Raw genomic sequence first — 55202 nt, forward strand, 5'->3', positions numbered from 1 at the left:
CCAGTCTCGGCTCGCCCCGACCGGCCTCAGCCGGGCCAAACGGCGGGAATCCCGCTCCAAACGGCCTCCGCCGCCCCAAACCGTGCGCCGCCACCCCAAGGAGCGCCGGCCCATAGGGCCGGTCCGGCGCGCGCCCGGCATCTTCGATGCTGTTCGGGCGCAAGACGCGCGGCCCGAGGCTGGCGCTAACAAAACATAAGTTGGTCGGAGCGCCGTCCGGCACGGGCCGGGGTTCGCTGCCCTCTCAACAGGCACCACCAGTGGGCGCGCGCCGGACCGGGGGCCGGCGCTGCTGACCTCCAAGCTATGCGCTGTATCCCAACAAGGTCATTGCTCACTGTGAGCTAGGCACGCCACCCCAAGGAGCGCCGGCCCACGGGGCCGGTCCGGCGCGCGCCCGGCACCTTCGGTGCTATTCGGGCGCAAGGGGGTGTGGCGTGGTGGGTGATCTAGCGGGTCGGGCGGTGAAGGCAGCCCCGACACCCGCCTGCACATCCCGACCTGTTGCAGACCGGCGCCGAGCCCCCCTCTCCCCCGACATTCCCGCCATGCAGGGTTTGCGCGCCCGGGCGGCGATGCGTATATCCCCCCGACACCACGAGGCGACACCCAAAGCCGGAGGGCTCTTCATGTCCGAGACCAAGCGCACCAAGGTTCTGATCATCGGCTCCGGCCCGGCGGGCTACACCGCGGCCGTCTATGCCAGCCGCGCCATGCTCGACCCGATCCTGGTGCAGGGGATCGAGCCGGGCGGCCAACTGACCACCACCACCGAGGTCGAGAACTGGCCCGGCGACACCGAGGTCCAGGGCCCCGATCTCATGGTGCGCATGGAGGCCCATGCCAAGGCCATGGGCACCGAGATCATCGGGGACATCATCACCAAGATCGACTTCGACCAGCGCCCCTTCGTGGCCTCCTCGGACAGCGGCACGAGCTATGTGGCCGATGCGATCATCCTCGCCACCGGCGCCCGGGCGAAATGGCTGGGCCTGCCGTCGGAGGAGAAGTTCAAGGGCTTCGGCGTCTCCGCCTGCGCGACCTGCGACGGCTTCTTCTACCGCGGCCAGGAGATCGTCGTGGTCGGCGGCGGCAATACCGCCGTGGAAGAGGCGCTGTTCCTGACCAATTTCGCCTCCAAGGTGACGCTGGTGCACCGCCGCGACGAGCTGCGCGCCGAGAAGATCCTGCAGGACCGGCTCTTCAAGAACCCCAAGATCGAGCCGCTCTGGCACCACGAGCTGGCCGAGGTCACCGGCACCGAGAGCCCGCTCGGGGTCGAGGGCGTGAAGGTCCGCGACGTGCGCTCGGGCGAGATCAGCGAGATCGCCGCCAAGGGGGTCTTCATCGCCATCGGTCACGCGCCCTCGAACGAGCTGGTGAAGGACGTGCTCGAGACCCACATGGGCGGCTACGTGGTGACCAAACCCGATTCGACCGAGACCTCGGTGCCCGGGATCTTCGCCGCGGGCGACCTGACCGATCACAAGTACCGCCAGGCGGTGACCTCGGCCGGCATGGGCTGCATGGCCGCGCTCGAGGCCGAACGCTGGCTCGCCGAGCAGGGCGTCGACGAGGGCAAGGACGAGACCCTGCCGCTCGGCTACGGCGCCCCGGTGGATTCGGCGGCCGAGTGAGGCTTTTGCGGGTGTGAGGTGTTTTCGGGGGCTGTGTGCTCTCGGGAGAGGTTGACGGGCCGTCCTTGGGGGCGGCCCTTTTTGTTTAGTGCGCGCACCTGCAGCTCCGCCTACGCGTTGCCCCACCAGACCCTGGAATAGATGCGCGAGACCGACAGGCGCCGCTCCCGAAAACGCGCGGCCCCCGGACATCCGAAAGACTTTCCCGCGCGAAGGTGGCAACGCCCCGGATAAGCCTTCCGAGGCCCAGCCACCTTACTCGCCTACTCGCCCGCTCCACCTTTCCCACCCAATCCAACAGAGGGCGCGCGCCGGACCGGGGGCCGGCGCTGCCGACCTCCGAGCCAAGCGCTTTATCCCAGCAAGGTCAGGACTAGAGGCACGCTATGCACGCCACCCCAAGGAGCGCCGGCCCATCGGGCCGGTCCGGCGCGCGCCCGGCACCTTCGGTGCTATTCGGGCGCAAGAAGGCACCTCTCAACAGGCACCGACGGTTCACAACTTGGACGACCACCAAAGCCTCACAACTCCAACCAGTCACTCCAAGCCCCCCCCTTGCGCCCCGCGCAACGCGGCTATTCCGCAGCATCCCGCCGCCCGCTTCCGCCGCGGCCTTGCCAGCTCAAGCCCAGGGGTCTATGGCGCCCGACATGCGCCGGCTCCGGCCTCCGCTCCGCCCGTGACGTAACATTTGAGATGACGAGACCGCGATGAGCATCGAATTACCGAACCTCGCCCCGCTGCCCGAGCTGTATGTCTCCTACGAGAGCGCCCAGAAACTGAAGGTCGAGGCCGGTGACCTGACCAGCCACGATCTGACGCCGCGCCAGATCTGCGACCTCGAGCTTCTGATGAACGGCGGCTTCTCCCCGCTCAAGGGCTTCCTGGGCGAGAAGGACTACGACAGCGTCGTGGAGAACATGCGCCTGGCCGATGGGTCGCTCTGGCCGATGCCGATCACGCTCGACGTCTCCGAGAGCTTCGCCGAGGGCATCGAGGAAGGCCAGGACATCGCGCTCCGCGACCAGGAGGGCGTCATCCTCGCCACCATGACCGTCACCGACAAATGGGTGCCCAACAAGGCGCGCGAGGCCGAGAAGGTCTTCGGCGCCGACGACACCGCGCATCCGGCGGTCAACTACCTGCACAACACCGCCGGCAAGGTCTATCTCGGCGGGCCGGTGACCGGCATCCAGCAGCCCACGCATTACGACTTCCGCGCCTCGCGCGACACGCCGAACGAGCTGCGCGCGCGCTTCCGCAAGCTCGGCTGGCGCAAGGTCGTGGCCTTCCAGACCCGCAACCCGCTGCACCGCGCCCACCAGGAGCTGACCTTCCGCGCCGCGCGCGAGAGCCAGGCCAACCTCCTGATCCACCCGGTCGTCGGCATGACCAAACCCGGCGACGTCGACCATTTCACCCGGGTGCGCTGCTACGAGGCGGTGCTCGACAAATACCCCGGCGCGACCACCACCATGTCGCTCCTGAACCTGGCGATGCGCATGGCCGGCCCTCGCGAGGCGGTCTGGCACGGGCTGATCCGCCGCAACCACGGCTGCACGCACTTCATCGTCGGCCGCGACCACGCCGGCCCCGGCAAGAACTCCGCCGGCGAGGATTTCTACGGCCCCTATGACGCCCAGGAGCTGTTCCGCGCGCACCAGGAGGAAATCGGCATCGAGATGGTCGATTTCAAACACATGGTCTACGTGCAGGAGCGCGCCCAATACGAGGCGATCGACGAGATCGAGGACAAGGACCAGGTGACCATCCTCAACATCTCGGGCACCGAGCTGCGGCGCCGCCTGCAGGAAGGTCTCGAGGTGCCGGACTGGTTCTCCTTCCCCGAGGTGGTCTCCGAGCTGCGCCGCACCCGTCCGCCGCGCAGCCAGCAGGGCTTCACGGTGTTCTTCACCGGCTTCTCGGGCTCGGGCAAATCGACCATTGCCAATGCCCTCATGGTCAAGCTGATGGAGATGGGCGGCCGCCCTGTGACGCTGCTCGATGGTGACATCGTGCGGAAGAACCTCTCCTCCGAGCTGGGCTTCTCGAAGGAGCACCGCGACCTCAACATCCGCCGCATCGGCTATGTGGCCTCGGAGATCACCAAGAACGGCGGCATCGCCATCTGCGCGCCGATCGCCCCCTATGCGGCCACCCGCCGGGCGGTCCGCGAGGAGATCGAGCAATACGGCGCCTTCCTCGAGATCCACGTGGCGACCTCGCTCGAGGAATGCGAGCGCCGCGACCGCAAGGGCCTCTACAAGCTCGCGCGGGAAGGCAAGATCAAGGAGTTCACCGGCATCTCCGACCCCTACGACGAGCCGCAGAACCCCGAGCTGCGCGTCGAGACCGAGGGCACCGACGTGGACAACTGCGCCCACCAGGTGATCCTGAAGCTCGAAAGCATGGGCCTGATCGCCGGCTGATCCGGCGACGCCAAGCTACGGCACGCCAAGGGCCCTGCGGGAAACCGCGGGGCCTTTTTCTGTTCGTAAAGACCAAACCCCCACGAAAAAGGGCCGCGCCCCGCGGCACGGCCCCTCTATCCCGCCACCGAAGCGCCCCCTCAGGAGCACCCCTAGCGTGTCAGTGCACCGTCACCGGTGCAAAATCGTTCTGGCGGGCCAGGATGAAGGCCATCTGGCGGTCCTTCACCAGCGCCAGGCGTTCGCCGTCGGCGCGGTGGACGGCGTAGACGGTGCCGCTGCCGGTCATCTGCTCTTGCAGGTCCTCGGGCAGCTCGGAGATCTCGACCGGGCGGACGTAGACCGTGCGGCCCTCGTCGAGCTTGGTGAAGTCATATGCGGTGTTCATGGCCTTACCCCCGCTTGATCTGAATGTTCTGAACCACGCTCTCGGGACGGGCGACGGTCAGGTCGACGTGCAGAAGCCCGTTCTCCATGAGCGCCTCGCCCACCTCGACGCCGTCGGCCAGCACGAAGCTGCGCTGGAACTGCCGCGCGGCGATGCCGCGGTGCAGGTAGACCCGGCCCTCGGCCTCGGCGGACTGGCGTCCGCGGATCACCAGCTGGCGGTCTTCAACCGTGATGGAAAGGTCGGCTTCGGAGAACCCGGCCACCGCCAGGGTGATGCGATAGGCATCCTCGGCGGTTCGTTCGATGTTGTAGGGCGGATAGCCCTCGGCCGATTTGGCGGTCCGCTCGAGCAGGCGCTCGAGCTGTTCGAAGCCCAGAAGCTGGGGGTGCGACCCCAAGGTCATTTTCGTCATCGACGCATCCTTTTGGCAAGCGATCGTCTGAGAGGCCCCGTTGCGGCGGCCTTCGGAACAAATATGGGGCGGGGCGCGGGCCCCTGCAAGGTTCGCGACCCGCGCAAGCCTCTTTCGGAGAGGGCGGAAACGCGGTATTTTGAGGGCCCCGAGCCCGGCATGGACAAGGCCAATATGAACGCGCTGACCGACATTTCCATGAAGTCCGACGAGGTGCTGAAGGTCGAGTTGCGGGTGCTCAAACGCGAACACCGCGACCTGGACGACGCCATCCGCGCCCTGCAGGAGCGTGGCACCTCGGACGCGCTGACGATTCAGCGGCTGAAGAAGCGCAAGCTGCAGCTCAAGGACATGATCGCCTATATCGAGGACCGCATCTTCCCCGACATCATTGCGTAGCATTGCGTAGCCGCGCCCGGGGCGGTAGCTACCGGCCCCAAGACGCAGAGCGACGAGGGGCGAGGCGATGGGCGAGAGCGCGGTCAAGGTCGGGATCATCATGGGCAGCCAGTCCGACTGGCCGACGATGAAGGAGGCCGCCGAGATCCTCGAGACCCTGGGCGTGGCCCACGAGGTCCGCATCGTCTCGGCGCATCGCACCCCCGACAGGCTTTGGAGCTACGGCTGCGAGGCGGCGGGACGCGGGCTGAAGGCGATCATCGCCGGCGCCGGCGGGGCCGCGCATCTGCCGGGCATGATGGCCTCCAAGACCCGCGTGCCGGTGATCGGCGTGCCAGTGCAGACCCGGGCGCTTTCGGGCGTCGACAGCCTTTATTCCATCGTGCAGATGCCGCGCGGCTTCCCGGTCGCGACCATGGCCATCGGGGCCGCGGGCGCGGCCAACGCCGGGCTCATGGCGGCGGCGATCCTGGCCAACGAGGACCGGGAGCTTGCCGAGCGGCTCGACGCCTGGCGCGAAGCACTCTCGGCCTCGATCCCCGAGACTCCCGAGCGCGACTGACCCCGGGCCCCACCTTCAAGAGAAAGACCCCAGCGACATGAGCGACACCCCCCTGCCCCAAGGCGCGACCATCGGCATTCTCGGCGGCGGCCAGCTGGGCCGGATGCTCTCGGTCGCGGCGGCGCGGCTGGGGCTGAAGACCCATGTCTACGAGCCCGGCGCCGAGCCGCCCGCGGCCCATGTCGCCCACCGGCTGACCACCGCCCCCTACGAGGACGCAGCCGCGCTGACCGCCTTTGCTGAAAGCGTCGACGTCATCACCTACGAGTTCGAGAACGTGCCGACCGAGGCGCTCGACCGTCTGGGCGCGCTGAAGCCGATCCGCCCGGGCCGCGAGGCCCTGCGGGTGAGCCAGGACCGGCTCGTCGAGAAGCAATTCCTGGCCGACCTCGGGCTTGCCGTGGCGCCCTTTGCCGATGTGGCGGGCCCCGACGATCTGCCCGCCGCGCTTGAAGCCGCCGGCACGCCCGGCATCCTCAAGACCCGGCGCTTCGGCTACGACGGCAAGGGCCAGGCGCGGATCTCCGCCCCCGAGGAGGCCGAGGCGGCGCTGGCCGAGTTGAACGGCGCGCCCGCGATCCTGGAGGGCTTCGTCGACTTCTCCCGCGAGGTCTCGGTCATCGCCGCGCGCGGAATCGACGGCGAGGTCGCCTGTTTCGATCCCGGCGAGAACCTGCACGAAGGCGGCATCCTGCGCACCACCACGGTGCCCGCCGCGCTGTCGCCCGCGCAGATGCAGGACGCGGTGCTGCTGGCCGGGCGGATCCTGAACGCGCTCGATTACGTGGGTGTCCTCGGGGTCGAGCTCTTCGTGACCCCGCGCGGGCTCGTGGTGAACGAGATCGCGCCCCGGGTGCACAACTCCGGGCATTGGACGCAGAACGGCTGCGCGGTCGACCAGTTCGAACAGCACATCCGCGCGGTCGCGGGCTGGCCCCTGGGCGACGGCCGGCGGCATTCGGACGTGGTCATGGAGAACCTGATCGGCGCCGACCTCGACCGGGTGCCTGCGCTGTCGCGCGAGCGCGACGTGGCGCTCCATCTCTACGGCAAGGCCGAGGCCAAGCCGGGCCGCAAGATGGGCCATATCAACCGGATCGTCAGGAACTGAGCATCCGCGCGGCGAAGTCGCCGGTCATATAGGCCACCCGGCCACCCGCGAAGGTGGCCGCGACGCGGTCCTCGGCGTCCAGCACCACCAGGTCGGCGCGGCAACCGGGCGCGATGCGCCCCCGGTCGCTGAGGCCCAGCACCCGCGCGGGCCCTGCCGAGACCAGGGGCCAGGCGGTCTCCCAGTCGCAGATCCCCGAGGCGACCAGCCGCCGCACCGCCGAAAGCGGCGCGGGGTAGTGGTAATCCGAGGCCAGCGCGTCGCAGAGCCCTTCGGCGATCAGCTCGGCGGCCGCGACGTTGCGCTTGTGGGACGAGCCGCGCACGACGTTGGGCGCGCCCATGATCACCGCCTCGCCTGCGGCGCGGGCCTCTTCGGCAGCGGCGCGGGTCTCGGGGAACTCGGCGATGGCAACGCCGCGCGCGCGCCAGCCCTGCCGGGTCTCGGCGGAGGCGTCGTCATGCGAGCCGAGCCGCACGCCCGTGGCCTTGAGCCGCGCCGCCAGCGCATCCAGCGCCGGGCCGACCTCGGGACCGTTGCGGTGCAGTTCCAGCATATAGGCAAAATGCGCCTCGGGGCTGCGGCCGCTTTTCAGGGCCTGGCCGGTCATTTGCTTCGGCCGCCGCTCCTCGGCCAGCCGCTTGTGCTGGAGGTGGTCGTTGAAGACCAGGTAGTCGATGCCATGCGCCGCGACCGTCGCCTCGGCGCGGGCGAAATCGTCGACCATATGGGTCTCGAGACGCAGCTGCATGCGCAGGTCGATCTCGACCCGGTGGCGCATGGCGGCCCAGGCGGCAAAGACCTCCTCGGCGAAATCGGGGCCGCGCAAGCCACCTTCCCAGGACCAGAACTGCGCGAGATAGGCGGTGGTGATGCCATTGGCGGCCAGCTCGGCGGCGGTGGCGAAGAGCCCGCCCTCGGTGTCGTGCAGCGCGCCCCGGCGCGGGGCGACGTGGCGCTCGAAGCCGTCGCCGTGCAGGTCCACGATGCCCGGCAGGAGCCGGTAGCCCGCCGCATCGACCACCCGGTCGGCCTCGGGCGCGGCGAAGCGGCCCGCGGCGATCTCGAGATCCGCGCCGTGCCAGCCTTCGGGGCCCAGCACCCGGGCGTTGCGGAAGCGCAGCGGCCTCATGGGCAGTCGGCCACCAGGCAGGGCAGATCCTCGAGCGGCAGCACCTCGCCCCAGTCGCCGACCGGGCCGAAGCGGCCCGCGCGCAGGAACAGGATGACCTGGGCCATGACCTCGGGGCTTTGCATGATGAAGGTATGGGTCACCGGCAGGACCAGGTGCTCGGCCATGCCCTCGACCCGGGTCGAGGCCACCGAGACCTTGCCGTCATCGGTGCCCGGGATCAGCGCCGAATAGGCCGGGTTCAGCGAGCGCGAGCCGGCGATCACGCCCAGTTCGAAATCCACCGGCGGAAGCTGCGCGGGCACATCCTCGGGCCCGGTGCCCAGCTCGCCCCCCGCCGGGCCGTTCAGCCATTGGAAGAGCTCCAGCCCGCCCAGGGCGTCGACCAGCTCGCTGCCCTGGTTCGGCGGCGCCAGCATGACCACCCGACCAAGCCGCTCGGGCCGGGTCTCCGACAGCCAGACGCGGGCCAGGATGCCGCCCATGGAATGGGTCACGATATGCACCGTCTCGGCGCCGCAGTCGCGCACCGCCTGGGGCAGCACCTCGTCGACCAGCGTCTCGATCGGCTTCTCGGTCGAGGGGTAGCCCGGGACCACCGTGCGGTAGCCCTCGAGCTCGAGCATCTCGGCCATGGGCAGGAAGGAGACCTCGCTGCGTGCCAGCCCGTGCAGCAGCACCACGCAATCCGCCCGCGCGGGCAGCGCGGCGGCGGCGAACAGGCAGGCCAGGGCAAGACGGCGGATCATGGCCCTCACATAGGCGCTCGGCGGCGCCTGCGAAACGGCAAAACCGACAGGCCCACGCCGCCCAGCACCAGGAGGCTCGCCAGCGCGAACTGCCAGGTCAGGCTCTCGCCGAGGAAGACCATCCCGCCGCCCAGGGCCAGGATCGGCACGGTGAGCTGCGCCACCGCCGCGGCGCTGGCCTCGAGCCGGGGCAGCACCGCGTACCAGAGCGCGTAGCCCAGACCCGAGGTCACCGCGCCGGAGAGCACCGCCAAGGCGATGCCCGCCGCGTCTGCGCCCGCTCCCGCCCCGAGAAGAAGGCTCAGCGCCAGTCCCAGAGGGGCCGCCAGCGCGAAGTTGGCCGCCGTGCCCATGAGCGCATCCTGAGCGCCGCGTCCGGCCAGCGAATAGAGCCCCCAGCCGACGCCCGCCGCCGCCATGAGCAGGCCGTGCACCGGGCTGACCGGCGCGCCCGAGCCCGGCCAGAGCAGCCAGGCGAGCCCCGCGAAGGCCAGCCCCGCGCCCGCCCAGCGCCGCCCGCCCGGACGTTCGCCGCCCAGAAGCGCGCCGCCGAACATGGTGACCTGCACGCAGCCAAAGAGGATCAGCGCGCCGAGCCCCGCGTCGAGCGCCAGGTAGGCCGCCGAGAAGCCGTAGATATACACGAGCAGCGAGGCCACCCCGAGCGCCCGGCCCCGCCCGCCGAGCCGCAGCCCTCCGCGCGTCACCAGGCAGAGCGCCAGGAGCGTCAGCGCCCCGGCCCAGAGCCGGAGCGTGCCGAAAAGCGCCGCATCCATGCCGCCGTCCACCAGCGCCATGCGGTTCAGCACCGAGTTGGCCGCGAAGGCCGCCATGGTCAGCGCGCTCAGCAGGAACAGCCGCATGGCTCAGGTCCCGAAGGCGCGGGGGTAGCGCAGCCGGCTGCCCTGGGGCGCCCGCGCGGGCCCGGCGACGAGCGTGTGGTCGATCGGGAAAGGCGAGGCCAGCCCCTCGGCCATGCGGAAGCCGGCGCGGCTGTAGAACTCGGGCTCGCCCAGGACGACGATGGTCTGGCCCGCGGCCTCGGCCCAGCCGACGAGCATCCGGCACATGCGCCGCCCGATGCCCTGCCCCTGCCGGTCCGGCGCCACCGCGATCGGCGCGAGGCAGAGCCAGCCCTCGGGGGCGCGGAAGCGCGAGAGCGCGAGGTAGCCGACGATCTGGCCCTCCTCGCGGACCACCTGTTCGCCCGCGATCTCGCCGGACTTGCGCAAAGCGCGCACGATCCGCGCCTCGTCCGGCCCGGGGAAGGCCGCGTTGAGCAGGGCCTCAACGGCCTTTTCCTCGCCCGCGCGCATCTCCTGCATGAAGTCCCGCCCGATCATCCTCGCAGCCTCCCGTTCTTGTCGCCCGCCCCGCCTAGCACGCGGGCGCGGCCCGCGCCACGGCGGGGCCTTCGGGGCGCGGGCCGCCCGTCCGAAAGATGGCCCCACCAAAAGAAAAGGGCCCGCGCAAGGCGGGCCCTTCCCTGATCAATCGGCGTCAGCCGGCAGATTACATCATGCCGCCCATGCCGCCCATGTCGGGCATGCCGCCGCCAGCGCCGCCACCGGCACCTTCCTTCTGCGGCTTGTCGGCGACCATGGCCTCGGTGGTGACCAGGAGGCCCGCAACCGATGCCGCATCCTCGAGCGCGGTGCGCACGACCTTCGCGGGGTCGATCACGCCGAACTTGAACATGTCGCCATATTCGTCGGTCTGGGCGTTGTAGCCGAACTTCAGGTCGTCCGATTCGCGGATCTTGCCTGCGACGACGGAGCCGTCGACGCCTGCGTTCTCGGCGATCTGGCGCAGCGGTGCCTCGAGCGCGCGGCGCACGATGGCGACGCCGGCGTTCTGGTCGCTGTTGGCGCCGGTCACGCCGTCCAGCGCCTTGGCGCCCTGGACGAGGCTCACGCCGCCGCCGACCACGATGCCTTCCTGAACGGCCGCGCGGGTCGCGTTCAGCGCGTCATCGACACGGTCCTTGCGCTCTTTGACTTCCACTTCGGTCATGCCGCCGACGCGGATCACGGCCACACCGCCTGCGAGCTTCGCGACACGCTCCTGGAGCTTCTCGCGGTCGTAGTCCGAGGTGGTTTCCTCGATCTGGGTGCGGATCTGGCCGACGCGGGCCTCGATCTCGGCCTTGTCGCCTGCACCGTCGACGATGGTGGTCTCGTCCTTGGTGATGTCGACCTTCTTGGCCTGGCCGAGCATGTCCATGGTGACATTCTCGAGCTTCATGCCGAGGTCTTCCGAGATCACCTGGCCGCCGGTCAGGATCGCGATGTCCTGCAGCATGGCCTTGCGGCGGTCGCCGAAGCCCGGTGCCTTCACGGCCGCGATCTTGAGGCCGCCGCGCAGCTTGTTGACCACGAGGGTCGCCAGCGCTTCGCCTTCGACGTCCTCGGCGATGATGAGGAGCGGCTTCTGGCTCTGGATCACCTGCTCGAGGAGCGGCACCAGCGGCTGCAGCGAGGAGAGCTTCTTCTCGTGCAGCAGGATCATGCAGTCTTCCAGCTCGGCGACCATCTTCTCGGAGTTGGTCACGAAGTAGGGCGAGAGGTAGCCGCGGTCGAACTGCATGCCCTCGACGACTTCCACGTCGGTTTCCATGCCCTTGTTCTCTTCGACGGTGATCACACCCTCGTTGCCGACCTTCTGCATCGCGTCCGCGATCATCTTGCCGATCGACTCTTCGCCGTTGGCGGAGATGGTGCCGACCTGCGCGACCTCGTCGGAGTTCTCGACCTTGCGCGCGGCGTTCTTGATGTGCTCGACGACCTTGGAGGTGGCGAGGTCGATGCCGCGCTTGAGGTCCATCGGGTTCATGCCCGCGGAGACGGCCTTCACGCCTTCCTTGACGATCGACTGCGCCAGAACGGTCGCGGTCGTGGTGCCGTCGCCGGCCTCGTCATTGGTGCGGCTGGCCACTTCCTTGACCATCTGCGCGCCCATGTTCTCGAACTTGTCCTCAAGCTCGATTTCCTTGGCGACGGAGACGCCGTCCTTGGTGATGCGCGGCGCGCCGAACGACTTGTCCAGCACCACGTTGCGGCCCTTGGGGCCGAGGGTCACCTTCACCGCGTCGGCGAGGATGTTGACGCCTTTCAGCATACGGTTGCGGGCGTCGGTTTCGAACTTCACGTCCTTGGCAGACATGTCACTTCACTCCTTGATTTGAGTCTGATGGAAAAGCCGGGATGCGCGGGGCCGATCAGGCCGCCTTCGCTTCCTTCGCATCGGCGATGATGCCGAGGATGTCGCTTTCCTTCATGATCAGCAGCTCTTCGCCGTCGAGGGTCACTTCGGTGCCGGACCACTTGCCGAAAAGCACCTTGTCGCCTTCTTTCACGGCCATCGCGATCAGCTCGCCGTTGTCCTTGCGGGCGCCTTCGCCACATGCCACGACAACGCCTTCGGAGGGCTTTTCCTTGGCGGTTTCGGGGATGATGAGGCCGCCCTTGGTCTTCTCGTCGCTCTCGACGCGACGCACCAGAACACGGTCATGGAGCGGTTTGAATGCCATCTTCGAGTCTCCTTGGCTCAAAGGTTGTTCCTGTTGGTGTCCCCCCTAAGGCAGACACGTTAGCACTCACGATCGTCGAGTGCTAACGAAGCCGAGATAGGCAGCGGGCGGGATTCTGTCAAGCAAGCGGCCCGGAGATTTGCGGCGGATTTTACGGGTCGGGCCGGGTGGCGGCGGTTGGGCGCTTGCGAAGGGCGCGCGCCGGACCGGGGGCCGGCGCTGCTGACCTCTGCGCGGGGCGCTTTATCCCAGCAAGGTCAGGGCTAGAGGCGAGCTATGCGCGCCGCCCCAAGGAGCGCCGGCCCATCGGGCCGGTCCGGCGCGCGCCCGGCATCTTCGATGCTATTCGGGCGCAAAGAAGGGCGAGCGGCAAGCGATTGGCGAGATATACAGCGGAAGCGGGGACAGCCTCCAAGCGCCGCGATCCCTTGAGACGCCAACGCTCCTTTGGACCGACGTGCCTGCCTACCAGACTTCGCCCCTCCCAGGACGACAGCTCTTGCACCAGAGGGCGCGCGCCGGACCGGGGGCCGGCGTTGCTGACCTCTGGGCTTTGCGCTTTATCCCAGCAAGGTCAGGACGAGAGGCGAGCTATGCACGCCATCCGAAGGAGCGCCGGCCCAAGGGGCCGGTCCGGCGCGCGCCCGGCACCTTCGGTGCTATTCGGGCGCAAGAGGGGCGAGGGAGAAGCGTGCCGCCAACTGCAAGCGTGGCGCCAACTGCAATCGCAGCCGCAGGTCCGAACATCGGTCCAGCGCCCCCAATCCCCCCATCACTCCCCAGCCTCCCAGCTCCCGGCCCAATGCACCAGCCCCGCGCGGCCCGCCTCGGTCAGCGCATAGACGCCCTTCTCCACCCGCTCGAACCAGCCGTAGTGGTTGTCCCGCATGATCCGCGTCGCCCCGGGCACGCCGGTCGCCCGCGCCACCAGCGCGCCCTTCTCGGCCCCGGCCTCGGCGAGATAGGCTGCGCAAGCCAACGCATCCTGCCGGTAGCCGGTCACCAGCCCGTGCCGGGTCGCGCCGCCCTCGTTGGGATCGCCCCGGAGCCGCTCGAAGGCGCGCAGCAGCTTCTCACGGCCGACCTTCGACCCGCGCGGCCGGTAGGGCCCGGGATCGCACAGGACCTCAACCTTGCCGTCCCGCGCCCGCACCGTCAGGAAGCCGAGCCCCAGCCGCCGGCAAAGCGCCCGGTTGTCCTTGATCCCGCGCCGGGCGCGCGCGCCCTCGGGCCGGGCGACGGCGATATAGACCCGCTCGGTCAGCGCCAGCCGCGCCACCGCCTGGTGGATCAGCCCCAGCGTGACCGAGCGTTTCAGCTCCACCACCACCGGCGGCTCTTCGCCCCGAAGCGCCACCACGTCGGCGGCGCCGACCTCGCCCTTCACCGCGTAGCCCTGGGCCTCGAGATAGGCCTTCACCGGCCCGTAGAGATCGCTTTCCCGTGTCATCGCGCGCCAGAGTTTCCCGCGGGCTTGCCGCGCGCAAGCCCCCGGGTAATCTGGCCCGACAAAAATCCCCGGAGACCCACATGCGCGCCGCCCTCGCCCTGGCCTTCTGGCTGCTCTCGACCCTGAGCCTGCAGGCCGCCTGCGCGGGCACCGACCTGCGCCCTTCGCTCGCCCCGGAGATGCGCGCCACCCTGGCCGAGCGGCTCGAAGACCTGCCCTATGCCGAGGGCAACCACTGGCGCGCAAGCCGCGACGGCGCGGTGATCCACCTCATCGGCACGCTGCACGCGGACGACCCGCGCTTCGAGGGCGTCACCGAGCGGCTGACCCCGCTGATCGCCGAGGCCCGGCTGATGTTCCTCGAGATGACCGAGACCGAGGAGGCGGCGCTGACCGAGCGACTCTCGCGCGATCCCTCGATCCTGCTGCTCGAGGGCACCACCCTGCCCGAGATGCTGCCCGCGACGGACTGGGCGCGGCTCTCCGAGGCGCTGCGCGCCCGCGGCATGCAGCCCTTCATGGCCGCACGCTTCAAGCCCTGGTATGTCTCGATGATCCTGGCCTTGCCGCCCTGCATGGCGACGGACCTGGGGCTGGCGACCGGGCTCGACGCCCGGCTGCAGGAACTCGCCAAGACGACCGGCACGCCGACCCGGGCGCTGGAAGACCCGATGCAGGTCTTCGCGGCGCTGGAGACCACGCCCGAGGACCAGCAGGCGCAGATGATGGCCGCCGCCCTCCTGCCGCCCGAGCGCGCCGAGGACATCTTCGCCACCCTGCGCGCGGCCTATTTCGACGAACGTCCGGGCGAAAGCTGGGTGCTCTCGGAGCTTCTCTCCTCCGAAGGCGCCGGGGCGGGGCCCGGCGGCACCGAGGCCGCCGAAGCGGCGCTGGCCGAGACGACACAAGCGCTGCTCGGCGACCGCAACCGCGCCTGGCTGCCGCGCATCCTCGCCGAGACCCGCGAAGGCGAGACCCTGGTGGTCGCCGCCGGTGCCGCGCATCTGCCCGGCCCCGACGGTCTTCTCGCCCTGCTCGCGGCCGAAGGTTTCACGCTCGAACGCCGCCCCTTCTGAGCGGCGCCCGAAGCGCCCCGAAGCACCCGGAACTCCCCCTCAGGCCGCCAGCCCGCGCCCCTTCAGAAGCGCCGCGACCCCGGGCATCTTGCCCCGGAAGCTGACATAGAGATCCTCGGCCTCGGCCGATCCGCCCTTCGACAGGATGAACCGCTCGAGCTTCTTGGCCATGGCGGCGTCGAAGGCCCCGCCCGCCTCCTCGAAGGCGGCGAAGGCATCGGCGTCCATGACCTCGGACCACATGTAGCTGTAATAGCCCGAGGAATAGCCGTCGCCGGCGAAGACATGGGCGAAATGCGGCGTCGCATGTCGCATGGCGATGGCCGCGGGCATGCCCATCTCAGCCAGGATCTCGGCCTGCCGCGCCATGGGATCGGCGGGCGCCGGGCCGTCGTGGAACTCCAGGTCCACCCGCGCCGAGGCGACATATTCCACGGTCTGGAAGCCCTGGTCGAAATTCGCCGCCGCCAGGACCCGCTCAAGCATGGCCTCGGGCATCGGCGCGCCGGTCTCGACATGGGTGGCGAAGCGCTGCAGCACCTCGGGCACCTCGAGCCAGTGTTCGAAGAGCTGGCTCGGCAGTTCCACGAAGTCGCGCGCCACCGAGGTGCCGGCCATCGAGCCGAAGGTCACATCCGACAGGATCTGGTGCAGCGCATGGCCGAACTCGTGGAACAGCGTGCGCGCCTCGTCATAGGACAGAAGCGCCGCCTCCCCTGCCGCGGGCTTGGAGAAGTTGCAGACATTGACCACCACCGGCGTCTTCACCTCGGGCCGCCGCGCCTGCATGCGCATGGCCGAACACCAGGCGCCCGAGCGCTTCGAGGCCCGCGCGAAGTAATCGCCGACGAAGACCGCGAGGTGCCGCCCGTTGCGGGTCACCTCCCAGGCGCGACAATCGGGATGGTAGAGATCCGCCGCGACCGGCGCGAACTCCAGCCCGAAAAGCCGATGCGCGCAGTCGAAGGCCGCCTCGATCATCCGCTCGAGCTGCAGGTAGGGCTTCAGCGCGCTTTCATCCAGATCGTGCTCGGCCCGGCGCCGCCGCTCGGCGTAGTAGCGCCAGTCCCAGGGCTGGAGCGCGCCGTTCTGGCCCTCGGCCTGCTTCATCTCGGCCAGGATCGCGGCATCCTCTTCGGCCCGCGCCCGCGCCGGGGTCCAGACCGCCTCCAAAAGCGCACGCACCTCCGAGGGGCGGCCCGCCATCTCGGTCTCGAGCTTCCAGGCCGCGAAGCTCTCGTAGCCCAGAAGCGCCGCGCGTTCCTGCCGGAGCGCCAGCACCTCGGCGGCGATCTCGCGGTTGTCGCTCTCCCCGCCGGTCGCGCCGCGCCCGGTCCAGGCCCGCCAGGCCGTCTCGCGCAGATCGGCGCGCGGCGAGAACTGCAGGAAGGGCACCACCAGCGCGCGCGACAAGGTCAGGATGGGGCCCTTGGCGCCGGCCTCGGCGCCCGCCGCGCGCAGGCCTGCGCGCAGGAACTCGGGCAGCCCCTCGAGGTCCGCCTCGGAAAGCTCCAGCCGCCAGCCCGCCTCGTCCGAGAGCACGTTCTGGGTGAAGCGCGTGCCCAGCACCGAAAGCCGCGACTTGATCTCGGCCATGCGCGCCGCCGCCTCGCCGCGCAGCGCCGCGCCCGCGCGCAGGAAGCCGCGCCGCGTCAGCATCAGAAGCCGCGCCTCCTCGGGGGCGAGGTCCAGCTCCTCGCGGACCTCCCAAAGCGCCTCGATGCGGCGGAAGAGGTGCTCATTGGCATGAATCGCGGAGAAATGCGCCGAGAGCTTCGGCGCGAAATCCCGCTGCAGCGCCTGGCGCGCCGGGGTGCTGTCGGCGCCCGCCAGCGCGAAGAAGGCCGAGAGCACCTTGTCGAGCGCCGCGCCCGCGCCCTCGAGCGCCACCAGCGTGTTCTCGAAGCTCGGGGCCGCCGGGTTCTCGGCGATAGCCGCGATCTCGGCCTCGTGTTCGATCAGCGCCACCTCCAGCGCCGGGCCGAAGTCACTGTCGGAAATCGCGGAAAAGGGCGGCAGGCCGAAGGGCGTGTCCCAGTCCTCGAGAAGCGGGTTGGTCATGTAAGCTCTCCTTTGGGGCCTACCTATGCCGCCCGCCCCCCTCCGGCAACGCGATCCGCACAGCGCCCCTCCGCGCCCGGCCCGCCGCGCAGCGCAACACCCCTCAAAAAATCCCGCGCCCACAGCACGTCCGTCACCCGCACCCGAAGCCCCCACCTCGCAGCCCAAGCCACCCCCACCAGCTTCAGCTTGTCCAAATACCTCGGGGGTGAATGCGGGCGGCACGCCCGCAGAGGGGGCAGAGCCCCCTGCCCGGGTCCGGGACGCCGCAGGCGGCCCGGACCCCACCAGACATGACACCGAGGAAACCCCCCGCTCAGCCCCCGCAGTCCGGGCAATCCGACCGCCGCGCGACCGCGATCTTCCGGGTCTCGCCCCAGAGCGCGTCGTAGATCAGCATCTCGCCGCGCAGCACCGCGCCCGCCCCGGCGATGAGCTTCACCGTCTCCACCGCCATCATCGAGCCCACCACGCCCGGCAAGGGCCCGAGCACCCCGGCCTCGGCGCAGGAGGGGGCGAGCCCCGGGGCCGCGGGTTCGGGGAAAAGACAGCGGTAGCAGGGCCCGCCGCGCGCGGGGTCGAAGACCGAGAGCTGCCCCTCCCACTGGCTGAGCGCGCCCGAGACAAGCGGCAGGCCCGCGCCCAGGGCGGCGCGGTTGACCAGGTAGCGGGTCTCGGAATTATCGCTGCCGTCAAGCACCAGGTCGTAGTCGGCGAAAAGGTCGGCGGCGATCTCCTCGGTCAGGCGGCGGTGGTAGGGCCGCACCTCAACGGCGGGGTTCTGGGCCCGCATGGCGGCCTCGGCGGAGAAGACCTTGGGCAGGCCGATGTCGGCGTCGCGGTGGATCACCTGGCGCTGCAGGTTGGCGTTCTCGACCCGGTCGTCGTCGATCACCCCGATGGTGCCGACGCCCGCGGCGGCGAGGTATTGCAGCGCGGGCGCGCCGAGCCCGCCGGCGCCGATGACCAGGACGCGGGCCTCCTTCAGGGCCTTCTGGCCCGGCCCGCCCAGCTCGCGCAGGACGATGTGGCGGGCGTAGCGTTCGAGCTCGGTGCCGCTGAAGCTGCCGCGGGCGGGTTCGGGGGTGGCCTCGGCCTCCTTCTCCTCGGCGCGCGCGCGCAGCGCGGCAAGACCGCGGCGGTAGGCCGAGACCAGCGCCACGACGCCGCCCAGGATCAGCCAGGGCGCGGCGGTCCCGCCGGTGGCGGCGCGCAGCGCGTGGCCCGCGGGCAGGAGGAGGTGCAGCCCGAGGACCGCGACATAGAGACAGCCCAGCATGGCCATCCGGGCCCGGACCGGGGCGCCCATGAGGTGGCCGATGCCCCAGAGCGCGGCGGCGAGGCCCAGGATCAGCGCCATCAGCGCCGCCCCGTGCTGCCGAAGCCGCCCGAGCCGCGCGGGGTCGCATCAAGCGCCGCGACCTCGGAGAAATGCGCCTGCACGACCGGGGCGATGACCATCTGGGCCACGCGGTCGCCGTGGGAGAGGCGGACCGTCTCGCTGCCGGCGTTCATCACGATGACACCGAGCGGCCCGCGGTAATCGGCGTCGATGGTGCCCGGGGCGTTCGGCAGGGTCAGCCCGTGTTTCAGCGCGAGGCCCGAGCGCGGGCGGATCTGCGCCTCAAAGCCCTCGGGCAGCGCGAGGCGCAGGCCGGTGGGGATCAGCGCGCGGGCGCCGGGGGCGAGCGTCACCGTGCCCCGGTCGGGCAGGTTGGCGCGCAGGTCGGCCCCGGCGGCGCCCTCGGTGGCATAGGCCGGCAGGCCGAGGCTGCGGTCGGCCTCGGGCTCCCAGGTGATCTCGACGCGGGGGCGGCTCATGCCTCGCCCTCGGGGGCGTCGCGGTGCGGGGTGGTGCCGCCGGTTGGCCCGGTGTCGCGGGTGGTGTCGCCTTGGTTCGACGGGGCCGCGTGCCCAGCGCCGCCGTTCGGGGCGGCACCCGGCGCTTCCACTGGTCCAGCCGCGCCCGCACCCAGATGCTCCGCGATGCGGGCGACGAGCTTCCGCGCGACCTCGTCCTTGGACATGCGCGGCCAGCTCTCGGCGCCCTCGGCGCCGATCAGCACCACCGCGTTCTCCTTGCCGCCCATGATGCCGGTCCCGGGCGAGACGTCATTGGCGAGGATCCAGTCGCAGCCCTTGCGCGCGCGCTTGGCCTCGGCATGGGCTTGCACGTCGTCGGTCTCGGCGGCGAACCCCACCACGAGGCCGGGCCGGTCTGCGCCGCGCGCCGAGACCTCGGCCAGGATGTCGGGGTTCTCGGTGAAGGAGAGGACCGGCAGCTGGCCCTTCTGTTTCTTGATCTTGCCGCGGCTCTCCGAGGTCACGCGCCAGTCGGCCACCGCCGCCGCGCCGATGAAGACATCCGCGGGCAGCGCCTGCATCACCGCCGCGTGCATCTCGCGGGCGGTCTCGACCCGGGCCAGGGTGACACCCTCGGGCGGCGGCACATCGGCGGGGCCGGTGACGAAGATCACCTCGGCCCCGGCGGCCGCCAGCGCCCGGGCGATGGCCGTGCCCTGCGCGCCCGAGGAGCGGTTGGCGATGTAGCGCACCGGGTCGATCGGCTCATGGGTGGGCCCCGAAGTCACGACCACCCGCCGCCCCCGGAGCGGCCCGGCAGCGAGCCGCGCCTCGATGGCGGCGACGATCTCGAGCGGCTCGGACATCCGCCCGGGCCCGTGTTCGCCACAGGCCATGTCGCCGGAATTCGGACCCACCATGGTCACCCCGTCGCCCGCTAGCGTCGCGATGTTGCGCTGGGTCGCGGGATGCTCCCACATCCGCACGTTCATCGCGGGCGCGATCAGCACCGGCGTGTCGGTCGCCAGCAGCAGCGTGGTCGCCAGGTCCTCGGCGCGGCCCTGCGCCATCTTCGCCATGAGATCCGCCGTCGCCGGCGCCACGACCACGAGGTCGGCCACCCGGCTCAGCTGGATATGGCCCATCTGGGCCTCCTGGGTCAGATCGAAAAGCTCCTGGTGCACCTCGGCCCCGGCCAAGGCCGAGACCGACAGCGGGGTGACGAACTCCGCCCCCGCCCGGGTCAGGACCGGGGTCACCGAAGCGCCGCGCTCGCGCAGCCTGCGGATCAGATCGAGGCTCTTGTAGGCGGCGATCCCGCCGCCGATCACCAGAAGGATGCGTTTTCCCTGCAGCATGGCCCGCCTCTCACGACATCTCTGTCTGGTCTAAAGAGGCGGGCTTCCGGGCACAAGCGGTGCTCATCGGAAGGCCGCGCAGGGATCGCCCCGGTCGACGGGCGGGGCCTCTTCGACGCGGTCGAAGCCCGGGGGCAAGGGCGGCCCGCCGGTCTCGCCCTGGCCGAGCGTGGCGATCCGGGTGCCGGGGGCCGCGCGGGCCAGAAGCGCCGGGGCGCCCCAATCGGGCCGGGCGTGGCCGTTGCCGGTGATCACCGCGACGGGCGCGCCCGCGTCCTCAAGCGCCATCAGCGCCGCCTCGGCCAGCCGCGCGTCGCGCAGGCGCTGGATCTCGACCATGACGGGCAGCATCTCCTCGGGCAGCGCGTCGCAATGGGCCTCGGCCTGAAGCGCCTCGCGGGCGGATTGCTCCGCGGGCGGCAGGGCGCGGTCGAGCCCGTAGCGCGCGGCCTCCGGGCCGAAGCTCGCGACCGGCCCGGTCTCCATGGCGGCGCGGGCCTCTTCGCGCGGGACCGCCGCGCCGAAGTAGGCCGCCTCGGGGGCGGCGGCGAAGATCGGGTAATACATGGAGAAATCCGGCCAGCCGCTGGCGTTCCAGCCCAGCGCCGCCTCGAGCGCAGCTTCCTCGGCGATCAGCGCAGGGGTGATCCGCCCCGCCTGCTCCGGCGTCAGCATCTCGAAGACCAGCGCCCGGGGGTCCAGTTCACCCACGATCTCGGCCTGGCGCGCGTGGTGAGCGGGGTTGTCGTGCTGCTCGCCCAGGAAGATCACCTCGCCCGAGGCAAGAACGCCGCCATCCGCATGGGCGGTGGCGGCGATCAGAACCGGGGCAAGGGCCCAGAGCGTCAGACGAGGAATGCACGCACCTCGCGGGACTGGCTTTCCAGCGTCTTGCGCATCTTCTGGAAGGCCGCCGCCTCGAGCTGGCGGACGCGCTCCTTCGACAGGCCCAGCTCGTTGCCGAGGCTCTCGAGGGTGCGGGTCTCTTCCTTCAGCTTGCGCTCGCGGACGATGAATCGCTCGCGGTCGTTGAGCTGCTGCATGGCGACCACCAGCCATTCGCGCAGCTGGTCGGTGTCATGGGTGTTCTCGACCAGCTCCGAGGCCTGGGCGCTTTCGTCCTCGAGGGCGTCGATCCACTCGCGGCCCTCTTCGTCGACCGACTGGGTCGCGTTCAGCGAGTAGTCGGACCCCGAGAGCCGGCCCTCCATCATCTCGACGTCATGCAGCGGCACGCCGATCTCGGTCGAGATCATCTGCCGCAGCTGGTGCCGGTCGAGGGACTCGCCGTTGGCCGCCGCCTCGCGCTCGATCCGGGCCTGCACCCGGCGCATGTTGAAGAACAGCGACTTCTGGCTCGAGGTCGAGCCGGTGCGCACCATCGACCAGTTGCGCATCACGTAGTCCTGGATCGAGGCCTTGATCCACCAGACCGCATAGGTCGAGAAACGCACGCCGCGATCGGGGTCGAACTTGTCGGCGGCCTTCATCAGGCCCAGGCCCGCCTCCTGGATCAGGTCGTTCATCGGCGCGCCGTAGCGCTTGAACTTCGCCGCCATGGAGATCGCCAGACGCATGTAGGCCGTGATCAGCCGATGCAGCGCCGCCTCGTCGCGCTCATCGCGCCAGGCATAGGCCAGTTTCAGCTCGGTCTCCGCATCCAGGAGTTCGGCCTTCATGGCCCGCCGCGACAAGGTCTGATCGTTGAATGCGTCTAAAGCCATTGTTGCTCCCCGCTATGATCGAAGGTGTCCTTGTGCACCCACGTTATGATCTACGGGGTGGAAACGCGGGTGGATCGAAATCAGTTTCCAAAAAATTTCCCGTGGGGGTGGAAATTGCGCAAGAAATGCTAAGGGCAGATGACAGCGCGCGTGGATTCCGCCTTGCGCACCGTCACTTACCGCAACTGTGCGTTGGCGCACGTTAAGGGTGCGGTAACCCTTTTTTCCGAGGCTATGCGCGCGCATTCGCCAGTTGGGGCCTCCGGAGCATGCAAGCCGCCGCCTATACGGTCGCCTTCGACGGCCTTTCGGCCCGCACCGTGGAGGTGCAATGCGCCCTGACCCCGGGCATGCCGGCCTTCTCGGTGGTGGGCCTGCCCGACAAGGCGGTCTCCGAGGCGCGCGACCGGGTGCGCTCGGCGCTCTCGGCGCTGTCGATCTCGCTGCCCTCGCGGCGGATCACGGTGAACCTCTCGCCCGCGGCCTTGCCGAAGGAGGGGGCGCATTTCGACCTGGCCATCGCGCTCAGCCTCTTGGCCGCGATCGAGGTCCTGCCGCGCGACGCGGTGGCGGGGTCGCTGGCGCTGGGCGAGCTGTCGCTCGACGGAGCGCTGGTGCCGGTGGCCGGCGCCTTGCCCGCGGCGCTGACCGCCGCCGAGGAGGGGCGCGGGCTGATCTGCCCGCGCGGCTCGGGCGCCGAGGCCGCCTGGGTCGCCGCCTGCCAGGTGATCGGCGCGGCCTCGCTTCTGGAAGTGGTCCAGCATGTGACCGGCCAGGCGCCGCTGGCCCCGGCCGAGGCCGGCGAGGTGAGCGACGGCCCCGCCCCCCAGGACCTGCGCGACGTGAAGGGCCAGGAGCGCGGCAAGCGCGCGCTCGAGATCGCGGCGGCGGGGCGGCACCACCTGATGCTGCTCGGCACGCCGGGTTCGGGCAAGTCGATGCTGGCGGCGCGGCTGCCGGGGCTCCTGCCGCCGCTCTCGCCGACCGAGGCGCTGGAAACCTCGATGGTGCGCTCGCGCGCCGGCGAGATCGACGAGGGCGGGATCTCGCGCCAGCGCCCCTTCCGCGCGCCGCATCACACCGCCTCCATGGCGGCGATCGTCGGCGGCGGGCGGCAGGCGCTCCCCGGCGAGGTCAGCCTCGCGCACAACGGGGTGCTGTTCCTCGACGAGCTGCCGGAGTTCTCGCGCAGCGTGCTCGAGACCCTGCGCCAGCCGATCGAGACCGGCGAGGTCATGGTCGCCCGCGCCCGGGCGCATGTGACCTATCCCTGCCGCTTCCTGCTGGTCGCCGCCGCCAACCCCTGCCGCTGCGGCTATCTTTCCGACGCCGCCCGCGCCTGCACCCGCGCCCCGGCCTGCGGCGAGGACTACCTGGGCCGGATATCGGGGCCGCTGATGGACCGCTTCGACCTGCGCATCGAGGTCCCGCCGGTCGCGATCGAGGATCTCGACGCGCCGCCCGCGGGCGAGGGCAGCGCCGAGGTCGCGGCGCGGGTGGCTGAGGCCCGCGCGGTCCAGGCGGCGCGCTACGCGGACGCGGCGCAGGTGCGCACCAATGCCGACGCCAGCGGCGCCCAGCTCGAGGCGGTGGCGCCGCTCGACGCCGAAGGCCGCACACTGGTCAGCGCGGCGGCGCGGCGCTTCGGGCTCTCGGCGCGGGGCTACCACCGGGTGCTGCGGGTGGCGCGGACCATCGCCGACCTCGACGGCAGCGCCGCGATCCGCCGCCCGCATCTGGCCGAGGCGCTGTCCTACCGGCTGATCGGCGCGCGGGAGGATTGAGGGGCGGGCGGCGTTGGCATTGAGGGGAGCGGGGATGGAGTGGAGCGGAGATGGAGGGGGAGTGAGCCCGTGCGGGCGGGCCTCTTCGATGAACGCGCCCCGAGGCTCGGCCCCAGGATCTCCAAGCTCTTTGCGCCCTGCCCCTTTCGGACCACGTTATATGTCTCGCGTTCCGCGCTCCGCCTTGTCCCACGCCGCGCCCAACTCCTGCCGGGCTACGCTGAAAGTCTCCCGCGCCGCGCCCTACCCCTCGCCCGCCGCATCGAAAACCTCCCGCAGCCAACCCGCCGTCACCTCCAGACTCTCCCGCGCCTCGGGCAGGTAGCCGTCGAAGAGCTGCCAGACATGCGGCAGATCCGGCCGCGCCTCCTCGGTGATCTCGGCCCCGAAGTCGCGCAGCCGGGCCGCCATGCGGGTGCTGTCGTCGCGCAGGATCTCGCCCGCGCCGTATTGCAGGAAGACCGGCGGGCAGCCCGGGAAGTCCCCGTAGAGCGCCGAGGCCCGGGGGTCGCGCGGATCCGCGCCGCCGAGATAGAGCCCCGCCACCTCGCCCAGCCGGCCCGCGGGCAGGACCGGGTCGGCCTCGGCGTTGAGATGCAGGCTCTCGCCGGTCAGCGCGAGATCCGTCCAGGGCGAGAAGGCGAAAGCCCCGCGCGGCGGCGTGCCGGCGCGGCAAAGCGCGCCAAGCAGCGCCAGCGCCAGCCCGCCGCCTGCCGAATCGCCGCCCAGGACGATCTGCCCCGGCGCATAGCCCTGGGCGATCAGCCGGTCCCAGGCGGCGCGGGCGTCCTCGAAGGCGGCGGGAAAGACATGCCGGGGCGCGCGGCGGTAGCGCGGGGCGCAGACCTCGATGCCCGCCAGCCCCGAGAGCAGCCCGAGCGGCCCGAGGTAGCCCTCGGGGCTGCCCGCCACATAGCCGCCGCCGTGAAAATAGAGGATCACCGCCCCGCCCCGGCAGGGCCCGGTGCTGATCCAGTGCAGCCCGCCCGGCCGGACCAGGTGGCGCAGGTAGGGCGGGCGCCGCAACAGCCTGCGGAAGAGGTCGACCCGGCCCGCCCGCGCGGGGTCGATCAGCCGCGCCAGGAGCGGCTTCACGACGTAGCGCAGGGGCTTGTCGAAAAGCCGGGCCTGCCAGCTCATCCGCGGCGCGCTTCGATCGCCTCCCAGATGCGGGCGGTGACATTGACGCCGTCGAACCGCTCGAGCTCCTGGAGGCCGGTGGGCGAGGTCACGTTGATCTCGGTGAGATAGTCGCCGATCACGTCGATGCCGACGAAGATCTGGCCGTGCTCGCGCAGGTGCGGGCCGATGGCGGCGCAGATCTCGCGGTCGCGGTCGGTCAGGGCCACCTTCTCGGGGCGGCCGCCGACATGCATGTTGGAGCGCACCTCGCCCTTGGCCGGCACCCGGTTGATCGCGCCGACGGGCTCGCCGTCGACCAGGATGATGCGCTTGTCGCCCTTGGAGACCGCAGGCAGGTATTTCTGCACGATCAAGGGCTCGCGCGAGAAGCCGGTGAACATCTCGTGCAGCGAGGACAAGTTGCCGTCCTCGACCGAGAGCTTGAAGATCCCCGCCCCGCCGTTGCCGTAGAGCGGCTTGAGGATGACGTCGCCATGCTTGGCGCGGAAGGCCTTGAGCGTGGCGAGGTCGCGCGCGATGGCGGTCGGCGGGGTCAGCTCGGGGAAGTCGAGGACCAGGAGCTTCTCGGGGAAATTGCGCACCCAGAAGGGGTCGTTGACCACCAGCACCTTCTCCGAGAGCCGCTGCAGCAGGTGGGTGGTGGTGATGTAATGCATGTCGAAGGGCGGGTCCTGGCGCAGCCAGACCACGTCGAACTCCGTCAGGTCGCGTTCCTCCAGGGCGCCGAGGGTGACATGATCGCCCTCCTTGCGGCGCAGGGTCATGGCCTGGCCCCGGGCGGTCACCGCGCCCTCCTGGTAGGCCAGCGCGTCGGGGCGGTAGTAGAAGAGCTCATGCCCCCGCGCCTGGGCCTCCTCCGCGATGCGGAAGGTGCTGTCGGCGTTGATGTCGACGGCCTCGATCGGGTCCATCTGGATGGCGACTTTCATGCGGGGGCCCCCTTGGCGCTCGGATTGTGTCTTGGCCAAGAGATGCGCCAAAGCGCGGCCGGGGGCAATGCCGCGCCGGAGCGCAAGCGGAGGGTCAGGCGCCGGGGTGTATGGCTGCGGCATCGAGATGCTGAGCGCCCGCCGGCGCGCCGGGTCGTCAAGCGTCCGCACCCGAAGGCCCCAACGCCCGCTCCGCAAAGACAACCGAACACGGCGCCTTCACCCCGACCCGCCTCAGCCCATCAGCGCGTTCTCGATCACCCGCATCTCGCCGTGCGCATTGACCAGCGCCACGTCCACCCGCGCCTCGGTCAGCGAGCCGCGCGGCTCCCCGCCCAGGAATTCCTCGGCGGTGCGCATGATGCGCGCGGCCTGGCGCGGCGTCAGGGATTCCGCCGCCCGGTCGAAGCTGCGGCTTTTCTTGACCTCGACGAAGATCACCCCGTCGCCGTCGCGCAGCACCAGATCCAATTCGCCGCCGCGCCCGCGCCAGCGGGTCGCGGCCAGCGCATAACCACGACGGTGGTAATCGGCGGCCACCGCCGCCTCGGCGGCCAGGCCTGCGTGATAGGCCACGGCCCCCGCCTGGGCCCGGGCGTCACGCCCGCGCGCCCCGCCGTCACGCGCCACCGACACATCTGCAGACACAACAGCAGCCCCGTCCCGCCCCTTCGGCCAGACCCGACAGCCGCTTTGCGCCCAGAGCGGCATCTGCCCCGCGGCGCCCGTCACCCGTCCCGATCCTTCTGCATCTTCATCGCCTCCTGATAGACTGGGCGCTTGCGGATGCCGTACATCGCCGCGACGTAATCCGCCGCGTCCCGCACCGACATCGTCTCCAGCGCCGTCTCCAGGCTTCTGGTTACATCCATTTCACTAATTTTCTCCGAACGCCCGCGGTCCACCAGGACCACCACCTCGCCCTTGGGCGGGCTTTCGGCGTAGCTTTCGGCCAGCTCGGCCAGGGGCGCGCGGCGCAGCTCCTCGAAGCGCTTGGTCAACTCGCGGGCCACCGCCGCGGGCCGCGTGCCGCCCAGGACCTCGGCGGCGTCACCCAGCATCGCCGCCACCCGCCGGGGCGATTCGTAGAAGACCAGCGTGCCCGGCACATCGGCCAACTCGCCCAGCGCCCGGCGCCGCTGCGACGCCTGGTTGGGCAGGAAACCCGCGAAGAAGAACCGGTCGGTCGGCAGGCCGGCCAGCGTCAGCGCGGTCACCACCGCCGAGGCCCCGGGCGCCGAGGTCACCGGGAAACCCGCCTCCTGCACCGCGCGGGCCAGATCGAAGCCCGGATCCGAGATCATCGGCGTGCCCGCCTCGGAGGCATAGGCCAGGCTCTTGCCCGCCGCCAGTTCCGCCAGGAGCCGCGGCCGCATCTTCGCCCCGTTGTGCTCGTGGTAGGCCAGGACCGGCCGGCCGTTCAGCGCCACGCCGTGGATCTCGAGCAGCCGCCGCAGCGCGCGGGTGTCCTCGGCCGCCAGCACATCGGCCTCCGCCAGCACGTCGAGCGCGCGCAGCGTGATGTCGCGCGCGTTCCCGATCGGCGTCGCGACCAGCGTCAACCCGGGCGAAAGCCCGCCTTTGTCCGGTTTCATGGTTGGACCTGTATTCCCGCTACACTATTCTGCTCGGAAGCCGACAGACCTCCGCGCGGGCCCCCCACACGCCCGACCGCGGCAATACACGGACCGAGGGAGCCCGATCACAATGTTTGCTCTGTTTCATGCCGCCCGCAAGGCGCTCCGCTTACCCGCGGGGCTCCTGGGCCTCGCCGCGCTGACCGCCTGCGAAGCCACCAACTTCGGGGCGCTGCCCTCGGGCGGCGGGGGCGCACGGCTCGACGCCAGCCAGCCGGTGCCGGTGGCGCTCCTGGTGCCGCGCTCGGACGCCAACGCCGGGACCATCCCGCGCGATCTCGAGAATGCCGCGCGCCTGGCGAGCCAGAACCTCGGCGGGGTCAGCGTCGACCTGCGGGTCTATGACACCGCCGGCCAGCCCGCCACCGCCTCGGCGGTCGCCCAGCAGGCGGTCGACGAGGGCGCGGTGGTGATCCTCGGCCCGCTCTACGGCGAGGCGGCCAATGCCGCGGCCATCGCGGTGGCCGACGACGGGGTCAACGTGTTGAGCTTCTCCAACAACCCCACCATCGCCGGCGGCAACCTCTTCGTGCTCGGCCAGACCTTCGAGAACGCCGCCGACCGGCTGGTCGGCTACGGCGCGAGCCGCGGGCGCGACGACATCGCGGTGCTCTACCAGGACAATGTCGCGGGCCAGATCGGCCGCACCGCCGTGCAATCCGCCGCCGCGACCCATGGCGCCCGGGTGGTCGGCAGCGAGGCCTATGCGCTCAACACCGAAAGCCTGACCTCGGCCATCGGCCGCGTGCAGCCGCTGGTCGATGCCGGCACGGCGGATGCGCTTTTCCTGACCGACAGCTGGGAAGGCGGCCTCTCGGTGGTGCTGCAGCTCGCGCCGGAACAGGGCATCGACCCGACCGCGGTGCAATACATGGGCATGACCCGCTGGGATTCGCGTCCCGACGGCTTCCGCCTGCCCGGCGTCGAGGGCGCCTGGTTCACCCTGCCCGACCGCAACGCCATGGCGCAGTTCGAGGCCCGCTACACCGAGGCCTATGGCGCCAGCCCGCATCCGCTGGCCCCGCTCGCCTTCGACGGGGTGGCCGCCATCGGCGCGCTGGTCCGCCAGGGCGCCTCGGTCGACCGCGCCGGGCTGACCCAGGGCGCTGGCTTCCAGGGGGCGACCGGTGTATTCCGGCTGCTGAACGACGGCACCAATCAACGCGGCCTGGCCGTGGCGACCATCGAGAACCAGCAGGTGAGCATCATTGACCCCGCCCCGCGCGCCTTCGGTGGCGCAGGCTTCTGAGGAGCCCCCGACCCAGACCCCGGAGCCACCCGAGCTGGTCGCGCCGGTCGCCGAGATCCTCGATCTCGAGGCCGAGCGCGCCGCGCTCCGGGCGGCGCTCTCCGAGGCCGGTGCCGCCGCCGAGGGCGAGCGCGCCGTGCGCGAGATCACCGTGAAACGCCTCGCCGCGGCCCAGAGCCGCGGCCGGGCCCGCATCGCGGAAGCCTTCGCAGAGGCGCCCTTCCGCGCCCGCGAGACCACCCGCGCCTATACCCATGTCACCGATTGCATCGTCGCCCTGGCCTTCGAAGTGGCCACCGAGGTGCTGCATGTCATGCCCAATCCCACCGAGGCCCAGCGCATCGCGGTCCTGGGCGTCGGCGGCTACGGGCGCGGCGAGATGGCGCCCTTCTCGGACGTCGATCTGCTGTTCCTGACGCCCTACAAGATCACCGCCTGGGCCGAGAGCGTCATCGAATCGATGCTCTACATCCTCTGGGATCTGAAGCTGAAGGTCGGCCATGCCTCGCGCACGGTGAAGGACTGCCTGCGGCTCGGGTCCGAGGACTTCACCATCCGCACCGCGATGCTCGAATCGCGGCATCTGACCGGCCATGCGGCGCTGTCCGAGGAGCTGGAGACCCGGCTGCGGGCGGATCTCTTCCTCGGCACCGAAAGCGAGTTCGTCGCCGCCAAGCTCGAGGAGCGCGACGCGCGCCACATGAAGCAGGGCGGCCAGCGCTACGTGGTCGAGCCCAACGTGAAAGAGGGCAAGGGCGGGCTGCGCGACCTGCAATCGCTCTACTGGATACTGAAATACGTGCATCACACCGAGGATGCGGCGGCGCTGCTGAACCAGGGCGTCTTCCGCCCCGAGGAATACCGCACCTTCGTCGAGGCCGAGGCCTTCCTCTGGGCGGTGCGCTGCCACCTGCACCTGGTCGCGGGCCGGGCCATGGAGCAGCTCACCTTCGACATGCAGGTCGAGGTCGCCGAACGCCTGGGCTTCACCGACCGCGGCGGACGGCGCGGGGTCGAGATCTTCATGCAGACCTATTTCCGCCACGCCGTGGCGGTGGGCGACATGACCCGCATCGTGCTGACCTCGCTCGAGGCCGACCAGAAGAAGGAGGCGCCGCTCCTGGCGCGGATCTTCAACCGCCCGCCCAAGGTGCGCAGCGGCTACGAGGTCACCAACGGCCGGCTCGCCATCGCCGACGAGGACGCCTTCCTCTCGGACAAGATGAACATCCTGCGGCTCTATTCCGAGGCGCTGCGCACGGGGCTCCTGATCCACCCCGACGCGATGCGGCTGATCCAGGCCAACCTGCATCTGATCGACGACGAGATGCGCAACGCCCGCGAGGCGCAGGGCATCTTCCTCGACCTGATGCTGAAGCACGGCAACCCCGACCGGGCGCTTCGGCGGATGAACGAGCTCGGCGTGCTCTCGGCCTTCATCCCCGAGTTCGAGCCGATCGTGGCGATGATGCAGTTCAACATGTATCACAGCTACACGGTGGACGAGCACACCATCCAGTGCATCTGGCACCTCTCCGAGATCGAGGAGGGCAACCTGGTCGAGGAGCTGCCGGTGGCCTCGACCATCCTCAAGGACGGGGTGAACCGCCGGGTGCTCTACGTGGCGCTGCTTCTGCACGACATCGGCAAGGGCCGGGACGAGGACCATTCGGTCCTCGGCGCCAAGATCGCCCGGGTGGTGGCGCCGCGGCTCGGGCTCAACAAGTCCGAATGCGCCACGGTGGAATGGCTGGTGCGCCATCATCTCCTGATGTCCGACATGGCGCAGAAGCGCGACATCGCCGATCCGCGCACGGTGCGCGACTTCGCCAAGGCGGTGAAGACCAAGGAGCGGCTCGACCTCCTCTGCGTGCTGACCGTCTGCGACATCCGCGGCGTCGGGCCGAACACCTGGAACAACTGGAAGGCCGCGCTTCTGCGCGCGCTCTACCGCCAGACCCGCCGGGTGCTCGAGGACGGCATGGAGGCCATCACCCGCGAGAACCGCGGCGCCGAGGCCAAGAAGCTCCTGCGCGAGAAGCTCCCGGACTGGGACAAGAAGGACCTGCGCACCGAGACCGCGCGGCATTACGAGCCCTATTGGCAGGGTCTGCATGTCACCGCCCATGTGATCTTCGCCGAGCTCCTGCGCGGCATCGGCACCGACGAGATCCGCATCGACATCCATCCCGACGAGGATCGCGACGCGACCCGCGTCTGTTTCGCCCTGGTCGACCACCCCGGCATCTTCGCCCGGCTCGCGGGCGCGCTGGCGCTGGTCGGCGCCAACGTGGTGGACGCGCGGACCTATACCTCCAAGGACGGTTTCGCCACGGCGGTCTTCTGGGTGCAGGACGCCGAGGGTCATCCCTACGAGGCCAGCCGCCTGCCCCGCCTGCGCGCGATGATCGACAAGACGCTGAAGGGCGAGGTCGTGGCCCGCGAGGCGATCAAGACCCGCGACAAGATCAAGAAGCGCGAGCGCGCCTTCCGGGTGCCGACTTCGGTGGCCTTCGACAACGACGGCTCGGAGATCTACACGATCATCGAGGTCGACACGCGGGATCGGCCGGGGCTTCTTTATGATCTCGCCCGGACGCTGGCCGAGGCGAACATCTACATCGCCAGCGCGGTGATCGCGACCTACGGCGAGCAGGTGGTCGACAGCTTCTACGTGAAGGACATGTTCGGGCTGAAGTTCTACACGCCCTCGAAGCAGCGGGTGATCGAGCGCCGCCTGCGCGCGGCGATCGAGGAAGGGGCGAAGCGCGCGCGGGATTGAGTTTTTTTTGATGGTGTGAGGGGCTGGCTGTTGGGATCTGCCGGGGCGCCCGATTTGGTGTGAGACCCCGCTATGCTGAAGAGGACTGAGGCTGGGGCCCGCATTCGAAGCACAGCCCCTTTGCCGCTTTTGCGAACCAAGCCGCCCCACAGTCCAAACGTCTCCTACCCGCGCCCCCCTCACCCCGCACCACAGAGGGCGCGCGCCGGACCGGGGGCCGGCGCTGCTGACCTCTGAGCTGCGTGCTTTATCCCAGCCAGGTCAGGACTAGCGGCGATCTATGCGCCTCGCCCACAAGAGCGCCGGCCCAAGGGGCCGGTCCGGCGCGCGCCCGGCACCTTCGGTGCTATTCGGGCGCAAGAGGGTGCGGGTGGCCAAGGGTGGCGCGGAAAATGCGCTGTCGGGGAGCGCACCACGACACCACGACCGACACCAGCACCAACAGCAACACCGACACCGACACCGACACCGACACCGACACCGACACCGACACCGACAACCACAACCACAACCACAACGACAACGACAGCGACAGCGACAGCGACAGCGACAGCGACACGGCCACTACAACACCGCCACACCACCCGAACCAAACCACCCCGACCCTCACCACCCCAAACCTCCCCCCTCGCGCCCGCCCGCGTTTCCCGGCACACTCCCGGCGCGAACCGCCCGCCCCCAGCACAAGCCCGAAGGACCCCGCCCATGCCCGACCTCTCCGACCGGATCGCCGCCGCCCGCGGGGAGACCCCCGCCGACCTCGTCCTGCGCGGCGGGCGGGTCCTCGACCTGGTCACCGGAGAGCTGCTCGAAGGCGATGTCGCCATCCAGGGCGACCGCATCGTCGGCACCTGCGCCGCCTACGAAGGGCGCGAGGTCATCGACGTCTCGGGCCTCACCCTGGTGCCGGGCTTCATCGACACCCACCTGCACGTCGAATCCTCGCTGGTCACGCCTTTCGAGTTCGACCGCTGCGTCACGCCCTTGGGCGTCACCACCGCGATCTGCGACCCGCATGAGATCGCCAATGTCATCGGCGCCGATGGCATCCGCTACTTCCAGGCCGCCTCGGAGCATCTGCTCCTGGACCTGCGGGTGCAGCTGTCGTCCTGCGTGCCTTCGACCCATATGGAGACCGCCGGGGCGGAGCTCTCCGCCGAGGACCTCGCGCCGCTGCGCGGCCATGCCTCGGGCATCGGGCTTGCGGAGGTGATGAACTACCCCGGGGTGATCCACCGCGACCCGGGCATGATGGAGAAGCTCGCGCTCTTCGAGGGCGGGCACATGGACGGGCACTGCCCGCTGCTCTCCGGGCGCGACCTCAACGCCTATGTGACCGCCGGCATCCGCACCGAACACGAGGCCACCAGTGCCGGTGAGGCGCGCGAAAAGCTGCAGAAGGGCATGCGCGTGTTGATCCGCGAAGGCTCGGTCTCCAAGGATCTCGAGGCGCTGCAGCCGCTCCTGACCGAGCGGACGGCGCCCTACATGTGCCTCTGCACCGATGACCGGAACCCGCTCGACATCGGCGAAGAGGGGCACCTCGACCACATGATCCGGCGGCTGATCGCGCTCGGCACGCCGGTGCTCGCGGCCTATCGCGCGGCCTCGCTCTCGGCGGCCGAGGCCTTCGGGCTGAAGGACCGCGGCCTCATCGCGCCGGGCTACCGCGCCGACATCGTGGCGCTGCCCGACCTGGCCGATTGCCGCGCGCAGATGGTCTTCGCCGGGGGGCGGCGCGTGACCGAAGCCGCCTTTGCCGCGCGGGGCAAGATCGCGCCGGTGGGCCGCGGCTCGGTCAAGGCGCCGGCGCTGAGCGCCGCCTCCTTCCGCGCCCCCGGCAACCGCGCCGAGACCCCGGTGATCGGCATCCGCGAAGGCCAGATCCTGACCGATCACCTGACCGAGGAGATCACCCCCGAGGACGGCGACAAGCGCCCCGACCCGGAGCGTGACCTCTGCCGCATCGCGGTCGTCGAACGGCACGGGCGGAACGGCAATATCGCCACTGGCTTCGTTCGCGGCTTCGGGCTCAAGGCCGGGGCCATCGCCTCGACGGTCTGCCACGACCACCACAACATCGCCTGCGTCGGCGTGGATTACGCCGACATGGCGCTGGCCGCCGCGCGCCTCTCCGAGATCGAGGGCGGCTTCGCGGTCGCCCGCGACGGCGAGATCCTGGCCGAGCTCGCCCTGCCCGTGGCTGGGCTCATGTCGCTTGAGCCCTTCGAGGAGGTCCGCGCCCGGCTCGACGAGCTGCGCGCCGCCGCCAAGGGCCTCGGCGTGACCCTGGGCGAGCCCTTCCTGCAATTGGCCTTCCTCGCCCTGCCGGTGATCCCGTCCTTGAAGATCACCGACCGCGGGATGGTGGACGTGGACCGGTTCGAGTTGATGGTCTGACGGGGGGCGAGGGGCGGGCTCTCCGCCCTCCTAGCGTGGCCCTCGCACCCGGCCCTAGACAGCCCCAAACGCCCCGCCATGCGCCACGCCCAACCCCGCCTCTCACCTGCCGCCCCTTGACGCGGCGGGCAAAAAGGCGCATCTGCCCCGAAGCACTGCGCAGCCGCGTGAGCTTGCCGTGGCCCTTCTGGCCCCAGTGCACCGCCATTCAGTTCCCCATCACGCAGGGTTCCTGACGCGACGCCGGAGAGCGCGGGACACCCCCCGTGCGCATAGGCCTCGCGGACCCGCAGCGCGGCCGCCTGATGCGGCCCAGATCCGGGCGCGGCCAGAGGGCCGGCGCCTCTGAAGGACAGATATTGTACGATTTCGACATGCTCGGCCTCTCGCCGATCCTCAACGACGCCCTGGCCCGTGCCGGGCTCACCCAACCCACCCCGATCCAGAACAAGGCCATCCCGCTGGCGCTCGAGGGCCATGACGTCCTGGGCCTCGCCCAGACCGGCACCGGCAAGACGCTCGCCTTCGGCCTGCCGCTCGTCGAGCATCTGCTCGCCGCGCCGGGCAAGCCCGCGCCGAAGACCGCCAAGGCGCTGATCCTGGCGCCCACGCGCGAGCTGGTGAACCAGATCGCCGACGGCCTCGGCAAGCTGACCTCCGAGACCCGCCTGCGGGTCGTCACCGTGGTCGGCGGCCAGTCGATCGGCCGCCAGATCAAGGCGCTCTCGCGCGGGACCGACATCCTGGTCGCCACCCCGGGCCGGCTCATCGACCTGATGGAGCGCGGCGCGGTGGACCTCGGCCAGGTGCATCACCTGGTCCTCGACGAGGCCGACCAGATGCTCGACATGGGCTTCATCCACGCCCTGCGCCAGATCGCGCCGCATCTCGGCACGCCGCGCCAGACCATGCTGTTCTCGGCCACCATGCCGAAGCAGATGGAGGAGCTTTCGCGCGCCTATCTGCACTACCCGCGCCGGGTCGAGGTCGCGCCTCCGGGCAAGGCCGCCGACAAGGTCGACCAGAAGGTGCATTTCCTGGAAAAGGGCGACAAGCCCGCGCGCCTGCGCGAGATCCTGACCGAGGACCAGGGCGCCCTGACGCTGGTCTTCGCCCGCACCAAGCACGGCGCGGAGAAGCTCAAGAAGGGGCTCGTGGCGCATGGGATCGAGGCCGCCTCGGTGCATGGCAACAAGAGCCAGGGCCAGCGCGACCGCGCCATCGCCGCCTTCCGCAAGGGTGAGATCACCGTGCTGGTGGCCACCGATGTGGCCGCCCGCGGCATCGACATCCCGGGCGTGGCTTACGTGGTGAACTACGACCTGCCGAACGTGCCCGAGAACTACGTGCACCGGATCGGCCGCACGGCGCGCGCGGGCCGGGACGGCACCGCCATCGCCTTCTGCACCCCCGAGGAGGTCGATCTGCTCTCGGCGATCGAGAAGACCATGAAGGTCTCGGTGCCGGTGGCGAGCGGCGAACGCCCCGCCGGCGGCAACGACCCGGCCCCGGGCGGCCGCCGTCGCGGCGGTGGTGGCGGAGGCGGCCGCGGACGCGGCAAGCCGCAGGGGGCCTCCCCCGCCGGGAAGACGCGGCCCCGCCGCTCGCGCCGCCGCCGCGCGGCCTGAGGAGAGGCGCCGCAGGGCGCGCTGCGCGACGGCGCCGCCCTGACAGCGAGACGCAAAAAAGCCGCGCCGGGTCGCCCCCGGCGCGGCTTTTTCATGCGGATATGGCCCCGGGTTCAGCCCGCGGGCAGGCGCTGCTCCACGATCTCGGCCCAGAAGGAACAGCCCGCCGGGATCGCCGCGTCGTTGAAGTCATACTCGGGGTGATGCACCGCCGCGGTCTCGCCGTTGCCGACGAGGATATAGGCCCCGGGCCGTTCTTCGAGCATGAAGGCGAAATCCTCGCCGCCCATGATCAGCGGCGCCTCGGCGCAGTCGCCCGCCACGGCGCGCCCCGCGGCGGCGGCATGGTCGGTCTCGGTCTCGGCGTTGACCATGACCGGGTAGTTGCGCTGGTAGTCGACCCGGGCCTCGGCCCCGAAGGCGCGGGCGGTATGGGTGGCGATCTCGGTCAGCCGGGTCTCGGCGAGGTCGCGCATCTCGGGCGCGAGAGTGCGCACCGTGCCGCGCAGGGTCACCCGCTGCGGGATCACGTTGAAGGCCGTCGAGGAGGTCTGGAAGGAGGTCACCGAGACCACGATCTGCCCGGTCGGATCGGCGTTGCGCGCGGCGATCGACTGAAGCGCGGTGACCACCTGCGCGGCGGTCACCGTGGGGTCCACGGTCTCGTGCGGTTTCGCGGCATGGCCGCCCCGCCCCTCGATCACGATGTCGAAGACATCGGTGGCGGCGAAGAAGGGCCCGGGGCGGATCTGGAAGGCGCCGACCGGCACGCCGGGCCAGTTGTGCATGCCGTAGACCTCTTCGATGGCCCAACGCTCCATCAGCCCGTCGTCGCACATCTCGCGGCCGCCGCCGCCGCCCTCTTCGGCGGGCTGGAAGATCACCACGCAGGTGCCGTCGAAGTTGCGGGTCTCGCAGAGATACTTGGCCGCGCCCAGGAGCATGGCGGTATGGCCGTCGTGGCCGCAGGCATGCATGGCGCCCTCGGTCTTGGAGGCATAGTCGAGCCCGGTCGCCTCCTGGATCGGCAGGGCGTCCATGTCGGCGCGCAGCCCGATGGTGCGGCCCGAGCCATTGGCCTTGCCGCGGATCACGCCGACGACGCCGGTGCGGCCGATGCCCTCGGTGACCTCGTCGCAGCCGAAGTCGCGCAGCTTCTCGGCCACGAAGGCGGCGGTGCGATGGGTCTCGTAGAGGATCTCGGGGTGCTGGTGCAGGTCGCGCCGCCAGGCGGTGATCTCTTCATGCAGCTCGGCGAAACGGTTCTTGACCGGCATGGGGGCTCTCCTCGGGGTTGGATCGGCGCGAGCCTGCCCGAGCCCGCCCCCGCCCGCAAGTGGGCTCAGAGGTTCGGGCCTGGCACCATCTTCGAGCCGTCGGAGAAGCGCGAGAGGCGAAAGCGGTGCAGGTCGTGGCCCGGCTCTTCGCCAAGGGCCAGCGCGGCGGCGATCCGCCCGAAGGCCGGGCCGATGCCGAAGCCATGCCCGCACATGCCGGTCGCCACGGTCAGCCCGGGCAGATCGGCGACCCGGTCGACCACCGGCACCACGTCGGGCAGCACGTCGATCATCCCCGCCCAGGCGGTCCTGACCCGCACCTCGCCCAGTTCCGGGAAGGTCGCGGCGAAGGCGCGGGCGGCGGCCTCGGCCTTGTCGCGGTTGGGCGGCGGGTTGAGGATGCGCATCGCCTCGAAGGGCGAGGCGGAATCCTCGGCCCAGGTCCGGGGCGTGCGCCAGCCGTCGGGGAAACCCTCGGGCGCGCGCAGCCGCAGCTTCACCTCGAAGCCGCCCTGGCGCAGCACCGGCAGATATTGCCGCACCGCCCGGACCGCATCGGGCCCGGGGTAGAGCTCGGAGAGGGTCGAGGGCGCCAGCGTGTAGCCGCCGTCCGCGCGCGGCCGGAAGGCCAGCCGGTCGTCGACGCCCGCGGTGCCGGTCACCTGCGGCAGGGGCCCGGTCTCGAGCGCTGTCGAGCGCACCGAGAGCTGCGGGATCGACACCCCGTGACGGCGCAGGAAGAGCGAGGACCAGGCCCCGCCTGCGAGGATCACCGCGTCGCATTTCACCCGGCCCTTCTCGGTCACCACCCCGGTGACCCGCCCGGCCTCGATCTCGAGGGCGCGGACCGCGCAGCGTTCGACCACCCGGGCGCCGGCGTCGCGCGCCATGCGGGCCAGTTCCGGCACCGCGACCCAGGGCTCGGCCTTGTGGTCGGTGGGCGTCTGCAGCCCGCCGATCCAGTCGGCCTTGGCGCCGGGCAACGCCTCGCCCAGCTCCGCCCGCGACAGCATCCGCGAGGAGACGCCGTAGGTGCGCGCCTCCGTCAGCCAGTCTTCGTAGTTCGCCAGGCTCGTCTCGGAGCGGGTGAGGTAGTTCACACCGATCTGCTTCAGCCCGAGCCTTCCGCGCGCGGCAGTGTCGAGCTCCTGCCAGAGGTTCTGGGCCTCCTGGGCGATCGGGATCTCGGCCATGTCGCGACCCTGGACCCGGATCCAGCCCCAGTTGCGCGAGCTCTGCTCGGCCGCGATCCGGCCCTTTTCCAGAAGCGCGACCTCGTGGCCCTGGCGCGCCAGGTGCAGCGCCGCCGTGGTGCCGATCACCCCGCCGCCGATGACCACGACCGCGGCGCGTCCCGGCGGCGCATCGCCGTGTTCGGTGGGCGTGGGAAGCGTGAAGGGAAAGCTCATGCGGGCTCCGGACAGCTGTTCGCGCGGGGCGGCATCGGGAATAACAACGGCACCGCGCGGGGCGCGCGGCGGCTCGGCGGATATGTCATGGAACGGCAGCTCCTTTGGCACAAGCCTATCGGACGGCGCGGGCGGCGGCGAGGGCGGGCACCCCCCTCGGCCCCCTCACGGGCCTAGCCCTGTGGCCGCGAGACCTCACCCCCGCCGACCGCGGCGCGGACCCCGGTGGTCGAGGGCCCGCTGGTCGGCAGCCCGCGCGCCACGCGCACCGCGAGATAGGCAAAGGCCTGGGCCTCGAGCATGTCGCCATCGAGCCCCGCGGCCTCCACCGGCTCGACCGGGCAGTCGAGCCCGGCGCGCAGCATCTCCATCAGCACGGGGTTCTTGCGCCCGCCCCCGGTCACCAAAAGCCGCTCCGGCGGGGCCGGGCAATGCTCCATCCCCTGCATGACCGCGGCGGCGGCCATGGCGGTCATCGTGGCGGCGGCATCGGCGTCATCCAGCTCGCGCACGAGATCGAGCATCAGCGCGAAATCGTCCCGGTCGAGCGACTTCGGCGGCATCTTGCGGAAATAGCCCTCCTCGAGGAAAAGCTCGAGCGCCCCGTCGACCACCTGCCCGCCCGAGGCCAGCGCGCCGCCCTCGTCGAAGGGCAGGCCCCGGCGCTCGGTCATCAGGTCGTTGATCGGCGCGTTGGCGGGGCCGGTGTCGAAGGCCAGGCAGGCCCCCGGCGCCTCGGGCGCGGGGCAGCGCGGGTCGAGCCAGGTCAGGTTGCCGAAGCCGCCGAGGTTCAGGAAGGCCATGGGCGCCTCGGCCCCGATCCACTTGGCGCAGGCGAAATGGAAGAAGGGCGCGAGCGGCGCGCCCTCGCCGCCGAGCCGCACGTCGGCCGAGCGGAAGTCCCAGACCACCGGCAGGCCCAGCGCCTCGGCCAGCGCCGCGCCGTCGCCGGTCTGATGGGTGCCGCGCCCGCGCGGCTCATGCGCCAGGGTCTGGCCGTGGAAGCCGACAAGCTCGGCGCCCGAAAAGCCCGCCAGCACCTCGCGATGGGCGGCCTCGACCACGGCGCGGGCGGGCGCGACCTCGGGGGCGTCCGGCCAGCAGCCCAGGGCCGCGCGCAGGGTCCGGGTCTCCTCAGGGGTATAGGGCCTATAGGCGGTTTCGCCGAAGTCGTGGATGCGCAGCCCGTCGGTCCGCAGCATCGCCGCGTCCACCCCGTCGAGCGAGGTGCCCGACATCGCTCCCAGTGCCCAGATCGGACCGCCCGTCGCCCTGCCCATGCTTGCCTCGAAAACCGGTTTTCAAACCTTGTCCTGCCGCCTTATATCGCACCGTCTGGCGACGAAAGGAAAGACCATGACCTACCACCCGAAATCGGACTTCATGCGTGTCATGATGGAGCGCGGCTTCCTGGCCGACTGCACCGATTACCAGGGCCTCGACGAGGCGCTGTCGGGCGGGCGGGTCACCGCCTATATCGGCTATGACGCGACGGCGAAATCGCTGCACGTCGGGCATCTGCTGAACATCATGATGCTGCGCTGGCTGCAGAAATGCGGCCACCAGCCGATCACGCTGATGGGCGGGGGCACCACCAAGGTGGGCGATCCCTCCTTCCGCGCCGACGAGCGGCCGCTGCTGACGCCCGAGGCGATCGACGCCAATATCGACGGCATGCAGCAGGTCTTCGCCAAATACCTGAGCTACGACGCCGGGCAGAGCGCCATGCCCTCGACCGGCGAGGCGGTGGGCGAAGACAACCCCGCGCTGATGCTGAACAACGCCGAATGGCTCGACGGGCTGAACTACCTGGAGTTCCTGCGCGACATCGGGCGGCATTTCTCGGTCAACCGGATGCTGTCCTTCGAGAGCGTGAAATCGCGGCTCGACCGCGAGCAGTCGCTGTCCTTCCTCGAGTTCAACTACATGATCCTGCAGGCCTACGACTTCCTGGAGCTGAACCGCCGCTACGGCTGCGCGCTGCAGATGGGCGGCTCGGACCAATGGGGCAACATCGTCAACGGCATCGACCTGACCCGCCGGGTGCTCGACCAGGAGATCTTCGGGCTGACCTCGCCGCTTCTGACCACCGCGGACGGGCGCAAGATGGGCAAATCCGCGGGCGGGGCGATCTGGCTCAACGCCGACATGCTGTCGCCTTACGAGTTCTGGCAGTTCTGGCGGAACACCATGGATGCCGACGTGGGCCGCTTCCTGAAGCTCTTCACCGAGCTGCCGGTCGAGGACTGCGAGCGGCTCGGCGCGCTCGACGGGGCCGAGATCAACGAGGCCAAGGTGGTGCTGGCCGACGAGGTCACCGCGCTTTGCCACGGGCCCGAGGCCGCCGAGGCCGCCAAGGCCACCGCCCGCGAGGTCTTCGAGAAGGGCGGCGCGGGCGAGGACCTGCCGACGCTCGAGCTGAGCGCCGAGGAGGTGGCCGAGGGCATCTCGGTGGTGCAGCTGATCGTCCGCGCGGGGCTGGCGAAATCCGGCAAGGAGGCCAAGCGGCTGATCTCGGACAACGGCGCGCGGATCGACGACGCACCGCTGACCGACGCCGGGATGATGCTCGACGCGGGCGCGCTCTCCGCGCCGGTGAAGCTGTCCGCCGGCAAGAAGCGGCACGCGCTGGTGAAGCTGGCGTGAGAGGGTGATGGGCTGCGCCTGGCGGGGAGCCGGGCGTGGGTTTACGCGCTTGGTGCGGGCGCTGGTGAGGTGTGCGCTTGGGGTTGAGCCGGGCGTGGGCTTTCGCGCTTGGTGCGGGCGTTGGTGAGGCGTTCGCTGGGGTTTGCGCCGGGCGCGGGTTTTCGACCCAGGTAAGGCGCCGTTGGGCGCGCGCTTTGGGCGTGGGTGAGGCGTCGTTGGGCGACGGGTGAGAAGTCATTTCCCGCCCCCGCCTACATTTCCCCGCACCTTTGCGCGCTCCCCAAGGCGGCAGCCCGATCTCGCCCGACGCGCCACCCTTCCCAATTGCCCCTCTTGCGCCCGAATAGCACCGAAGGTGCCGGGCGCGCGCCGGACCGGCCCCTTGGGCCGGCGCTCTTGTGGGCGAAGCGCATAGATTGCCGCTAGCCCTGACCTTGCCGGGATAAAGCACGCAGCTCAGAGGTCAGCAGCGCCGGCCCCCGGTCCGGCGCGCGCCCTTTCATTGTGAAGGGAGTGCCGGGGTGTGGCCCCGGGAGGGCGCGCCAGGACGGGTCAGGTCAGGAAGGGCGTCGAGGCGGCGACGGCTCGGACCACGAGGCAACTGCGAGGTTCGCCTCCACGGCTAGTCCAGTACCAGGCCGGGATTCGCCTCCACGCTTAATACCGCGACACACCCAGCCCCCCTCACCTCCCCAGCATCCAGCGCCCCTCCGGCCAGAAGGCATGAAACGCAAAGGCGAACAGCACGTCATGCGCCACGTCCCGCCCGCGTCCGTCGCGGACCCGGATCGCGCCGACGTCCCGGCCTTGCGCGATTCGCGCGGTGTCCAGCGCCGAGGCCTGGGTGTCGGCCCAGAGAAGCGTCACGCCGGCCTCCTCGATCCGGCCCTCGCGGGCCAGCCGGGTCATCGGCCAGGCGCGGTCTCCGACCCGCACCACCCGCTCCAGCGCCGGGATGCCATGCGGCGGCGGATCGCCCGAATAGAGAAACGGTCGCTTGGAGCTGTCGTAGCGCTGGTAGGGGTTGCGCCCGTAGTCGCGGGGATAGGCGGGCTGCGCCATGACCAGACCCTCGGGATGGGCGGCGCGGAAGGCCGCGAAGCTCTCCATCCAGGAGGGCAGCTGGCGCAGCTCGCGCCCGGTCATCTCGCCGACGATGCCCTCGCCCAGGGCCTGCTGCCACCAGCTTTCGGTCTGCCGGTCATACATCACCATGTCGGAGTTGCGCAGCTTGCCGGTCACCCCGAAGCTCAAGACCCGCCCGCCGAGCCGGCGGTCGAAGACCATGGCCGAATTGCAGAGCGGACAATAGGTCACCGCCACCGGCAGCCCGCCGATGCGGTCGTTCACGATCTCATGCCAGGTGAGATAGCGCAGCGGGTAGGCACGTGGCGTGGCGCCCTCGAGTGCCACGGTAATCACCGGCTCGCGCGGCTCGAGGCGCGCCCCGCCCACCGCGACGAAGCTCGGATCGGAGAGCGCCGGGATCCCGTCCTTGCCCGGCCCGCCCGAGATGATCTCGGACCAGCTGCCGACCGAGGCGCGGGAGAAATCGGTCTCGGGCCATTCGCTGCGCCAGAAGCCGGGATCGGCGGCGGCGGCGGCGGCGGTCGAGACGAAGAGGCAGAGAACTAAGGCGCGCAACATGTGACGATCCTCCCTTGGTGGTCTCCATGAAGCACCCCGGGCGGGGGTCCGCGCAATCGCCGGCACGGCCATGTGATCACGTGAGAGCAGGCGGGATCGGCGGCGGGGCGGGTGTCGTGGCGCCCGGAGAGCGCCCGCGGGCTGCGATTGGGCGCGGCCGAAGCGCCGCACAGCTTCAATGACTCACCGAGGGACCGCCCCCTTGTCGCGATCGGGCGCCGAGCGGAACCGCCGCGCGCCCTCACCGAAGCACGATGCGCCCGCCCTGCCCCGCCGTTACCCGCCGCGCGACGCCCCCGCACCCTCGCAAAAAGGCCCAGGCGGCCCAATCCGTCCGGGCTCTAGAGCCTCACGGCAGGAACTGCGCCACCACCGCGCGCTGCTGCTTCAGACCGTCGGGGTCGAGGCCGGTCTTCAGCCGGGTGAACTCCTCGGACCATTCCGAGGTGCGGATCCGCAGCGGCGGCTCCTCGGCGGAGAGCGCCTGCATGACCACCTCGGCCACCTCCTCGGCGCTTTGCGAGGCGCCGTAGGCCTGACGCTCCGTCGCGCCCGAGATGTAGCGCTGCAGGACCGGCAGGTATTCGTCCTCGAGCAGGCCGCCGGTGGCCTCGAGCTGGCCCATCACGGTGTTGACGAACTCGGTCGCGATGCCGCCGGGCTCGACGGCGGTGAACTGGATGCCGAAGGCCGGCGTGATGTAGCTTGCCATGGCCTCGGTCAGCCCTTCTACGGCGAATTTCGCGCCGCAGTAGACCTCGTTGAAGGGCTGGCCCACCAGCCCGCCGACCGAGGTGATGTTGATCACATGGCCGCTCCGGGCCGCGCGCATATGCGGCATGACCGCCTTGGTGCAGCGCATGACGCCGGTGAAATTGATGTCGACGATGCGCTCGAGATCGGCCTCCTCGGCCTGCTCCAGGCTGCGCACGTAGCCCATGCCGGCGTTGTTGATCAGCACGTCGATGCGGCCCTCGCGGCGGACCACGGTCTCGACCGCCTCGGTGACCGAGGCGCTGTCCTGCACGTCGAGTTGCAGAACCTCGAGCGCGACGCCCGCGGCCTCGGCGGCGGCGTCGAGCTGGCCGCGTTTGTCGGTGTTGCGCATGCTGGCATAGACCCGGTGACCCGCCGCCGCAGCCTGGGTCGCGATGGCGACGCCGAGGCCGGTGGAGGTGCCGGTGACGAGGATGACTTTGCTCATGTGATCTGTCCTGATCCTTGGGTGTTGGCGATGGAGAGCCAGACCCTCTCGAAGGTCCGGGTGATGATCTCGGTGGTGATCGGCTGGCCGGCGATGACCGCCCCGCGCGCGAGGTGCAGCGCCGGCGCCACCAGGAGCAGCGACAGGAGCCCGTCCTCGAGCGGCGCCAGCGTGCCGTCCTCGACCCCGCGCCGCAGAAGCGCCGCGATGTCGGCGGCATAGCCGTCGGCCACGGCCTGCTGTTCGGGCAGCAGGAGCTTGGCGCTCGAGGCGTATTCGAGGAACAGGAAGTCCTGCGGCCGGGTCCGCACGAAGTCGAACATGCCGAACCACATCTCGCGCACCAGAGCGGCGCTGTCGGCCTGGTCCCGGCCGCGGGTGACGCTGTCGTGGAACTCGGATTTGAGCTGCAGGTAGACCTGCCGGAGCATGTCGTCCTTGTCGGCGAAATGCACGTAGACCGTGCCCGCCGAGACCCGCGCCCGCTTGACGATCCCGGCCACGCTGATCGCCGCGATGCCGTGCTCGACGGTCTCCGCGACCACCGCGTCCTGCAGCTTCCTGCGGGTCCGATCCTTGCTGTTGGGCGGCATGGCCTGTCCTTTCCTGGGTGAGGGGCAGGTATGATAATGAATATTCATTATCAAGTAGGGTGGAGTGGATTTTGGCGCGGGGGCGCGGCGGTAGCGTTGGGGATTGCGGTTAATGCGCTGAGATGAGGCGTCTTTTCAGGGCCGCCCGCCCTGCCCGCGCCGAAAGGCCCAGCGATGACGCCCACCTTGGACCGCTGGAACTCCATTCCCCAGGCGCTCGTCAGCCCCGGCCACCAAACGCACCAAACCACCGCAAAAACTTGAGTGTATCTCAATTGAGACCTACACTTCCGGCACCACACAGGAGACCCCGCCATGCCCGCTCAAACCTCGATGCTGCACGTCCGCGTCGACGACCGCCTGAAGGCGGAGGCCGCCGAGGCCCTCTCGGATGTCGGTCTGACCCTCTCGGATGCGGTGCGCATCCTTCTGACGCGGGTCGCCGCCGAGGGCGGCCTGCCGGCCGGGCTGACCGCGGACCCGGAAAGATACGACGCCTGGTTCCGAGCCAAGGTGCAGGAGGCGCTGGCCGACCCGCGCCCGGCAACGCCGCACGATCAGGTCATGCAAGAGGCGCGCGCGGCGATCGACAAGAAGCGTCGTGCCTGACCTGATATGGCAGGCCAGCGCGGTGGGCGACCTAATGGCCATCGTCGACTACATCTCGGACGACAGCCCGGAGCGCGCCACCGCCCTGCTGGATGAGATCGAGGCCAAGGTCGCGCAGCTCCCGGCGCATCCGAAGCGCTGCCGCCCGGGCCGGGTCGAGGGCACGCGGGAACTGGTCGTCCGACCCAATTACATCGTGGTCTATGCCGAGGACGCATCGACGGTGCGGGTGCTGCGCGTTCTGCACGCGGCGCAGATGTGGCCGTGAGCGGCCTTGGACCGGCGAGGGGTCATTAGATCCCCGACCCCAGCGACGTCCTGAAAACCGCCGGACCGTTACGCAGTCCAACCAAGCTGACTTCCATCCCCCACAAACCAAAAGGGCCCCCCGCAGGAGGCCCCTTCCCGATCTCTCTACCCCTACCCGTCACTCCGTGACGCGCACGGCCTCCATGCGGTCGGGGGTGCCGGTCACCGCGCCGTTCGGGCCGGTGCCGCGGGTGATGGCGTCGACGACCTCCATACCCTCGGTCACCTCGCCCACGACGGTGTATTGGCCGTCGAGGAAGGGCCCCGGCGCGAACATGATGAAGAACTGCGAGTTGGCGCTGTCGGGCGACTGCGCGCGGGCCATGCCCACCACGCCGCGCTCGAAGGCCAGGTCGGAGAACTCCGCCGGCAGATCGGCCAGGTCCGAGCCGCCCCGGCCCGCCATGCGCAGGTCGCCGCCCGCCTTGCCGAACTCCACGTCGCCGGTCTGCGCCATGAAGCCGTCGATCACCCGGTGGAAGACCACCTCGTCATAGGCACCGGCCTCGGCCAGCTCGGTGATCCGGGTCACATGCTGGGGCGCGACCTCCTCGAAGAGGTCGATCACCACGGTGCCATTGGCGCCCTCGCCCGCGACGTCGATCTCGATCCCGGTGGCGAAGGCCGGGCCGGCGGCGACAAGCGCCAGGAGCGCGCTGAGCTTACGCATCGGCGGCCACCGTCATGCTCAGCATCCGGTCAGGGTTCGCCGGCGGCTCGCCGCGGGTGATCGCATCGACATGCTCCATCCCCGAGACCACCCGGCCGTAGACCGTGTATTGCCCGTTCAGGAAGTGGTTGTCCTTGAAGTTGATGAAGAACTGCGAGTTCGCCGAGTTCGGGTTCTGGCTGCGCGCCGCGCCGATGGTGCCGCGGTCGTGCGGCAGCTTGGAGAACTCCGCCGGCAGGTCGGGCTTGTCCGAGCCGCCGGTGCCGGCCATGCGCAGGTTGAAATCGCCCTCGGCATTGCCGTTGGCCACATCGCCGGTCTGCGCCATGAAGCCGTCGATCACCCGGTGGAAGACCACGTTGTCATAGGCGCCTTCGCGGGCCAGCTCCTTCATGCGGGCGACGTGCTGCGGCGCCACGTCGGGCAGCAGCTCGATGGTGACGGTGCCATCCTTCAGCTCGATGAGAATGGTGTTTTCCGGATCCTTGATATCGGCCATGCGCGTCTCCTTCATCTCTGTCGCGCCCTAGGTAGCCCTGCCATGGCCGCCCCGCAAGGCAGGCGTTGACGCCGGGGCGCGCGCTTGCGATGCACCGCGCAAGGCATCTCGAACGGAGGATGACATGGCCTGGAAGACACTCGACCAGATGGATCTCGACGGCAAGCGGGTGCTGACCCGGGTCGACATCAACGTGCCCGTGGAAGAGGGCCGCGTCACCGACGCCACCCGGATCGAGCGCATCGCGCCGACGATCCGCGACATCCTGGACAAGGGCGGCCGCCCGATCCTGCTCGCGCATTTCGGCCGGCCCAAGGGCCAGGTCGTCGAGGACATGAGCCTGGCGCCGCTGGTGCCCGCGCTCGAGGCGGCCTTCGGCGCCGAGGTGGTCTTCGTCGCAGACTGCCGCGGCCCCGCCGCCGAGGCCGCCGCCGAGGCGCTGACCCCGGGCCAGGTGCTGCTCTGCGAGAACACCCGCTTCCACGCCGGCGAAGAGAAGAACGACGCCGATCTGGCCGCCGAGATGGCCAAGCTCGGCGATGTCTACGTCAACGACGCCTTCTCGGCGGCCCATCGCGCCCATGCCTCGACCGAGGCCATCGCCCATCACCTGCCCGCCTGCGCCGGGCGGCTGATGGAGGCCGAGCTCTCCGCGCTCGAGGCCGCGCTCGGCGATCCCCGGCGCCCGGTGGCCGCGGTGGTCGGCGGGGCCAAGGTCTCGACCAAGCTCGACCTGCTGTCCAACCTCATCGCCCGGGTCGACATGCTGATCATCGGCGGCGGCATGGCCAATACCTTCCTCGCCGCCCAGGGCATCGACGTCGGCAAGTCGCTCTGCGAGCACGAGATGACCGGCACCGCCCGCGAGATCGCCGAGAAGGCCGCGGCGGGCGGCTGCGAGATCCTTCTGCCGCGCGACGTGGTCGTCGCCCGCGAGTTCAAGGCCGGCGCCGCCCACGAGGTCGTCAAGGCCGAGGCCTGCCCGGCGGACGCGATGATCCTCGACGCCGGGCCCGACAGCATCGCCCACGTCAAGGAGGTCATCGACCGCGCCGCCACGCTGATCTGGAACGGCCCGCTCGGCGCCTTCGAGATCGCCCCCTTCGACGCTGCCACCAATGCCGCCGCCGATCACGCCGCGGCGCGCACCGCCGCCGGAGAGCTGACCTCGGTCGCGGGCGGCGGCGACACGGTCGCGGCGCTCAACAAGGCCGGCGCCGCCGAGCGGTTCTCCTATATCTCGACCGCCGGCGGGGCCTTCCTCGAGTGGATGGAGGGCAAGACCCTGCCGGGCGTTGCGGCATTGGGGTAACACCCGCGATTATCCGGATTCCCCAAGGGCATGGCGCGTGGCATAGTCGCGCCATGCACCCGTCAGAGGTGCTGCACGAGGCAGAGCCATGACCAAACATTCCCGTCCCGCCCTCGGCGGCCTGTTGTTCTTCGCCTTCCTGATCTCGGTCGGCGCCTATTTCGCCTTTGCCGCGGTGCAGGGCGACTACGGCATCTTCCGCCGTGCCGAGATCGAGGTCGAGGCCAAGGAGCTCGAGACCGAGCTGGCCGCGCTCGAAGCCGAGGTCGCGCGGATGGAGAACCTGACCCGGCGGCTCTCGGACGATTACCTCGACCTCGACCTTCTGGACGAACGCGCCCGCGAGGTGCTGGGGCTCCTGCGCCACGACGAGGTGGTGGTGCGCTGAGCCCGAGGGGGCCTCCGAGGCCCCGCCGCGACACCCGCCCGCGCCTGGCCCGCAGGCCCTCGGGAAATGGTTTCGCTCGTCGCCAAAGCCCGTATAGTTCGAGACCGAGGAACGAGGACAAGTCCCGATCCATGCAGGTAATTCTCCATACGGGCGTGCATTTCACCGACGAGGGCCGCTTCCTGAAGGGCATGCAGCGCAACGCGCCGCTCCTGCGCGAGGCGGGCGTCGCGGTGCCCGGCCCCAGCCGCTACCGCACGCTTCTGTCCGAGGCCGCGCATCGGCTCGCCGGCGGCGCGCCCGCACCCGAAGCCCGCGAGGTGCTGCTTGACGGGCTGCTCGACGAGGACCCAGAGGGCGTCTCGCGGATCGTGCTCAGCCATCCCAACTTCTTCTCGGTGCCGAAGCTCGCCATGCAGGGCGGCCGCCCCTACCGCAAGGCCGAGGAGCGCATCGAGGTCATCAAGACGCTGTTCGAGGGCGACAGCCTGGAGGTTTTCATGGGCCTGCGCGACCCCTCGGGGTTCCTGCAGAACGCCTACCGCGAGGGCGCGGCCCAGGATTTCGCCGAGTTCCTCGACGGGGCCGACCCCGACGCCTTCCGCTGGTCGGAGCTGATCACGCGGCTGCGCGCGGCCCATCCCGACGTGCCGCTGACGGTCTGGTGCAACGAGGATTCCCCGATCATCTGGGGCGAGATCCTGCGCGCCGCCGCGGACTTCGACGAAAGCCGCAAGCTGCGCGGCGCCTTCGACCTGCTGCACGACATCATGGCCGCCGAGGGCATGAAGCGCTTCCGCGCCTATCTGCACATGCATCCCACGATGACCGAGCGCCAGAAGCGCCGGGTGATGCTGGCCTTCCTCGACAAATACGCCCAGGACGAGGCCCTCGAGGAAGAGCTCGACCTGCCCGGCTGGGACGGCGACCGGGTGGCCCGGCTGAGCGATCTCTACGAAGAGGACATGCGCGTGGTGGCGGGCGTCGACGGGCTGAGGTTCCTCGCCCCATGAGCCCCGGCAAGACCCGCCCGCCCCGCGACATCCCCGGCCTGCGCAAGGCGGTGCGCCGGGTCAGCCTGCCCGGCGGCCAGGGCGGCGCCATGGCGCGGGCGCGCAAGATGCTGGATCTCTACCTCGAGACCGCCGAGGCCCATGGCCAGAGCTTCGAGGCCACCGCCAAGGCCCTGCGCGCGGGCCATGCCGCGCTGCGCATCGGCGGCGCCGAACTCGAGGCCCAGGCGACCCGCCCCGGCGGCCCGGCCGCACGCGCGGCCTGTTCGGCGGGCTGCGCCTGGTGCTGCGTGCTCTCGGGCCCCGACGGCGGGGTGATCCTCGAGGCCGAGGCCCGCCGCGTGCATGCCGCGCTGGCGCCCTTGGCGGGCCAGCCCGACGGGCGCGACTGGATGCCCAAAGCCTGCCCGGCGCTCGACCCCGAGACCCGGATGTGCCGGATCTACGAGGCCCGCCCGATGATCTGCCGCAGCTACCTCTCCGAAGACGCCGAGGCCTGCCGCGAGATCGCGCATGGCACGCCCGCCCCCGGCCCCGGGGTGCTGGGCGCCCAGGGGCTCTACCTCGCGGTGCAGGCCCTGGCGCGCGCCGCGCTGCGCGGGCTGACCCAGGTGCCGACCTACGCCCTCGCACGCGTCGCCGAAGGCGCGCTTGGCGGTGAAAGCGAGGCCGAGGCGCTCGCCGCCGCCCGCCACGCCGCGCCGGTCCTGAACGAGGAACGCGCCCGCCTCGGCGGCGGCCTCTGAGCGCAGAGGCTCGGGAAAAGGCGCCACGACCCGGCAAAAGGCGCACCCCACTGCCAGCCCCGGCGCAGACCCCATAAAAAACGGCGCCCGGCAGCCCCCTCCCCTCACGGGACAGGAGCCCTCCCCGGACGCCGCCACATCTCCAGCCGCCCCGCCAGATCCCCGGCGAGGTGCCGCGCCTCAGCCCATGCCGAGCGCGGATTTATACATGTCGAGGATCGCCTCTTCCTCGGCGATGTCGTCGGGCTCGCGCTTGCGCAGCGCGATCACCTTGCGCATCACCTTGGTGTCATAGCCGCGGGCCTTGGCCTCGGCCATGACCTCCTTCTGCTGCTCGGCGACGTCCTTCTTCTCTTCCTCGAGCCGCTCGAAGCGCTCGATGAACTGGCGCAGCTCGCCCGCCGCGACCCCGTATTGATCCGATCCCTGGGAATCGTCCATGACTGCCTCCTGTTCGGTGTGACGGTTCCGGTAGCCTGCGCGCCGGCCCGCGGCAAGGGGGGTTGCCGGCGCCAGGGCGATCCTTTACCGGCTCGACGCGCATCACCTGCCGAAAGGACCTGCCATGGAGGCCTTGATCTGGGGCGGCGCCGCCCTGTCGCTCCTGGGGCTCGCGGGCCTCGTCTATGCCATCGTGACCGTCGCCCGCGCGCGCCGGACGACATCCGACGACGAGGCGCTGCGCGCAGTCCTGCGCCGCGCCCTGCCGATCAACCTCGGCGCGCTCCTGCTGTCGGTCCTGGGCCTGATGATGGTGATCCTGGGCATCTTCCTCGGCTAAAATCACCGCCGCCCCACGCATCACCGTCCACAGCCCGCCCCCTCCCCCGAAGCGCCACCCACCTTTGGCCTGACCGGGCCCCAAATACTCCGGGAGCGCGAGGGCAGAGCTCTCGCTCCGGCCGGGCGGGCCTCAATGGCCCGGTCGGCCGGATGGCCAGCCCAAACCCCAAAGCCAAAAGCTCCAACGCCAAAAACCCAAGCCCACCCCCAGGCCTGACCGGGCACAAAATACTCCGGGAGCGCGAGGGCAGCGCCCTCGCTCCGGCCGAACGGGCCTCGATGGCCCGGCCGGACGGACAGACCCGCTACTCCGCCGCGATCCCGTCGGTGAACTGCAGCCGCGCCAGCCGGGCGTAGAGCCCGCCCTCGGCGACCAGCGCGTCGTGGTGGCCGGTGGCGACGATCCGGCCGCCCTCCATGACCACGATCCGGTCGGCCTTCTTCACCGTCGCCAGCCGGTGCGCGACGATGATCGTGGTGCGCCCTTCCGCGAGTTGGTCCACCGCCTCCTGCACCGCGCGTTCGCTCTCGGCATCGAGCGCCGAGGTCGCCTCGTCCAGAAGCAGCACCGGCGCGTCGCGCAGGATCGCCCGGGCGATGGCGATGCGCTGCTTCTGCCCGCCCGAGAGCATCACCCCGCGCTCGCCGAGCCAGCTGTCGTAGCCCTCGGGCAGGGCGGCGATGAAGTCATGCGCGGCGGCGGCGCGGGCGGCGGCCTCGATTTCGGCGTCGCTGGCCTCGGGGCGGCCGAAGCGGATGTTCTCGCGCGCCGAGGCGGCGAAGATCACCGGGTCCTGGGGCACCAGCGCGACATGGCGGCGGAAGTCAGCGCGCGCCAGCGTCTCGAGCCCCTGCCCGTCGAGCGTGATCCGCCCCGCGTCGGGGTCGTAGAACCGCAGGAGAAGCTGGATGATCGTGCTCTTGCCCGCCCCCGAGGGGCCGACCAGCGCCACGGTCTCGCCGGGCTTGATGGTCAGCGACACGGCATCCAGCGCCGAGGTCTCGGGCCGGGCGGGATAGGCGAAGGTCACCTCCTCGAAGCCGATCGCGCCCGCGACCGGCTCGGCGAGCCGCGCGGGCGTCTCGGGCTCGCGGATGGCGTCCTCGGTCTCCAAAAGCTCGACCAGCCGCTCGGTGGCACCCGCGGCGCGCTGCAGCTCGCCGATGACCTCGGAAAGCGCCGCGACCGAGCCCGCGACCATGACCGAGTAGATCACGAATTGCACCAGGGCGCCGACGCTCATCTCTCCGGCGCGGACGTCCCAGGCGCCCATCCAGAGGACGCCGACGATGCCGGAGAAGACCAGGAAGATGACGATGGCGGTCATCAGCGCGCGGGTCCAGATCCGCCGCCGGGCGGCGTCGAAGCTCTGTTCGGTGACATCGGCGAAGGCCCGCTGCGAGATCGCCTCGTGGGTGAAGGCCTGCACCGCCTGCACCGACAGAAGCGCCTCGGAGGCATTGCCCGAAGAGGCCGCGATCCAGTCCTGGTTCTCGCGGCTGAGCCGGCGCAGCTTGCGCCCGAGCGTCAGGATCGGCACCACCACCAGGGGCACGATCAGCAGCACCATGAGCGTCAGCTTCCAGGAGGTGACCAGCATCAGCGCCAGCCCGCCCGCGAAGATCAACAGGTTGCGCAGCGCGATCGAGATCGAGGAGCCGATGACCGAGAGGATCAGCGTGGTGTCGGTGGTGATCCGGCTCAGGACCTCGCCGGTCATGATCTTCTCGTAGAAGGCCGGCGAAAGGCCGATGACCCGGTCGAAGACCGCCATGCGGATGTCGGCGACCACGCGCTCGCCGAGCCGGGTGACCAGCGCGTAGCGCAGCGCCGTGCCCAGGGCCAGGAGCCCCGCGATCACCAGCGCGGCCATGAAGTAGCGGTCGAGCAGCGCCGCCTCGCCGCCCTCGAAGTTGTCGACCACCCGGCGCACCGCCATGGGCAGCACCAGCGAGACCGCCGCGGTCAGCGTCAGCGCCAGGAGCGCGGCGCTCAGAAGCCCGCGGTAGGGCCGCACGAAGGGCCAGAGCCGCCCCAGCGTTCCGAGCCGTTTCGACCTTGCGCGCTCGTCCGAGCCCTGTCCGTTGCTGCCCTCGCGCGCCATCGGCCCTCCGCGTGTTGAACGAGGCTGGTTTTGGCAGGTAAGCCCCGCCGCTTCAAGCGCGGGCGCCGCGGCCTTTTTGCCCCTCTCGCGGGTTTTTGGGCGGCTTTGCGGGATCGGGGGGAAGCTGGAGCGGGCAGCGGGAATCGAACCCGCACCAAGAGCTTGGAAGGCTCGTGTGATACCATTTCACCATGCCCGCCCGGGCATGTCCTTCGCCTATGCCATGCGCCCGGCACGGTCAAGCGGTTGTGGCGGGGCGCCCGCGGTGGTCTGCGCGGGGCGAGGGCGCCCGGGCCTTGGCGCCCGGCCTCTCGCCCTGTCCGCCCCGGGCCCGGCGCCGCGCGCCCGGTCCCTCCGGTAAGGTCGGCCCTGCCTCCCCCATCCTGTGCCACCCCGGCCACGCCGCGCCCGCCAGGCCTCCCCCCAGCCCCCCGAAGCCACATTTTCGCCGCAATCCCGGGGTAGCGACTTTGGTTCTGATGTCACTGGCGGGGGCCAGGTGCGAGTTCGAGGAGCTGGCTTATGCTTCGCAAGACGCTGACAACCGCGGCGCTCTCGGCGGCGATGCTGTCCGGGACGATGGCCGCTGCGCAATCCAACGGTATTTCCGAGACCTTCGAGGTGGTGATGCTGGGCTACGGGTATTTCCCCGAGGTCGCCCATGCCGGCCCCGAGGATTCGGTGCGCTTCTACAACGCCTCCGACGTGCCCATGGCCGCGACCGCGCTCGACGGCAGCTGGTCGACCGGGCTGGTCCTGCCGGGCGAGGCCTTCATCCTCGCGGTGACCGACGAGACCGGCGAGGTGGTGACGCGCGATTTCGACAACTCGGTGCCGGACGTGCAGATGCTGAGCGAGGGCACCGCCGCGGGCGAGACCGTGGACGCGGTCGAGCCGGTCGACACCACCACCGAGCAGATCGTGGCCTATGGCCGGATCGAGACCGAGGAGGCCGCGCCGGATTTCCTCGATGACGGCGGCAGCCCGATCAGCGACGCCACCGCAACGGCGACCTATGGCGCGCCGGATGTGGACACCGACGGCGACGGCGATCCCGACGGCTACGACTGGGAGGCGATGTTCCGCCCCGAGCCCGACGGCCAGACCGGCTACGGCGCGCTCGACGACACCCAGTCCACGCAGGATGACGCCGGGGTCTCCGACGCGACGACGCAGCCGTAAGCGGGCGGCGTTCTCCGGGCGCTGAGGCCGCCCGTGACAGGGTTTCAGAGAATAACGGGGCCGCCGAAAGCGGTGGCCTCGATTCGGGCGGCTGCCCTGACTTGAGCGCCGGCCGCGCGTTGAGTGCCAACCGGATCTCCAGCGAGAACATTCTGCCGGGGCGCGCGCCCCGCGCGGGCCCTGTCGCAAAAAAGACAGCCGGTCGCCCTGCCCCGCCGACCGCTTGGCGGCGCCCTGCCCCGGCGGCCGCTTACCGCCGCGCCCTGCCCCGGCCACCACTTTGCGACCGCTCCGCCCCTCAGTCCTCGATCGGCTCGATCAGCTCCGGGCCCGCGGCGCGGTTGGAGTTCACCTTCCGGTCGACCCGATGCGCGGTCAGCGTCTCCTCCGGCGCGGGGCGCATCAGGGGCGCCGCGCCCTTGCCCTCTTCGCCCAGCCAGAGCGCCCAATCCTCTGGCGCCAGCACCACCGGCATCCGGTGGTGGATCCGCCCCATTTGCTCATTGGCCGCACAGGTCACGATGGCGGCGGTGCGCAGGTGCTGGCCCTCCGCCTCCCAGTCCTGCCAAAGGGCCGCGAAGGCCAGGGGCGCGCCGTTCTGCCGGGTGATATACCAGGGGTAGCGCACCCCTTCGGCATCCTTGGTCCATTCGTAGAAGCCCGTCGCCGGGATCAGCGCCCGGCGGCTGCGCGCGGCGGCGCGGAAGGCGGGTTTCTCGGCCAGGGTCTCGGCCCGGGCGTTGATCAGGAGCGGCCCGTCGTTCGGCGCCTTGTACCAATGCGGGATGAAGCCCCAGCGCATGGATTCGAGCTGCCGCCCGGCCTCGCCCAGGTGGATCACATGCACCGGATTCGTCGGGCAGACGTTGTAGTTCGGCACCTCCGGCAGGTCGTTGGCCGGGCGCGCCTCGAAAAGCTGCGCCATGGCGTCCTGCGGCAGGGTGACGGCGAAGCGCCCGCACATCAGTCGGCCCTCCGCAGAAGACCCGAGTAGAGCAGCACCCCCCAGGGCGCGAGCTGCGCCTCGACGCCCTGCCAGAGCCCGCCGAAGGCCAGGGGATCGAGCCGCGCGCGGGCGGCGATCTCGGCCAGGCTGCGGCGCCCGTCGATGGCGGCGATGAGCGGGGCCGCGCGCGGCTCGAGCCGCAGCGGCACCCGCGTGCCGCCGGCGGTCAGCGCCGGGCGCTTGCCGTCGGAGACCGCCCGCGCCAGGGCCGCCGGATCGAGCCCGCGCAGATGCGGCACCCGGGTCAGCGAGCGCCCCTCGGCGGGTTTCGGCGGGGTGACATTGCCGGGCACCAGGTAGGCGTTGTGCAGCTTCAGCGTGCCGCGCAGCTTCTCCGCCAGCGCCGCGCGGTCGAGCGGCGGCAGATCGGCGCCCTCGGGGGTGATCCGCTCCAGCTCGTAAAGTGCCGGCGTCGCGAAGCTCGCCAGC

The 55202-nt window shown here is 70.6% G+C and carries 52 protein-coding genes and 1 tRNA gene (1 of these 53 running past the window's edge); 20 read left to right on the top strand and 33 right to left on the bottom strand.

The features are described 5' to 3' along the window. Nucleotides 1–629: 629 nt before the first annotated feature. Entirely contained in the window at nucleotides 630–1637 is a 1008-nt protein-coding gene (trxB, locus tag ACX938_RS06320) for a thioredoxin-disulfide reductase (RefSeq protein ID WP_459430407.1), read from the top strand. A gap of 710 nt (nucleotides 1638–2347) precedes the next feature. Further along, nucleotides 2348–4066, top strand: coding sequence for a bifunctional sulfate adenylyltransferase/adenylylsulfate kinase (locus ACX938_RS06325; protein WP_459430408.1), 1719 nt, complete (start codon nucleotides 2348–2350; stop codon nucleotides 4064–4066). Between the two features lie 160 nt (nucleotides 4067–4226). Here ACX938_RS06325 and ACX938_RS06330 read toward each other — a convergent pair whose 3' ends face one another. Next, the gene (locus ACX938_RS06330) at nucleotides 4227–4454 is read right to left on the bottom strand and encodes a DUF1150 family protein (RefSeq protein WP_459430409.1); all 228 of its coding nucleotides are present in this window, start codon (nucleotides 4452–4454) and stop codon (nucleotides 4227–4229) included. Nucleotides 4455–4458: 4 nt separating this feature from the next. Then, a complete protein-coding gene (locus ACX938_RS06335) occupies nucleotides 4459–4869 on the bottom strand; it encodes an Hsp20 family protein (RefSeq protein WP_232753401.1) in 411 nt (136 codons plus the stop codon). A 174-nt stretch (nucleotides 4870–5043) separates the two neighbouring features. On the opposite strand from ACX938_RS06335, the gene ACX938_RS06340 reads away from it, so the two are divergent. From ACX938_RS06340 to ACX938_RS06350, 3 genes are all read left to right on the top strand, one after another. Next, nucleotides 5044–5268: a YdcH family protein gene (locus tag ACX938_RS06340; protein WP_232753568.1), complete on the top strand. Its 225-nt coding sequence runs from the start codon at nucleotides 5044–5046 to the stop codon at nucleotides 5266–5268. A 67-nt stretch (nucleotides 5269–5335) separates the two neighbouring features. After that, a complete protein-coding gene (gene purE, locus ACX938_RS06345; RefSeq protein ID WP_459430410.1) occupies nucleotides 5336–5830 on the top strand; it encodes a 5-(carboxyamino)imidazole ribonucleotide mutase in 495 nt (164 codons plus the stop codon). A gap of 37 nt (nucleotides 5831–5867) precedes the next feature. Then, nucleotides 5868–6941, top strand: a complete 1074-nt coding sequence (locus ACX938_RS06350) for a 5-(carboxyamino)imidazole ribonucleotide synthase (protein WP_459430411.1) — start codon at nucleotides 5868–5870, stop codon at nucleotides 6939–6941. On the opposite strand, the gene ACX938_RS06355 is transcribed toward ACX938_RS06350, so the two are convergent. The 7 genes from ACX938_RS06355 to ACX938_RS06385 all read right to left on the bottom strand — a co-directional run bounded on the left by ACX938_RS06355 (nucleotide 6931) and on the right by ACX938_RS06385 (nucleotide 13801). Beyond that, nucleotides 6931–8073: an alpha-D-ribose 1-methylphosphonate 5-triphosphate diphosphatase gene (locus tag ACX938_RS06355; protein ID WP_459430412.1), complete on the bottom strand. Its 1143-nt coding sequence runs from the start codon at nucleotides 8071–8073 to the stop codon at nucleotides 6931–6933. The two genes, ACX938_RS06350 and ACX938_RS06355, sit on opposite strands and share 11 nt — an antisense overlap. After that, nucleotides 8070–8822 (bottom strand): alpha/beta fold hydrolase, encoded by a 753-nt coding sequence (locus ACX938_RS06360; protein WP_459430413.1) that lies wholly within the window; start codon nucleotides 8820–8822, stop codon nucleotides 8070–8072. Before ACX938_RS06360 ends, ACX938_RS06355 begins: the two co-directional genes overlap by 4 nt. Before the next feature lie 5 nt (nucleotides 8823–8827). Next, the gene (locus ACX938_RS06365; RefSeq protein WP_459430414.1) at nucleotides 8828–9685 is read right to left on the bottom strand and encodes a DMT family transporter; all 858 of its coding nucleotides are present in this window, start codon (nucleotides 9683–9685) and stop codon (nucleotides 8828–8830) included. Between the two features lie 3 nt (nucleotides 9686–9688). Then, nucleotides 9689–10165 carry a GNAT family N-acetyltransferase gene (locus ACX938_RS06370; protein WP_232753395.1) on the bottom strand — a complete coding sequence of 159 codons (477 nt, stop codon included), beginning with the start codon at nucleotides 10163–10165 and terminating at the stop codon, nucleotides 9689–9691. Nucleotides 10166–10334: 169 nt separating this feature from the next. Then, a complete protein-coding gene (gene groL / locus ACX938_RS06375) occupies nucleotides 10335–11984 on the bottom strand; it encodes a chaperonin GroEL (RefSeq protein ID WP_232753394.1) in 1650 nt (549 codons plus the stop codon). Nucleotides 11985–12039: 55 nt separating this feature from the next. Then, nucleotides 12040–12351, bottom strand: a complete 312-nt coding sequence (gene groES / locus ACX938_RS06380) for a co-chaperone GroES (RefSeq protein ID WP_232753393.1) — start codon at nucleotides 12349–12351, stop codon at nucleotides 12040–12042. A gap of 772 nt (nucleotides 12352–13123) precedes the next feature. After that, nucleotides 13124–13801 (bottom strand): DUF2161 domain-containing phosphodiesterase, encoded by a 678-nt coding sequence (locus ACX938_RS06385; RefSeq protein ID WP_459430415.1) that lies wholly within the window; start codon nucleotides 13799–13801, stop codon nucleotides 13124–13126. 80 nt (nucleotides 13802–13881) lie between these two features. Between ACX938_RS06385 and ACX938_RS06390 the strand changes: the two genes are divergently transcribed. Further along, complete coding sequence (locus tag ACX938_RS06390; protein ID WP_459430416.1) at nucleotides 13882–14877, top strand: TraB/GumN family protein; 996 nt, start codon at nucleotides 13882–13884, stop codon at nucleotides 14875–14877. A 39-nt stretch (nucleotides 14878–14916) separates the two neighbouring features. Here ACX938_RS06390 and ACX938_RS06395 read toward each other — a convergent pair whose 3' ends face one another. The 6 genes from ACX938_RS06395 to ACX938_RS06420 form a co-directional block, all read right to left on the bottom strand. Further along, nucleotides 14917–16938 carry a M3 family metallopeptidase gene (locus ACX938_RS06395; protein WP_459430417.1) on the bottom strand — a complete coding sequence of 674 codons (2022 nt, stop codon included), beginning with the start codon at nucleotides 16936–16938 and terminating at the stop codon, nucleotides 14917–14919. A 316-nt stretch (nucleotides 16939–17254) separates the two neighbouring features. Continuing rightward, nucleotides 17255–18298 (bottom strand): HesA/MoeB/ThiF family protein, encoded by a 1044-nt coding sequence (locus ACX938_RS06400; RefSeq protein ID WP_459430418.1) that lies wholly within the window; start codon nucleotides 18296–18298, stop codon nucleotides 17255–17257. Next, a complete protein-coding gene (gene dut, locus ACX938_RS06405; protein ID WP_459430419.1) occupies nucleotides 18298–18759 on the bottom strand; it encodes a dUTP diphosphatase in 462 nt (153 codons plus the stop codon). Before dut ends, ACX938_RS06400 begins: the two co-directional genes overlap by 1 nt. Then, nucleotides 18756–20099: a bifunctional phosphopantothenoylcysteine decarboxylase/phosphopantothenate--cysteine ligase CoaBC gene (coaBC, locus tag ACX938_RS06410; RefSeq protein WP_459430420.1), complete on the bottom strand. Its 1344-nt coding sequence runs from the start codon at nucleotides 20097–20099 to the stop codon at nucleotides 18756–18758. Before coaBC ends, dut begins: the two co-directional genes overlap by 4 nt. Before the next feature lie 63 nt (nucleotides 20100–20162). Further along, entirely contained in the window at nucleotides 20163–20957 is a 795-nt protein-coding gene (locus tag ACX938_RS06415) for a ChaN family lipoprotein (RefSeq protein WP_459430564.1), read from the bottom strand. Then, nucleotides 20945–21823, bottom strand: coding sequence for an RNA polymerase factor sigma-32 (locus tag ACX938_RS06420; protein ID WP_232753386.1), 879 nt, complete (start codon nucleotides 21821–21823; stop codon nucleotides 20945–20947). Before ACX938_RS06420 ends, ACX938_RS06415 begins: the two co-directional genes overlap by 13 nt. Before the next feature lie 269 nt (nucleotides 21824–22092). Here ACX938_RS06420 and ACX938_RS06425 point away from each other — a divergent pair, with 269 nt between their 5' ends. After that, on the top strand, nucleotides 22093–23607 hold the full coding sequence (locus tag ACX938_RS06425) for a YifB family Mg chelatase-like AAA ATPase (RefSeq protein WP_459430421.1): 1515 nt from the start codon (nucleotides 22093–22095) through the stop codon (nucleotides 23605–23607). Between the two features lie 243 nt (nucleotides 23608–23850). Here ACX938_RS06425 and ACX938_RS06430 read toward each other — a convergent pair whose 3' ends face one another. From ACX938_RS06430 to rsmI, 4 genes are all read right to left on the bottom strand, one after another. Continuing rightward, a complete protein-coding gene (locus ACX938_RS06430) occupies nucleotides 23851–24747 on the bottom strand; it encodes an alpha/beta hydrolase fold domain-containing protein (protein WP_459430422.1) in 897 nt (298 codons plus the stop codon). Continuing rightward, the gene (gshB, locus tag ACX938_RS06435; protein WP_459430423.1) at nucleotides 24744–25679 is read right to left on the bottom strand and encodes a glutathione synthase; all 936 of its coding nucleotides are present in this window, start codon (nucleotides 25677–25679) and stop codon (nucleotides 24744–24746) included. Before gshB ends, ACX938_RS06430 begins: the two co-directional genes overlap by 4 nt. 234 nt (nucleotides 25680–25913) lie before the next feature. Continuing rightward, nucleotides 25914–26255, bottom strand: a complete 342-nt coding sequence (locus ACX938_RS06440) for a YraN family protein (RefSeq protein ID WP_459430424.1) — start codon at nucleotides 26253–26255, stop codon at nucleotides 25914–25916. A 152-nt stretch (nucleotides 26256–26407) separates the two neighbouring features. Further along, nucleotides 26408–27274, bottom strand: a complete 867-nt coding sequence (gene rsmI / locus ACX938_RS06445; RefSeq protein ID WP_459430425.1) for a 16S rRNA (cytidine(1402)-2'-O)-methyltransferase — start codon at nucleotides 27272–27274, stop codon at nucleotides 26408–26410. 112 nt (nucleotides 27275–27386) lie between these two features. Between rsmI and ACX938_RS06450 the strand changes: the two genes are divergently transcribed. Both ACX938_RS06450 and ACX938_RS06455 read left to right on the top strand, forming a co-directional pair. Further along, nucleotides 27387–28565 carry a penicillin-binding protein activator gene (locus ACX938_RS06450; RefSeq protein ID WP_232753380.1) on the top strand — a complete coding sequence of 393 codons (1179 nt, stop codon included), beginning with the start codon at nucleotides 27387–27389 and terminating at the stop codon, nucleotides 28563–28565. Then, nucleotides 28525–31347 (top strand): [protein-PII] uridylyltransferase, encoded by a 2823-nt coding sequence (locus ACX938_RS06455; RefSeq protein WP_459430426.1) that lies wholly within the window; start codon nucleotides 28525–28527, stop codon nucleotides 31345–31347. Before ACX938_RS06450 ends, ACX938_RS06455 begins: the two co-directional genes overlap by 41 nt. A gap of 346 nt (nucleotides 31348–31693) precedes the next feature. Here the strand turns inward: ACX938_RS06455 and ACX938_RS06460 are convergent, their stop codons facing one another. After that, nucleotides 31694–31912, bottom strand: a complete 219-nt coding sequence (locus tag ACX938_RS06460) for a hypothetical protein (protein WP_459430427.1) — start codon at nucleotides 31910–31912, stop codon at nucleotides 31694–31696. 140 nt (nucleotides 31913–32052) lie between these two features. Here ACX938_RS06460 and ade point away from each other — a divergent pair, with 140 nt between their 5' ends. Both ade and ACX938_RS06470 read left to right on the top strand, forming a co-directional pair. Further along, on the top strand, nucleotides 32053–33747 hold the full coding sequence (gene ade / locus ACX938_RS06465; RefSeq protein ID WP_459430428.1) for an adenine deaminase: 1695 nt from the start codon (nucleotides 32053–32055) through the stop codon (nucleotides 33745–33747). A gap of 359 nt (nucleotides 33748–34106) precedes the next feature. Continuing rightward, complete coding sequence (locus ACX938_RS06470) at nucleotides 34107–35375, top strand: DEAD/DEAH box helicase (protein ID WP_459430429.1); 1269 nt, start codon at nucleotides 34107–34109, stop codon at nucleotides 35373–35375. 113 nt (nucleotides 35376–35488) lie between these two features. Here the strand turns inward: ACX938_RS06470 and ACX938_RS06475 are convergent, their stop codons facing one another. From ACX938_RS06475 to ACX938_RS06485, 3 genes are all read right to left on the bottom strand, one after another. Then, nucleotides 35489–36652, bottom strand: a complete 1164-nt coding sequence (locus ACX938_RS06475; protein WP_232753376.1) for a M20 aminoacylase family protein — start codon at nucleotides 36650–36652, stop codon at nucleotides 35489–35491. 65 nt (nucleotides 36653–36717) lie between these two features. Further along, a complete protein-coding gene (locus ACX938_RS06480) occupies nucleotides 36718–38061 on the bottom strand; it encodes an NAD(P)/FAD-dependent oxidoreductase (RefSeq protein ID WP_459430430.1) in 1344 nt (447 codons plus the stop codon). A gap of 173 nt (nucleotides 38062–38234) precedes the next feature. After that, entirely contained in the window at nucleotides 38235–39341 is a 1107-nt protein-coding gene (locus ACX938_RS06485) for an anhydro-N-acetylmuramic acid kinase (RefSeq protein ID WP_459430431.1), read from the bottom strand. A 76-nt stretch (nucleotides 39342–39417) separates the two neighbouring features. On the opposite strand from ACX938_RS06485, the gene tyrS reads away from it, so the two are divergent. Then, complete coding sequence (tyrS, locus tag ACX938_RS06490) at nucleotides 39418–40707, top strand: tyrosine--tRNA ligase (RefSeq protein ID WP_459430432.1); 1290 nt, start codon at nucleotides 39418–39420, stop codon at nucleotides 40705–40707. A gap of 684 nt (nucleotides 40708–41391) precedes the next feature. Here tyrS and ACX938_RS06495 read toward each other — a convergent pair. The 3 genes from ACX938_RS06495 to ACX938_RS06505 form a co-directional block, all read right to left on the bottom strand. Continuing rightward, nucleotides 41392–42354 carry a DUF3179 domain-containing protein gene (locus tag ACX938_RS06495; RefSeq protein ID WP_459430433.1) on the bottom strand — a complete coding sequence of 321 codons (963 nt, stop codon included), beginning with the start codon at nucleotides 42352–42354 and terminating at the stop codon, nucleotides 41392–41394. A gap of 349 nt (nucleotides 42355–42703) precedes the next feature. Beyond that, nucleotides 42704–43558 carry an SDR family oxidoreductase gene (locus ACX938_RS06500; RefSeq protein ID WP_459430434.1) on the bottom strand — a complete coding sequence of 285 codons (855 nt, stop codon included), beginning with the start codon at nucleotides 43556–43558 and terminating at the stop codon, nucleotides 42704–42706. Then, nucleotides 43555–44151 (bottom strand): TetR/AcrR family transcriptional regulator, encoded by a 597-nt coding sequence (locus tag ACX938_RS06505; protein WP_459430435.1) that lies wholly within the window; start codon nucleotides 44149–44151, stop codon nucleotides 43555–43557. The genes ACX938_RS06500 and ACX938_RS06505 overlap by 4 nt, the downstream gene beginning before the upstream one ends. A gap of 315 nt (nucleotides 44152–44466) precedes the next feature. Between ACX938_RS06505 and relB the strand changes: the two genes are divergently transcribed. Both relB and ACX938_RS06515 read left to right on the top strand, forming a co-directional pair. After that, entirely contained in the window at nucleotides 44467–44760 is a 294-nt protein-coding gene (gene relB, locus ACX938_RS06510) for a type II toxin-antitoxin system RelB family antitoxin (protein WP_459430436.1), read from the top strand. Then, complete coding sequence (locus ACX938_RS06515; protein ID WP_459430437.1) at nucleotides 44753–45028, top strand: type II toxin-antitoxin system RelE/ParE family toxin; 276 nt, start codon at nucleotides 44753–44755, stop codon at nucleotides 45026–45028. The genes relB and ACX938_RS06515 overlap by 8 nt, the downstream gene beginning before the upstream one ends. A gap of 159 nt (nucleotides 45029–45187) precedes the next feature. Here the strand turns inward: ACX938_RS06515 and ACX938_RS06520 are convergent, their stop codons facing one another. Together ACX938_RS06520 and ACX938_RS06525 are read right to left on the bottom strand one after the other, a co-directional pair. Next, the gene (locus ACX938_RS06520; RefSeq protein ID WP_232753369.1) at nucleotides 45188–45739 is read right to left on the bottom strand and encodes a peptidylprolyl isomerase; all 552 of its coding nucleotides are present in this window, start codon (nucleotides 45737–45739) and stop codon (nucleotides 45188–45190) included. Continuing rightward, nucleotides 45732–46238 (bottom strand): peptidylprolyl isomerase, encoded by a 507-nt coding sequence (locus ACX938_RS06525; RefSeq protein ID WP_459430438.1) that lies wholly within the window; start codon nucleotides 46236–46238, stop codon nucleotides 45732–45734. Before ACX938_RS06525 ends, ACX938_RS06520 begins: the two co-directional genes overlap by 8 nt. Nucleotides 46239–46362: 124 nt before the next feature. Here ACX938_RS06525 and ACX938_RS06530 point away from each other — a divergent pair, with 124 nt between their 5' ends. The 4 genes from ACX938_RS06530 (at nucleotide 46363) to ACX938_RS06545 (ending at nucleotide 49697) form a co-directional block, all read left to right on the top strand. Further along, the gene (locus ACX938_RS06530) at nucleotides 46363–47550 is read left to right on the top strand and encodes a phosphoglycerate kinase (protein ID WP_459430439.1); all 1188 of its coding nucleotides are present in this window, start codon (nucleotides 46363–46365) and stop codon (nucleotides 47548–47550) included. A gap of 88 nt (nucleotides 47551–47638) precedes the next feature. After that, complete coding sequence (locus tag ACX938_RS06535) at nucleotides 47639–47938, top strand: FtsB family cell division protein (RefSeq protein WP_232753366.1); 300 nt, start codon at nucleotides 47639–47641, stop codon at nucleotides 47936–47938. 131 nt (nucleotides 47939–48069) lie between these two features. Beyond that, nucleotides 48070–48951 (top strand): hypothetical protein, encoded by an 882-nt coding sequence (locus tag ACX938_RS06540; protein WP_459430440.1) that lies wholly within the window; start codon nucleotides 48070–48072, stop codon nucleotides 48949–48951. Continuing rightward, a complete protein-coding gene (locus tag ACX938_RS06545; protein ID WP_459430441.1) occupies nucleotides 48948–49697 on the top strand; it encodes a YkgJ family cysteine cluster protein in 750 nt (249 codons plus the stop codon). The genes ACX938_RS06540 and ACX938_RS06545 overlap by 4 nt, the downstream gene beginning before the upstream one ends. A 180-nt stretch (nucleotides 49698–49877) precedes the next feature. Here ACX938_RS06545 and ACX938_RS06550 read toward each other — a convergent pair whose 3' ends face one another. Further along, nucleotides 49878–50138 carry a DUF2312 domain-containing protein gene (locus ACX938_RS06550; RefSeq protein WP_232753363.1) on the bottom strand — a complete coding sequence of 87 codons (261 nt, stop codon included), beginning with the start codon at nucleotides 50136–50138 and terminating at the stop codon, nucleotides 49878–49880. A gap of 124 nt (nucleotides 50139–50262) precedes the next feature. Between ACX938_RS06550 and ACX938_RS06555 the strand changes: the two genes are divergently transcribed. After that, the gene (locus ACX938_RS06555) at nucleotides 50263–50478 is read left to right on the top strand and encodes a hypothetical protein (protein WP_459430442.1); all 216 of its coding nucleotides are present in this window, start codon (nucleotides 50263–50265) and stop codon (nucleotides 50476–50478) included. 307 nt (nucleotides 50479–50785) lie between these two features. On the opposite strand, the gene ACX938_RS06560 is transcribed toward ACX938_RS06555, so the two are convergent. Together ACX938_RS06560 and ACX938_RS06565 are read right to left on the bottom strand one after the other, a co-directional pair. Further along, the gene (locus tag ACX938_RS06560) at nucleotides 50786–52585 is read right to left on the bottom strand and encodes an ABC transporter transmembrane domain-containing protein (protein WP_459430443.1); all 1800 of its coding nucleotides are present in this window, start codon (nucleotides 52583–52585) and stop codon (nucleotides 50786–50788) included. 125 nt (nucleotides 52586–52710) lie between these two features. Further along, nucleotides 52711–52784 (bottom strand) — tRNA-Gly (locus tag ACX938_RS06565). Nucleotides 52785–53107: 323 nt separating this feature from the next. Between ACX938_RS06565 and ACX938_RS06570 the strand changes: the two genes are divergently transcribed. Continuing rightward, on the top strand, nucleotides 53108–53767 hold the full coding sequence (locus tag ACX938_RS06570; RefSeq protein ID WP_232753360.1) for a hypothetical protein: 660 nt from the start codon (nucleotides 53108–53110) through the stop codon (nucleotides 53765–53767). 298 nt (nucleotides 53768–54065) lie between these two features. Here the strand turns inward: ACX938_RS06570 and ACX938_RS06575 are convergent, their stop codons facing one another. Together ACX938_RS06575 and ACX938_RS06580 are read right to left on the bottom strand one after the other, a co-directional pair. Next, on the bottom strand, nucleotides 54066–54731 hold the full coding sequence (locus ACX938_RS06575) for an SOS response-associated peptidase (protein WP_459430444.1): 666 nt from the start codon (nucleotides 54729–54731) through the stop codon (nucleotides 54066–54068). Further along, nucleotides 54731–55202, bottom strand: partial view of a class I SAM-dependent methyltransferase gene (locus ACX938_RS06580; protein WP_459430445.1) — the final stretch only. Its footprint extends 734 nt past the window's final position; the window shows 472 of its 1206 coding nt (coding positions 735–1206); the start codon falls outside the window, past its right edge — the gene reads right to left on this strand; it ends in the stop codon at nucleotides 54731–54733. Before ACX938_RS06580 ends, ACX938_RS06575 begins: the two co-directional genes overlap by 1 nt.

The organism is Roseivivax sp. (assembly GCF_054552075.1).

Bases quoted from the DNA above. Each gene is read 5' to 3' on its own strand.
- trxB (WP_459430407.1), top strand. From the start codon at position 630: ATGTCCGAGACCAAGCGCACCAAGGTTCTGATCATCGGCTCCGGCCCG.
- ACX938_RS06325 (WP_459430408.1), top strand. From the start codon at position 2,348: ATGAGCATCGAATTACCGAACCTCGCCCCGCTGCCCGAGCTGTATGTC.
- ACX938_RS06330 (WP_459430409.1), bottom strand. From the start codon at position 4,454: ATGAACACCGCATATGACTTCACCAAGCTCGACGAGGGCCGCACGGTC.
- ACX938_RS06335 (WP_232753401.1), bottom strand. From the start codon at position 4,869: ATGACGAAAATGACCTTGGGGTCGCACCCCCAGCTTCTGGGCTTCGAA.
- ACX938_RS06340 (WP_232753568.1), top strand. From the start codon at position 5,044: ATGAACGCGCTGACCGACATTTCCATGAAGTCCGACGAGGTGCTGAAG.
- purE (WP_459430410.1), top strand. From the start codon at position 5,336: ATGGGCGAGAGCGCGGTCAAGGTCGGGATCATCATGGGCAGCCAGTCC.
- ACX938_RS06350 (WP_459430411.1), top strand. From the start codon at position 5,868: ATGAGCGACACCCCCCTGCCCCAAGGCGCGACCATCGGCATTCTCGGC.
- ACX938_RS06355 (WP_459430412.1), bottom strand. From the start codon at position 8,073: ATGAGGCCGCTGCGCTTCCGCAACGCCCGGGTGCTGGGCCCCGAAGGC.
- ACX938_RS06360 (WP_459430413.1), bottom strand. From the start codon at position 8,822: ATGATCCGCCGTCTTGCCCTGGCCTGCCTGTTCGCCGCCGCCGCGCTG.
- ACX938_RS06365 (WP_459430414.1), bottom strand. From the start codon at position 9,685: ATGCGGCTGTTCCTGCTGAGCGCGCTGACCATGGCGGCCTTCGCGGCC.
- ACX938_RS06370 (WP_232753395.1), bottom strand. From the start codon at position 10,165: ATGATCGGGCGGGACTTCATGCAGGAGATGCGCGCGGGCGAGGAAAAG.
- groL (WP_232753394.1), bottom strand. From the start codon at position 11,984: ATGTCTGCCAAGGACGTGAAGTTCGAAACCGACGCCCGCAACCGTATG.
- groES (WP_232753393.1), bottom strand. From the start codon at position 12,351: ATGGCATTCAAACCGCTCCATGACCGTGTTCTGGTGCGTCGCGTCGAG.
- ACX938_RS06385 (WP_459430415.1), bottom strand. From the start codon at position 13,801: ATGACACGGGAAAGCGATCTCTACGGGCCGGTGAAGGCCTATCTCGAG.
- ACX938_RS06390 (WP_459430416.1), top strand. From the start codon at position 13,882: ATGCGCGCCGCCCTCGCCCTGGCCTTCTGGCTGCTCTCGACCCTGAGC.
- ACX938_RS06395 (WP_459430417.1), bottom strand. From the start codon at position 16,938: ATGACCAACCCGCTTCTCGAGGACTGGGACACGCCCTTCGGCCTGCCG.
- ACX938_RS06400 (WP_459430418.1), bottom strand. From the start codon at position 18,298: ATGGCGCTGATCCTGGGCCTCGCCGCCGCGCTCTGGGGCATCGGCCAC.
- dut (WP_459430419.1), bottom strand. From the start codon at position 18,759: ATGAGCCGCCCCCGCGTCGAGATCACCTGGGAGCCCGAGGCCGACCGC.
- coaBC (WP_459430420.1), bottom strand. From the start codon at position 20,099: ATGCTGCAGGGAAAACGCATCCTTCTGGTGATCGGCGGCGGGATCGCC.
- ACX938_RS06420 (WP_232753386.1), bottom strand. From the start codon at position 21,823: ATGGCTTTAGACGCATTCAACGATCAGACCTTGTCGCGGCGGGCCATG.
- ACX938_RS06425 (WP_459430421.1), top strand. From the start codon at position 22,093: ATGCAAGCCGCCGCCTATACGGTCGCCTTCGACGGCCTTTCGGCCCGC.
- ACX938_RS06430 (WP_459430422.1), bottom strand. From the start codon at position 24,747: ATGAGCTGGCAGGCCCGGCTTTTCGACAAGCCCCTGCGCTACGTCGTG.
- gshB (WP_459430423.1), bottom strand. From the start codon at position 25,679: ATGAAAGTCGCCATCCAGATGGACCCGATCGAGGCCGTCGACATCAAC.
- rsmI (WP_459430425.1), bottom strand. From the start codon at position 27,274: ATGAAACCGGACAAAGGCGGGCTTTCGCCCGGGTTGACGCTGGTCGCG.
- ACX938_RS06450 (WP_232753380.1), top strand. From the start codon at position 27,387: ATGTTTGCTCTGTTTCATGCCGCCCGCAAGGCGCTCCGCTTACCCGCG.
- ade (WP_459430428.1), top strand. From the start codon at position 32,053: ATGCCCGACCTCTCCGACCGGATCGCCGCCGCCCGCGGGGAGACCCCC.
- ACX938_RS06475 (WP_232753376.1), bottom strand. From the start codon at position 36,652: ATGCCGGTCAAGAACCGTTTCGCCGAGCTGCATGAAGAGATCACCGCC.
- ACX938_RS06480 (WP_459430430.1), bottom strand. From the start codon at position 38,061: ATGAGCTTTCCCTTCACGCTTCCCACGCCCACCGAACACGGCGATGCG.
- ACX938_RS06485 (WP_459430431.1), bottom strand. From the start codon at position 39,341: ATGGGCAGGGCGACGGGCGGTCCGATCTGGGCACTGGGAGCGATGTCG.
- tyrS (WP_459430432.1), top strand. From the start codon at position 39,418: ATGACCTACCACCCGAAATCGGACTTCATGCGTGTCATGATGGAGCGC.
- ACX938_RS06495 (WP_459430433.1), bottom strand. From the start codon at position 42,354: ATGTTGCGCGCCTTAGTTCTCTGCCTCTTCGTCTCGACCGCCGCCGCC.
- ACX938_RS06500 (WP_459430434.1), bottom strand. From the start codon at position 43,558: ATGAGCAAAGTCATCCTCGTCACCGGCACCTCCACCGGCCTCGGCGTC.
- ACX938_RS06505 (WP_459430435.1), bottom strand. From the start codon at position 44,151: ATGCCGCCCAACAGCAAGGATCGGACCCGCAGGAAGCTGCAGGACGCG.
- relB (WP_459430436.1), top strand. From the start codon at position 44,467: ATGCCCGCTCAAACCTCGATGCTGCACGTCCGCGTCGACGACCGCCTG.
- ACX938_RS06520 (WP_232753369.1), bottom strand. From the start codon at position 45,739: ATGCGTAAGCTCAGCGCGCTCCTGGCGCTTGTCGCCGCCGGCCCGGCC.
- ACX938_RS06525 (WP_459430438.1), bottom strand. From the start codon at position 46,238: ATGGCCGATATCAAGGATCCGGAAAACACCATTCTCATCGAGCTGAAG.
- ACX938_RS06530 (WP_459430439.1), top strand. From the start codon at position 46,363: ATGGCCTGGAAGACACTCGACCAGATGGATCTCGACGGCAAGCGGGTG.
- ACX938_RS06535 (WP_232753366.1), top strand. From the start codon at position 47,639: ATGACCAAACATTCCCGTCCCGCCCTCGGCGGCCTGTTGTTCTTCGCC.
- ACX938_RS06540 (WP_459430440.1), top strand. From the start codon at position 48,070: ATGCAGGTAATTCTCCATACGGGCGTGCATTTCACCGACGAGGGCCGC.
- ACX938_RS06545 (WP_459430441.1), top strand. From the start codon at position 48,948: ATGAGCCCCGGCAAGACCCGCCCGCCCCGCGACATCCCCGGCCTGCGC.
- ACX938_RS06550 (WP_232753363.1), bottom strand. From the start codon at position 50,138: ATGGACGATTCCCAGGGATCGGATCAATACGGGGTCGCGGCGGGCGAG.
- ACX938_RS06555 (WP_459430442.1), top strand. From the start codon at position 50,263: ATGGAGGCCTTGATCTGGGGCGGCGCCGCCCTGTCGCTCCTGGGGCTC.
- ACX938_RS06560 (WP_459430443.1), bottom strand. From the start codon at position 52,585: ATGGCGCGCGAGGGCAGCAACGGACAGGGCTCGGACGAGCGCGCAAGG.
- ACX938_RS06570 (WP_232753360.1), top strand. From the start codon at position 53,108: ATGCTTCGCAAGACGCTGACAACCGCGGCGCTCTCGGCGGCGATGCTG.
- ACX938_RS06575 (WP_459430444.1), bottom strand. From the start codon at position 54,731: ATGTGCGGGCGCTTCGCCGTCACCCTGCCGCAGGACGCCATGGCGCAG.